Raw genomic sequence first — 52,956 nt, forward strand, 5'->3', positions numbered from 1 at the left:
TAATAACCGTGCTCACCATGAGCCCGAATACATTAGCGCAAGCATGCTTTACCGTTCATCAAGCTGGGTTGCAGGAGGTGGGCTGACCATACATTCTTGGTCTGGTGCATTTCCGGGTCCCGCTTGCCGTCCTTGTTCTTGGTCGAACTCGGCGTATGAATGATCGTCGCATCGACACGGTGCCTTGGCGCAACAGCAGGCTACGGTCACCCAGATAGCCGTTGATAACCTTCAAAATCCCGCCCGCCAACTCATGTTTTTCCGGCAGGCGCCGGAAGTTGAGGATCGTGGTTTCATCGGAAATACAATCCAGGTGCAGCCCGGAAAACTGGCGCAGGATCGTGGTTTCGTAGAGCGTTGCTTCCATTGCCGGATCGCTGTAACCGAACTAGTTCTGCATCAGATGCACCCGGCAACATGGCCGTCAACGGATATGCCGGACGCCCACCTTCACCCTTCGGATTTACGGCTCAATCAAGGTAATTAAACCCTTCCACGGCACGACCTTATCCATCCTCGATCAGGAAGCGCTCACGGCGGGTCTGCTTACGTTTGCCGGCATATTCAGCATCGGCCAAGGACATCTGTTTCATCGGGGCTCAACCGTTCGGTTCGTGTGAGGTGCGTATTTCACCAGAGATGGAAGTCTTTTTCAGAGTTCCCCTAAGCACCGAGATGTCATCTGGAACGATCAAGGCGAGTTGTACCTGACCGTTAGTCGAATGTAAAATTGTCACGATGATATTGTCGCCAATACGTCAACCTTCAAGGGATCGCTATGCGGTCCAAAATGGAGCGAGTTATGCTGATTTCGGTAACAGAGGTTAAGAGCTGGCCGAGCTCCGAGCTAGTCAGTGATGCTGAATCAGGAAGCGAGGGTGGTTTTGATCAGATATTGTCAAGATGTCGTCTATCTTGAGCCGATTAGCGTTTTGATTGATATGCGATCTCGAAAGGCTCTACTTCCAGCAGTCCATTTCGCTGCAACCTCAAAGGCAACGACCTACCAGTCAAAAAATCGCAACCAAGTCGGGCCGACATGATCGCGGTAGACATTTCAGCCCTGATAGTCTCGTACTCCGCGAAACGGAAATTGATATTTGTGCAGTGGTAATAGAGGTCAAAGAAGACCTGCTTATCTCGGCTGGCACTGTCGCCGAAGCTCTACTAATGCTGCTTTCCGACGGGTTGTCTATGACGAGAGGAGAGATCACTGGATGATCTGGGGGCTTGTTATCGTGCCGGCTTTATCTGGATGTCGTGTAGCCGAAATCCATGCGCGTTGGCCCTACCTCAATCATTTTTTCCAGGCGCCACCACAGACTTATTGGGCCACGCTAGCGTGGAAGTGGACCAGTTTCAACAAAGCAACATGACTGGATATGGCAAGTATTCAATAACTTTATTGGGCTAACAAGGATAGGAGTTCGTCATGAATCAATCTCATCGTCTGCGTTTATATGATTTATTAAAAAACGGATGCCATGCAGTCTTTTGCCGATTTTCGCAAACAGGTGGCAGACGACCTGAGTTGGCATGAGAGCAAGGTGTACTAATACTGACGGTCATCCTCCCTCAACAGAGAGAGGCGGTAAAACAAACTGGGCTAGGCTGAGTGTAGGTCAACCAAAAAATTGACACTGCGACCTTAAAGTCGCACAGTAAAGCGCACACAAAGTAAACAGGAGATTTAAATGGACAGTGTTATACCTATTTTTTTGTTGGCGACAGCAGGGCTGGTATCTGGAATAGTATTAGCAGTCGATCAAGAACGCATTCCAGTTGATATCGAGATCTGTAACAATATAGCAGAGATTATTACTACGGCTGGACCCGTTGTATGCACCTCCACTGTCCTATCTACAACGGACTCCGTGATTGCGGGCAAGCTCCTCGGGCTCCCCGCAGGGGAAGCCTCTTATACCATAAGCGCCACAAGAAGCAATGGGGATATTCTAGATTTACAACAAAGCTCTACTGAGGGTATATTTAGTTTATATGTTGACCTTGCCATGTTAGCTGGCGCTGACATTTTATTATCTGCCCGCAAGGGCGGGATCGAGTTACCTCCGACGAAGCTGGTGGTTGGTCAAATACCGCCAACGAGCTGTATGGAGACAGTTAATAATCGTGACTTTTTGACTACAAAGAATAAAAACAATAAGGGCGCTCAAGCGCGGGCAGAGTACCCATTTTGTGGCACGGGAGGGGGGGGGGTTTTTCCAGCAACCATGCTGGAGAATACAGTTGCGATCTTTAAAAATATCAGTGGCGTTTATCTGGGAGATGCCTATTACTATGTGAATGGTTCATCTGTTGGCCTCGCGGGTTTTAGGATGAAGTTAGGTAATGATTTGTATCTGGTCGGCCATACCTACCCACTCTTAAAGCCTACCGATAAGAACGTTGAAGATATCGACGTAACCTACATTAGTACTGCCCTTGATAGCGAGTACGAGTATATGAGGGCCTATTCTTATCCAATTACACAACGAGCAGCATCGAGGTGAGTCATGATATCGGTAAAGTAACGGCTGCCGGTGAACAGTACGATCGACAAGGAGCTGAAGACCCGAGACCGCGCGCCTTCGTGGCCTGCATTTTCATTCGACGCATCCGGCGCCGCACGCATTTCGGCTAATTGTTCAATGCTACGGCTCTGCGCGACCATTGCGACGAACTCTGACTTCGACAACCCCGCGAAAGCGGGTTTTTCTTTGGGTGCGCCAGGTATGGCGCGTTGCGCGCAAGCGCAACCAGCTTGGCTGTGGTGGCCACGCTGATGACTTGGAAGTCCTCTGCGCACCCGGCAAGAGGAAGTGTTAGCCCAGAGGCAAGCAAGGGTGTCGCGGGTGACTGCGAATCCGAAGGAAGCCCGAGGCAAAATGCTGGCCTGACGAACAGGAAGCGGATAGAGGCGGCGCAGCGGGGTTAGACGGCCCAAATCATCAAAGCCCAATACTTACACAGAATACTGTGACGTAAATCCGACAGGCATAAGCAGAAAGGTCGCGCGAACTATGCGCTTGCCAGTGTGCTATCGAGCGTCGATAGGCGACGGGATGAGCGTGCAGAACTCAACCGAAGCCGTAGCCGATCAGGTTATGTCGCCAATAGGCGTCAGAATCTCGTCGAATGTCGAAAAAAGCAGAAATCTCTCCTCAAGAGGGCTATAACCCCAAGTCCCGGACGGAATCCGGGGCTTGCGGCTGGTAGTGCGCAGACATCGGCGGCGTCTGTGACGTGGACGAACGCGGAGCCGGACACGCTGAAGGAGCGGGTGCTTGCACCGGTAACCTGCGGCGTGTGTATCAACGTGTGGTCAGCAACAAGGGCGCACCGGGTGCCGATGGCATGACGGTGGAGCAATTGGCGGACTACACGAGACAATATTGGCCGATCCTCAAGACTCGGTTGCTGGCCGGTGAGTATCACCCGCAAGGTGTACGCACCGTCGAAATCCCCAAACCCAAAGGTGGAACACGGCAGTTGGGCATTCCCTGTGTCATGGATCGCCTGATCCAACAGGCTCTGCTGCAGCTCACGCCGAACTTCGATCCTCTGTTCTCGGAGTACAGCTACGTCTTTCGTCCGTGCAGAAGCGCTCATCAAGCCATCGAAACAGCCCGCGCCCATGTGGCGACGGCTCACCGCTGGTGCGTGGAGTTTGATTTGGAGAAGTTCTTCGATCATATCCGATCCATAAACCCCGCATTCCAAGCGAATAGCTGACAACGGATGCAGTGCTCCCGATTTCGATCAGGAGCCCATCACCATGATGCGTCCCAATGCTCGCGTTGAAAAAGTGTACCTTTACCCAAAGCCGGTAGACTTTCGAAAATCCATCGATGGCCTGGCTGCGTTGGTCGACTCGGTATCAAAGTCGCGGTGTTTGACCCTGTGCTCTTTGTTTTCCTGAATCGACACCGCAATCGGGTCAAGGTGTTGTATTGGGAGCGCAACGGCTTTTGCCTTTGGCTCAAGCGCCTTGAGTCTGGATGTTTTAAAACTTCACCCGACGCCACCGACGAGGCGATCGAGTTGACGGTGCAAGAACTGAACTGGCTGCTCGACGGCTTTGATCTCTGGCGCAATCGTACTCATCAGGTTTTGACGCCTCGTTTCGTCGCCTGAACCGGTATAATCCGGGCGATGGTTTTCCTGCCCGATTACCTTTCTGATGATCCTGTTCTGCTCAAGCAGTTGTTGCTTGAGGCACTGACTCGCCAAGCAAAAACAGCCCAAGTTCTGGAAGCCCATGAAGGCCACATCGTCGATTTGAACGAACAGATCAAGCTATTGCGCGACTGCTTGTTCGGGCGCAAATCAGAACAAACGGTCGAGCCCAATACCCCGCAACTGGCGCTGTTCAACGAGCCTGAAAGCGAGCCGACGCTTCAGTCTGCGAAATGGTTGCTCCAGCTCCGCGCCGTGGCAAGCGCAGGCCACCGTTGGCTGACATGCCACATATCGAAGTCATCCACCTGTGCCTGCGGTTGCGCAAAGCATGTGATCGGTGAAGAAACCAGCGAACAGCTGGATATCGTGCCGATGTAGATCCGGATCATCAGATACATCCGCAAAGTCTACGGTTGCCGGGGTTGTGAAGTTGCCCCGGTCACCGCTGACAATCCCGCCCAGTTGATCGAAAAGAGCATGGCCAGCCCGAGCGTATTGGCTAGGTTGTTGACCACCAAGTATGTCGATGGCCTGCCACTGCATCGTTTCGAAACGGTGTTGAGTCAACATGGCATAGATACTGCGCCGGACGCTGGCGCGTTGGGTGATCCAGTGCGCATGGCCCATGCGCGTAGCAATAAAGCCGTTTGTGATCGGTCGTAAGGCCTGGCTATTCAGCGACACGCCCAAAGGCGCGACGGCCAGTGCCCAGATCTATAGTTTGGTCAAAACTGCCAAGGTCAACGGCCAAGAGCCTTATACATGGCTGCGCCACGTACTGGAGCGACTGCCGCATGCGCAGTCGGTAGCTGACTACGAAAGCACTATTGCCGTGGAATTGCTCACCGGAAATGCCACGATAAACCGTTATCCCATCCGTAGGTAGGCAGTTTATGGTTCGGTTACGAATCAAGCTCGATTCTGCTGCTCAGAATGAAATCGCGAGCGCGATGAGGAATGAATGCTGCTCAGTAACTCCTTCATGAAATGTCCGCCCTGCAACAGGGGAAGATGAATAGGCCAAGTTTGGCATACACCTTTAGTGATAAGGGGGGGCTTCGTCTACTCTCGCCCTATGAGCAGTATCGCGAATATCAATTGAACAACCACTGAGCCCGCTTGAACAAGCGAGATCGCACTCAGGGAAATTTCCTACAAGAATGCAGGACTCGACCTACATATTACGCATATCGTAACTGTCATCTTTAGATAGTAGGCCCCTATTTAAATTTGGTTTTAAATACAACTCACACCATGCCGATAGTCCTTACAGGTTGTAATCATGCTAAAAAACACGCTACGTATCTTGATCGCTGACAAGCAACACCTTCAACGTTTCTACATGGCTTATAATTGAGATTCTGGTGTACTAATGTGGTCACAGCATTTTGTCACATGTTGTGCAACAGGCTGCTAGAGTAGATGTTCGATGAGATGATTGGCGCTGGTCGACCTATTGAGTGCCGTTATTACCACCTTGCCAAGGGAACTGCATATGCACACTGAGGAACAGAAAATCTCAGCAAATATAGCGAAAGCTTGTACACTTTTTTCACGGGCGTTATCGATAGAGTTTTTAGCGTCTAAGCGCAAAGAAGCCAACATGTTGTCCAATGATGAATTGGAAGAGCTGTGTGATGCCATAGAGAATGCTCAGTTACAGTTGGATCGCTTATACTTCCGATATTTCGGAAATGGAAATGTTGGTGCTGCAAGAATAGCTGCACAGAAGACCGAATCACAATAGACGAAATCTATTTGTACATCTTGCTAGTCGACTCGATGCCGGCTTTACGCACCCTACGCGGCGGCACCCAACAAGGTCTGTATGATACTATAGCGGTGACGTAGTGCTGCTATGTCTGAGGGCGCTTGCTTGCCAGCATCGCAGACGCGGGTTCGGATGCAATTACAGTGTTGTCCTCACTTAATCGGCGTTGCCAATACCTCGTTGCCATATCATCTTCGCAAGGATGAAGCTCAATGGGGAATTCGCCATTTGATGAATATCTCTTGGTCGAGACTATTTAGCGCATCGCATATTTCATCGGCAGTAAGGGGACGGCGAACACACCTTCCTCGCCCTTAATGCTGGAGTTCGGAAGGTGTGCTGGCTGGACGCTTACAGATAAAAATCCAAAATGATATATTCGCAAGAAAAACCGCATAGTTGGCAATGATCGAAAACGCTGTTTGTCCAGGCTGGAACTAATTATGACATCGCAAAACGTTGTGCTCACCCCTCACCAAAAATAAATTAACCGCGCATTAGTTTAGTCCGGATTTTTTCAAAGTTCCAGCGAAGGAATGTTGGGGATGCATGCGCCTACCTCTCTACTCGCAAATAGTCGATCACAAAGGGCAAACCTGGCTGTGCAAAGCCAGCCCATTGCCTTCCAACGCATCCATAGCCTGGATTTGTACACAGCTGGAAACCACTAAATTTGCAACCTCCGAGCCTCTTTAAAAAAATGGGCGCCAAAGCGCCCGCACAATTAACGCGTAAATCTTAATCACACCTTTAATCGCGAGAATTCATAATCACATCACTACAACTAAAAAAGGTCTCACGCGCCGGATCCTCATTACGTTCCCACATGACAAATAGGATCGCTTTGTTGCCGCTGACATACCCATCAGGAAGCTTAACATCTAAATTATAACGACCTGGAACGATACTTTTATTTTTACTGTCCGGCGCCTGTTCCCATTTAACATCCGGTGACTCCTTAAGCGCATCCCATTGCAGGTGATCCTGATCAGTCAAAAAAACCCTAAACTTGCTTGGATCGTGCATCTGGCTGGCGATATAAGTCAATTGAACACGTCCCTCCTTTATATCCATGTCTGTGGTGTGCCAAGCATCATTGCGATCGTTGATACTGTCATAATCCGCTAACCCGGCAGAACAAAGTTTTCCATCAGGGACAAGGTCTTTTGGCTTGGTCGGGGTCTGAGAGTTTGCAAGGTTCTGGGAATAAGCATTCCAGTTATTAAATAGCCTGGCACGCTTCCAATCTTCATCACCCGCGTCCTCAAAGGATTTTTTGCAAGCGGCATTCTTAATGCCGCCACTACCATTGCCATAGTCCTGCTGCGAATAACAATAGTATTGTCGTGAAGGGGGACTCTCCGATGTACCATGCATGATTTCCGGCGACTTTTTTTCGATAATTTTTTCCGCTGCCTGCACAGAGGCGCACAAGCTAGAGAAAACAAAAATACTACTCATAGCAAGCTTATAGCAATTCATGATTCTCTCCATAATTTACTCAATCGTCCATACCAGATTGCAGTTTCAATCTACGTAACGAGCGTAGTCTAGAAACAAAAATATGAAATATTTACCAAAAAATATTTTTATTTTAGGTATACCATTTCTCCGTACAATAAATGTGGACATTGCGTCTCATTGATGAAAATGTTGATCTCATCAGACCTGATGTGTTGGTGATGTTGCTGACGACCAAATACGTCGATGGCCTGCCACTGCACCGCTTCGAAAAAGTGCTGGGCCTCCACGGCGTCGATATTCCACGCCAAACCTTGGCGCGCTGGGTGATCCAGTGCGGCGAACACCCGTTATCTTGTTTGACTACTCGACCAGCCGGGTGCAGGAGGTTGTGTCGCGCCTCGAAAGCTATCGCGGCTACCTGATGACCGATGATTACGCCGGTTACAACGCTTTGGGCGCGCAGTCCGGTGTCGAGCGTTTAGGCTGTTGGGCACATGCGCGACGCAAGTTTGTCGAGGCGCAAAAGGTGCAGCCCAAAGGCAAGACCGCGCGCGCGGATATCGCCCTGAATCTGATCAACAAGCTGTACGGTATCAAGCGAGATTTAAAAGAAGTCGGCGATGAACATCGCCATGAAAGTCGACAGCATAACAGTCTGCCAGTGTTGGCGCAGTTGCATGCCTGGCTGGAGAAAGCCCAGCCACAAGTGACGGCGCAAAATGCACTGGGCAAAGCCATCAGCCACCTGGCCAGCAACTGGATCAAGTTGGTGCGCTACACCGAAGCCGGTGACTTGCCGATCGACAACAACGCCGCCGAGCGTGCGATCCGGCCCTTCGTGATCGGGCGCAAGAATTGGCGACACGCCAAAAGGCGCGACGGCCAGCGCTCAACTTTACAGTTTGGTCGAGACAGCTAAAGCCAACGGCCAAGACCCCTATGCGTGGCTGACGACGGCTTCTTCGGTTGAGGATTACGAAGCTTTACTGCCCTGGAACTGCTCACCGGTATCGCATAGTTAAACGCGCTATCCATCTTAATGGCTGATGGGGTTTACGGTGAGTTTAAAGAATACGAGTGGAGCAACGATCATGGAATACGACGATAAACTGATTGAGGAAGCCGTGCTTGCCCTGTTGGCAACCTTCAGTTTTGATAACGGCAATGCTTGGAAAGGGTTCGACTTCGAGACCATGAGCCGATTGCATGAACAGGGTTTCATCAACAATCCGGTAAACAAGAACAAGTCGATTTGGTTGACGGCTGAAGGGCTGGTGCGCGGTCGGCAGGTAGCCGACCGGTTATTTGGGGTAAGAACTCAAGTGGAGCATGAATCCGACTTAGATAGCTGACTTCATACCATGGCCATACGGTAGGTGGGGTTTATGGATCGCATAAGATATTTCATATGTAAGAGGCCGGCGAACACATCTTCAGAGTTCGGCCGATATACTTGCCCGGTGATTAGTATCGATACATTTGGCTTGCCACCGAACCGATGGACATGCAAGCGGGTACCGAGACCGCGTTGGCTGGGTGGTCGGGGGAGGTACGGCAAAGCAGCGCTGCACTTATCTGTTCGCCAACCGCCGCGCCACTCGTATGAAAGTCCTGGTGCGTGATGGGCTTGGCATCTGGCTGGCAGCTCGTCGGTTGAACCAAGGCAAGTCGCACTGTCCAGGAATTCACCATGGCTTTGAGATGGAGTTGGATACCGAGCAACTTAAGACCCGATTAATTGAGCAGATGATTGTTTGCCGGGTCGCTTCGCAGTGGCAAACGGGCGGCGGCGATCATGAGTCCGATCCAGTCGGCACGCATGAACGGGCATGATCCGTATGCCTATCTGAAAGATGTGCTGACACGGCTGCCGACACAGCGGGCGAGTGAGATTGGTCGATTGTTACCCGATCACTGGCGACCGACGTAGTGGCCAAAAGGTGTGTCACTACAGGTGGGGAATTGCACTCCTCTTGACCAAGCATTTGCGTTGCACTTGCCCATCTGTTCGTATCTTCAACGAAATCGGCCAATAGCGGTCGATCGACTGATTGGACTGGGACGATTACGCTGGCGTTATTCACCTGCACGGAACAGCTATGACACAGGTATACCAAGGAAGCTGCTTATGCGCTGCCGTTAGTTACGAGCTACTCGTCTCACCAAAAGCAGTGAGTCATTGTCATTGCAACCAGTGTCGCAAAGGTCACGGGGCAGCATTCGCTTCGTACGGCAGCATTCCGCGTAGCGCGCTTCGAATACTTCGCGGTTCCACCAGCATTAAAACTTATGCTTCGTCAGAGACGGTATTACGCGAGTTCTGCATGGACTGCGGTTCGACTCTGTTCTGGCCACGATCTGAAGGTAAGTTTGCCGACTGGGTCTCGATAGCGTTGGGCACGCTTGATACGCCCTTCCTGCCTCAAAAGCAGAAGCATGTTCATGTCGACTCCGCAGTCCTCTGGTTCAAATCATCTAACCTATGCCCTCAGGTCGACTGACGGCTTTGGGTCGCTTTCTGCCGGTCTCAGTCACCAAGTGTGCTGGTCAAGTCCAATGCAAACGATAGGTCAAGTCGAATACGAATGGTGGGCAAGCCTGTGCAATACCCAGTTGAGAACAATATGAAAGTTCGAAAAGCCTTACTAACCGATGCAGAATCGGTGTCCAAACTCCTAGGCCAGTTAGGCTACCAAACCTCGCCAAAGCTAATCCGAGATAAGCTTGAGGCTTTAGAATTTAGCGCTCGCGATACCGTGCTGCTGGCACAAGACGGTAAAAATATTATCGGCGTCATAAGCTTACACGTACTTGAACTGTTTCATCAGCCGGGTAGGCTCGGACGCATTACCTCCCTTGTCATTGATGATGACTTCCGAGGACAAGGAGTAGGGGCAATGCTATTTCCGCTGCTGACGCGTTTTTTACAGAGCAACTTTGCGTCCGGGCTGAGGTGACTAGCAGTGACCACCGAATACCGGCTCACACTTTTTATCAGCAGCAAGGTTACACGGTCGACGAGCGTAGGTTTGTCAAACGGTATGATTCTTCCGGGGCATAGTAAGTTTAAATTCGGCGAGCACATCACCTTGATCAAATATAAAACTGGTGAGCAGCGTGTATTGCCCGAACGCTTACTTTTTTCACACAAACTCCCCTGGCTCATCAAATCTTTGACTGATGACTTTTAAGAACCCGTAGGAATAACCAGAGAAAAATCCCTCAACTCAGGGGGATTTTTCCTACATAGAAAACCCTAGTGTCTCTGTAAGGTTCTGGCACCTGCGGCGGGGCTGCGTAGAACAATCCTATGCACTCACCCAGGCCGACGATGTTTCGTCGCTCAATCTTGATGAGTAGTTTGGAACTTACTATGAAATACAACGCCGTTAAGAGAAGTACATTCACTGGGTGTGCTTCGTCATTGCTCCTGCTATCAGCCATCGTTGCCTCTCACGGCGCGTCCGCTCATGGTTACCTCGAAGTGCCTCCTTCACGCGCATTGATGTGCCAGAAAGGCGAAAACAAAGACTGCGGTGGTGCGCAGTACGAACCGCAGAGCGTGGGCGAAACCTACAAAGGCTTTCCTGCTGGCCAAGGTGGTGCTCCGGGGCAAGGTCCTATTGACGGAAAAATCGCCAGCGGCGGTAACGAGCGATTTTCCGCCCTTGACGTCCAAACAGCCACTCGCTGGCAGATGACTGAAATCAAAGATCGTAACATTGCTTTCAAATGGCAATACACCGCGGTACACCCGGCCACCAAACATGAATATTTCATCACTCGCGAAGGTTGGAACCCGAACGAGGCGCTCTCGCGCGCCTCGTTCGAAAGCACGCCGTTCTGTGAGATCGATGGCGGTGGTGAGAAGCCAGAACCGGGTACCCCGCATAACTGCGTCATTCCCGACAACAAGACAGGCCAGCACGTGATTCTGGCGATCTGGACCGTGGAGGACACCTCTATGGCCTTCCACAATGTGACGGACGTGAACATTCTCGCCGAAGCGTCACTGCCGGGCGGCTGGTCGGCGGTGGGCAGCATCGCGCCTTCGGCCCCACTGCTGACGGGTGACAAAGTCAAGGCCCGTGCCTTCACCGCCAGCGGCGAAAGCAGCGCATACAGTGTGGAAATCAGCATCGACAATGTTGAAGAAGGCAAGCCTGGGAACTGGTCGTTCAAACTGGCCGAAGCGATCAACAAGGCGCATGCCGACATCCGCGCGGGCGTCCGTGACGACGAAGGCAACATTACACCAGTCAAGGGTACGAACAGCTTGTACGCCCAGAAAGAAACTGGCGTAAGCCGTTATGAAGTACAACTGGACATGAAGGAAGACACCGGCGCTCGCCTGGAGATTGCTTCCCTGCAGCCTGAGTACGAACTTGTGAAGGGCAACACCAGTCTGGAATTCTCTGTGCAGAGTACCCGCAAGATGAATCTGGAAGCGGCCCTGTTCGATGAAAAGAACAAACAGGTCGGTGCGCTGACTCAGACCGTGGGCGACGGCAACAGCCCGTTGAAACTGGATGCTCGCAGCGCACCAGGAGCTCATACCCTGACGCTGACGGGCACCACTGTCGATGGCCGGACTACCCGCCAGGATACCGCCAGCGTCATCCTAACCGGTGAAGCCGCGGGTACCGAATACGATTTTGTGTTCCCGGATGGCATCAAAGGCTACCTCGAAGGTACGAAAGTACTGCAAGAGAAGACGGGTGAAGTCTTCCAATGCAAACCTTTTCCTTACTCCGGCTGGTGCACGACCTTTAGCGGAACAGCTAACGGCTATGAGCCGGGTATCGGTTCCAATTGGCAAGACGCTTGGGACAAGTTGTAAGTCCTGACAGGCAGGGCTTCAGGCGGTCCGCAGGGTTGCCTGAAGCCTTCAAATGAGTAGCAAGTGATGATGCTTTCAGGTTATTTCAAACGACGGATACTGCTGCACTGGGTATCAGCCATTATTATTTTATGGACGCTGATGTCCGGCTTTTATGTGGCTTACAGTCCGGTGTCCACTTCAACCAAACAGTGGGTCGGCTCGCTCAATGTGTCCCTGACAACTCTGTTCATTCCGCTGTTTGCGTGGCGGCTTTTTTCCGAGTTGGACATTCGCGGGAAGGTGTTTTCATTTAAAACATGCTTGGCCCAGGCAGTTCACGCGATAATTTACCTGACCATCAGTCTCGTGCTGGTGACCGGCATATTGATGATGACAACTTCCATCAAAATGTTCGGCCTCTTACAGATTCCCCAGCCGTTGGAGGACCTGCGACTGACCGAATTGGCCTTCAAGATCCATATCTTGTCCTGTATGGCACTGGCGATGCTCGTCGCGTTGCATATCTGTGCGGTGGTCTGGCATGAGTCTTCGGGGCGCGGGGTACTGCGGCGGATGTCATTCAGGAAATTTCCGAACGCACTCATCCAGTGAGCGCCAAGATGATTTTCTTGCACTGGTCCGGCCACCATCTGCCGAAGGCGTTGCTGGTGCTTGTGCCTCTGCTGTACGGAGGGTTCCTGGCGGAGCGGGAATGGCGCTTTCGTCAGGAACTGCCCAGCCGGGTGCCGGTGGTCGCCGCCCCGGCGATCCCTCAGTCTCGCGTTCCACTCAACGTGCAAGCCGTGGCAACCGTGCTCGGCCTGACGCCTCAAGAGGCCCAATTATCCAGTGCCGAACCAATCACCTTGCAAGCCAGCTTCGTCTCGGACCAGGGGTTATCGCGGGCTTTACTGGCTGACGCTACGAGCACGCGGATATATCAGGTAGGTGAACGCTTGCCCGGTGGCAGTGTGCTACGCCGGGTCGAGGCCACCCATGTGCTGTTGTGGCGCAACGGACGGGAAGAGAAACTGGCCCTGAAAAAGATAGGCCAACCTTTGCTGCGTCAGCTAGGTCCTGAAGTCGGGCGCCAGACTGTGCCTTATTCTTCGCAATACATACGCCCGGTGGCCGGGCAATCAGAGTGAAAAATTCATGAACAGCTTTATTCGGGGCCGCGTATCGCGCGTCCTGTTCGGCCTTGCCGTGGTTTGCCCACTGACGATCCACGGTTCGCTGCGGGCCGAAGAGGCTCATTGGCAACTGGCGATGAATAATGCGGAGTTGCGTGACGTGGCCGAGGAGTTCTCAACGATTCTGGGCAAGACTGTGGTGCTTGATCCCCGGGTGTCGGGGCGTATTACCATCATGTCCCGCGAGGCATTGGACCGCGAAGGTGTACGTCGGTTGTTCTATTCGGTGCTCGATGCACACAACTTCACGGTGATCGACGAAGGCGAGCGGATCCTGATCACCCCGGTTAGCGATGCCAAGACACGCGCCGGTAACGATGCAAAAAGCGCCACACCGTCGCAGTTCGTCACGCAGGTCATCGCACTTCAATCGAGTATTGCCGCCGACATCGCCGGGCTGGTTCGGCCACTGGTATCGACCAACGGTTATCTCGGCCCCTCGGCGTCGGCCAACGCGCTGGTAGTGACCGATACCGCAGCCAATGTGCGACGTATTACCCGGGTGGTCCGGGAGTTGGATTCGGGCGCCAACCGGAACCATACGGTGGTGCAATTGCGCCATGCCCAGGTCTCGGATATCGCCCCTGTAATGGAGGCCTCCGGTAGCAAGCGTGACGGTGATGCCATCGGTACGCTCATTGCTGATCCCCGCAGTAATCGGCTGGTGATTATCGGTACTCTGGCGGCACGACAACGTCTAGTCGAGCTGGCCCGGACTCTGGACGTACCGGCAACCGCCCCCCAAGACAACGCGAGAGTCATCCGCCTGCGCCACAGTAACGCCAAGCAATTGGCCGAGGTGCTGGATGCCGTCGGACAGGATAACAAGGTAACGCAGGCAGTGCCTGGGGCACGAGAAAAGCCTTCGGATACCTCGTTCATGATTAAGGCCGACGAAAGCCAGAATGCCCTGGTACTGATCGCCGAGCCGGCCCAGGTGCGAACCATCGAGAACATCGTCCGCCAACTGGATCAGCCCCGTGCGCAAGTGCTCATTCATGCCGCCATCGTTGAGATTTCCGGCGATATTTCTGAAGCGCTGGGTATCCAGTGGGGCCTGAATACAGGAAGCGCAACGGGCCTCATCAACTTTCCCGGCACCGACATTCCAATTGTTGGGGGCCTAACGTTCGAGGGCGAGAAAACCGCGCCGGAAGGGGCGCTCCTGCGTCTGGGCAGCGATCGTTTCAGTGCGCTGATTTCGGCGTTGGCCAGCAACACCCGTAGTAATCTGCTCTCCACACCGAGTCTGCTGACTCTGGATAACCAGGAATCGGAAATCATCGTCGGCCAGAACGTTCCGTTCAAGACTGGCTCCTACGCCACTAATAGCAGCGGTTCCGAAAACCCATTCACCACCGTGGAGCGCAAAGACGTCGGTATCAGCCTAAAGATCAAGCCCTTCATCAATGAAGGCTCGACTTTGCGCCTTGAGGTAGAACAGGAAGTCTCAGACATCGCACCCTCGGTCTCCGGCGTTGACTCCTCGGACCTGATCACCAACAAACGGGCCTTAAAAAGCACCATCTTGGCGGACGATGGCGAAATCATCGTGATCGGCGGCCTGATTCGCGACAGCGTTCGTACCCAGGAAAGCGGCGTGCCGCTGCTGCGCAGCATTCCCTATCTGGGCGCGCTGTTTCGTTGGACCCGGGACACTCAGACCAAAAGCAATCTGATGGTGTTCCTACGGCCCACCATCGTACGCAGCAAAGAAGATCTGGCCGACGTGAGCCGCGGGCGGTATCACGCACTGCGGGAACTGAGCAAACCGGGAGCGCGGCAGAGTAATTCGTTGCTGCTGCCTCGGGAGGCCAGTCAGTTGTTCGAGCCCCCGGTTGATGGGCCAACGACGGAACTGCGTCGGCAGAAATCGGGTGATCAATGAGTGACGCACAAGCACCGTTGCCTTTCGGTTTCGCCAGACGCTTCGGTGTGCTGCTCGATGGCGAAGGTTCGGCGATGAGTTTGGTGGTGCGCCAGGACACACCGTTGACGGCGGTGGCCGAAGCCCGGCGCTTGTGCGCCATGGAACTACCGATCCTGGTCTTGGAGCCGGCTCAGTTCGCCACACGTCTGGCCAGCGTCTATCGCCAGGGGCAGAGCGCCGCCGAGCAGGTCGCCCAAGGCCTGGATGAGGAACTGGACCTGCTCAGCTTGGTCGACCAGGTGCCACAGACCGCCGATCTGTTGGAACAGCAGGGCGACGCGCCGATCATCCGATTGATCAATGCCCTGCTCAGCGAAGCGGTTCGCGAGCATGCCTCGGACGTGCATCTGGAGACCTTCGAGAAGTATCTTTTGGTGCGCATGCGAATCGACGGTCAGTTACAGGAAATGCTGCGTCCGCGCCGGGAGTTGGCGAACTTGCTGGTGTCGCGGATCAAGGTCATGGCACGTCTGGACATCGCCGAAAAGCGTGTGCCCCAGGACGGGCGAATGGCCCTGCGACTGGCGGGCCACGAAGTCGATGTACGGGTCTCGACCCTGCCTTCGGCCCATGGCGAGCGCGTGGTGTTGCGCCTGCTCGACAAGCAGGCCGGGCGCCTGGATCTGCAGCGCCTGGGCCTGCCCGACGACACCCTGACCAGCTTGCGCCAATTGCTCGGAAAACCCCACGGCATCGTGTTGGTGACCGGCCCCACCGGCTCGGGAAAAACCACCAGCCTGTATGCGGCGCTGAGTAGCATCAACGACCAAGCTCGAAATATCCTTACTGTCGAAGATCCTATCGAATACCACCTGCCAGGCATCGGCCAGATGCCGGTCAATCCGAAAGTCGACATGACCTTTGCCCGTGGCTTGCGGGCCATTTTGCGCCAAGACCCAGATGTGGTGATGGTTGGTGAAATACGTGATCGAGAAACCGCCGAAATCGCGGTCCAGGCCTCCCTGACCGGGCATTTGGTGCTCTCGACTTTGCACACCAACAGCGCCGTCGGTGCCGTCACGCGACTGGTGGACATGGGCGTGGATGCCTATCTGCTGGCATCATCCCTGGCCGGAATCGTAGCGCAGCGGTTGTTACGGACCTTGTGCCCATCCTGTAAGACCCCCTATGTTGCCGACGTCACCACCTGTCGGCGCCTTGGGCTCGAAGCCGGTGCCGCGCCACGGTTGTTCAAGGCCCAGGGTTGCGATCAATGCCAGAAAGGTTATCGCGGGCGCTTCGGTATCTATGAATTGGTGAGTGTCAGCGCTGCGTTGTCGGAACTGATTCATCAGGGCGCCACCGAACAGGCGCTGGCTCTTGAAGCGCGCAAGACCTCCCGCAGCCTGTTTCAGGATGGGCGCCAGCGAGTTCTGGAAGGCCTGACCAGTGTCGATGAACTGCTACGCATCACTCAAGAGGATTAGCGCCATGCCGACCTTCGACTATCGGGCGGAAGATGCCCGTGGCCGCCGCTGTAGGGGCCGGGTGGAAGCCGACAGCCCTCGCCATGCGAGGCAGTTGCTACGCGAGCGTGGCTTGTTACCCAGCGAATTGCTGGAAGTCAGGGAGCAACTGACAACGGGGTCCCGGCGAGTCGGGGTACGTTTGAGTTCAGCCGACCTGGCGCTGCTGACCTTACAGCTCTCCACCCTGATCCAGGCCGGGCTGCCTCTTGAAGAGGTCTTGGGTGCAGTTGCCCAACAGAGCCAGAAGCGGCGCGTCGCTGGCCTGCTGGCAGCAGTACGAAGCCGGGTGATGGAAGGCCATGCTCTGGCGACCGCAATGGGCGCATTCCCTCAGGCCTTTACCGAATTGTACTGCGCCACCATCGCAGCCGGCGAACAGTCCGGCCACTTGGGCCAAGTGCTTGCACAGTTGGCGTCTTATACCGAGGCACGACAGGCCTCGCGTCAGCGCATTCAATTGGCATTGGTATATCCGCTGATCCTGATGCTGGCGTGCGTTGCGATTGTCAGCTTCCTGCTGGGCTATGTGGTGCCGGATGTGGTGAAGATTTTCGTCGATAGCGGCCAACCGTTACCGTGGCTTACCCAGGCGATGATCGCCTTGAGCGACGGGTTGCGCCGTTATGGTCTGCTGATGTTCGGCGCGCTGGCCGGAATGGTCGGGCTGTGGCGCTGGAGCCTGCGCCAGCCAACGTGGCGACTGCGCTGGCACCGGTTGTTCCTGAAGCTTCCCGTGGCGGGCAATGTGCTGCGCACGATGGAAGCGGCACGCTTCGCCAGCACCTTGGCGATCCTCAGTAAAAGTGCGGTGCCTTTGGTGGATGCCCTGCACATCGCCGCCCAGGTGATCGGCAACTTGACTATCCGTGCCCGCATGGCCGATGTCGCCCGTTCGGTCCGCGAGGGTGGGACCCTGACTCGTGGCCTGCAGCTAAGTGGCGACATCCCACCGCTGATGCTGCACATGATCGCCAGCGGCGAACGCGCGGGGGAACTGGACAACATGTTGGCTCGCGCCGCCGAACAGCAGGAAGCCAACCTCGCAGCACGCATCGCGCTGGTCGTGAGCCTGTTTGAACCGGCCATGCTGGTGGTGATGGGAGGCGTCGTGCTGCTGATCGTCATGGCCATTTTGCTTCCTATTCTGAGCCTCAACCAATTGGTGAATTGATCCATGAAACTTCAAAACAAACGGCCTGTACGTCATCAGCGTGGCTTTACCCTGATCGAAATCATGGTGGTGGTGGTCATCATCGGCGTCCTCGGTGCCATTGTGGTGCCGCAGTTCATGAGCCGACCCGATCAAGCCAAGGGCACGGCCGCCCGGACCGATATCCAGGCGATTGCCACGGCCCTGGAAATGTACCGCCTGGACAACTTTCACTACCCTACAACCCAACAAGGCCTGGAGGCGCTGAACAAACGCCCCTCCGGCACACCCGCGGCAAGAAACTGGAACCCTCAGGGCTATCTCAAAAGCTTGCCGATCGACCCTTGGGGCACACCCTACCAGTACCTCAATCCCGGACAGAAATCCCTTGATGGCAGCTATGACCTGTACTCATTCGGCGCCGATGGCGTGCCGGGTGGAGACGGGTTTGCTGCTGACATCGGCAATTGGGCTGAGTGAACATGTACCGTCATTGCCGGGGTTTCACCTTGCTGGAGCTGATGGTCGTCATCGTCCTGATCGGGGTATTGCTAGGCACCGTTGGTCTCGCTATCGGCAAGGACTCGGCGCGTCAGGCTCGGCAGCAGGCCCAGGATTTCATTCGCGTAGTGCAGCAACTGCGTGAACAGGCGGTGCTGGATGGGCAGGAATATGGCTTGCGCATGCAGTCAGGCGCTTATCAGGCGTTGCGGCTTGAGGCCCTGGACTGGGTCCCTGCGGCGACCTTGCACCAGTTGCCTGAAGATCTCAAGTTTGAGCTTGAAGTGGACCGCCATGTGCTCAAGCTCAATGACGCGCCGGGATCGCCTCAGCTGTTGCTGCTCAGCAGCGATGAAATCAGTCCGTTCCGGTTGTTCATCCACGCGGGTGGTAAGACCCTGGCGCGGGTATTCAGTGACGGCTTGGCTGAGCCGCTGATCGATGAGTGAGCATCACAGGTCTCGCGGGGTCGCCGTCAACTGCAAGGGCTTCACGTTGCTGGAGGTGATGGTTGCGATGGTTATATTCGCGACGCTGGCCGCCGCAGTGATGTCGGCCAGTCAATTCGTGCTCAGGCAAAGCGCTGGGCTGGAGACGCGTCTATTTGGTGTTTGGCTGGCGGATAATCAACTGAGCGAGTTGCGCCTGCAATCGGCCGCGGCGTTAGGCCAACAACGTTTGACGCGACGCCTTGATCATCGCAATTGGATCCTGGAGCAGTACATAACCCCGGCCCATGAGCCGCGTCTGCTCAAAGTCGACATCCAAGTCCGCATTGAAGGGAACCGGACGCTCGTGCATCGCACCACCGGTTGGATAGACACCCGTGATGAATAGACAGTCGGGCTTCACCCTATTGGAACTGGTGATTGCCATCGCCATTTTTGCCCTGCTTGGCCTGGGTAGTTGGCGCTTGTTCGATGGCGTTGTCCGCACTCAGCAGGGTGCCGGGAGTCATGAGCGTGAAATCAGAGCTTTGCAGCGTGCAGTGGGGATTATCGAGAGAGACGTATGGCAGTCCGTTGCCAGCTCTATCAAGCTGACTCCGCAAGGTTTGCAATTGCAGCGTAGCCAATGGCGCAACCCATTGGATCAACCTCGTAGCGAGCGGCAAGCGGTGCACTATCGACTCAAGGGTGGCGCGTTGTGGCGGGACAGTCGCGGCGAAGGAGTCGACATCGTGCAACACCAAAAACTACTTGACGACGTACACAGCCTGACTTGGCGTCTGTTCGACCCGAAACGGGGCTGGCATGCCGAGACAGGGGGCGCCAGCTCACCGCTGGCATTGGAGCTGATCATGTCTACAGGGCGCTTCGAACAGATCCGTCGCGTGTTGCCGTTGCCGGAGAAGTCGCCATGAATCAGCAGCGAGGCGTAGCGTTGATAAGCGTGTTATTGGTCTTAAGTCTGGCGTTGCTGCTCACCGGCGGCATGTTGCGCAGTCACCGACTGCTGTTGCAAAGCAGTGCCCAGCAGTTGCAACAGGTCCAACTGCGTCAGCTGGCGATGGCGGGTGAATCCTGGGGACGGATGATATTGCAAAGCAGTGCGATAACAGCGTCCGGTCCCGTGAGTCTGAGCCAGGACTGGGCTCGGCTCGGACACGCACTTGAGGTTGAGGACGCCGAAGTCCACGTCGATGTCGAGGACTTGTCCGGGCGCCTGAACCTCAATGCCCTGCTGGGTCAGGGTCAGATTGATCAACTCACTCTCGGTCGCTGGAAGCGCTTGCTGCAATTGCTGAATTTACCTGAGCTGTCGTTGCCACAGGTCGGGCTGGTACAGGAGTTAAGCCAATTGCGCCTTTTGCCTGGCATCGACGGCCAAACACTGCAACGCCTGGAACCTTGGGTCGTGCTCCTGCCCCGGGAGGCAAAACTGAACGTCAACACTGCTTCGGAATTGCTGCTGATGACCCTTGACGGCATGGAAGCCGGACCGGCCAAGGCGGTGATAGACAAGCGCTCAAGCACGCCATATGCCAGCGTGCAAGCTTTTACCGGCGATCCACTGTTGTCCGGGTTGGGCATCGGCAGCCATGGGCTGGGGGTCAGTAGTCGCTGGTTCCGAATCACCGTGGATGTAGCGTGGGGAAACAGTCGTCTGCGCCTGGCCTCGGACATTGAACGTAATCCCGCTACCGGCCGCTGGACTGTTCATCAGCGCCGTTTTCTACCGACTATCACCTAGAGTAAGCCCCTTTGACGAAAACCTGGCTTTACCTGACAGCCGAGGGCCTGGTTTCGCCCTCCGCCGATTGGCCGTGCTGCCTGTGGTCACCCGACGGCGAGCGACGCCGACTGCCCCTACATGAAGCTGCCGTTGAATTGAACGGGCAAGCCGTCGATGTGCTGCTGCCGATGGAAATGTGCAGCGGGTTTCGCAGCGATCCATGGCCCTCGCGACGCCAGCCCGGACCGCAGGCCCTGGCGTTTGCCATCGAAGAACAATTGGCGGAGAACTTGGAGGCGCTGCATATCTGCATCGGTGCGCGGGATCGAGAACAACGTTATCCGGTGATAGTGGTGCAACGGACGCGGTTCCAGGCATTGCTGGCGTTGCTCAACGAGCACACCGTCGATGTTCGTACGATGCATGTCGACGCCGATCTGCTACCCGCTGATAAGGCCTATGGCGTGCGCTGGTTCGATCGATGGCTGCTGGGTGGCGCATTGCCGGCGCGAGTGGCACTGTCTGTCCGGTCTTTGGCCACGCTCAAGTCCGGCCTGCCGGAAAACATGAGCTGGAAAGACGAGGGGCAGGATCGCACAGGCATAGATGAGTGGCTGCTTGGTGCCGCTGGACAGCCGGTCAACTTGTTGCAAGGCGAATTTCGCCGACGCCGTCGGCGCCTACCGTGGCGCGGTGCGGCGGCGGCCGTGTTGGGGATGTTAGTACTCAGTTCGATGTTCAGTGAGGCGCGTGTGCGCTTTCTTGAGCGCGAAGCCCGAAGCTTGTACACCCAAAGCGAACAGCGCTTCAAGTCACTATATCCGGAGCAAAGCCGGATCGTCGATCTGGCTGCACAGTTCCAGGTATTGCAGAGTCATCGCGGTAAAAGCCAGAACACACAAATCACCCGTCTGGTCGGCCTGACGGACCAAGTGATCGGCGCAAGCAACGTTGAGGTGCAGCGTATAGATTTTCGGGAGGATGAAGGCTGGAAAATCCAATTGACCGCCACCAGCTTCGTCGAGCTTGAACAACTGCGCGAACGTGGGCAACAAAGCGCAATGTCTCTCACCCTGGGCAGCGCCAGCAAACAAGGCAACCGGGTGCAAGCCACCCTCACCTTGGAGAATGGATGATGGACCACAGTGCATGGCTGGTCCTGAAGCAGGGTTGGAGACGAATCACGCATCGTGAGCAAGAACTTCTGGTGCTCCTCATCGGGTTTGTGCTGGTGGTCGGGGCTTACTTTTCAATCTGGCAACCCACTCGGCAACGGCTCGATGTGGCTGAACGACAATACCTGCAGCAGGCAGAGCTGGCTGCCCAAATCCAGCGCGCCGAACCGCGCAACGGTGCAAGCGTCGTCACCAGCCCGTTGTCGGTGCAAGTAAACGACAGTGCTACTGCGGCAGGGCTGGATATCACGGAAATGAACGTCGACGGAGAAGCACTGCGGCTCATCGTGAGCGGCGACGCCAATCGCCTGCTTGATTGGCTGGATCAGTGCGAACGGGACGGCGCCACCTTGCAATCACTGACATTGGAGGCTCGAAAGGGAGAGCTGCATGCGCAGGTCGTATTGCGTCAATGACCCAAACCTAGACATTGCATAATTAAGCATGAATCACCTGTTGGGCCCCGTGTTGATTTTCAAGCTCCCCATGGGCAGAGGCCATCGTCGCGGATAAGGACTACAACAGCGAGAGAGTCAGGGAGCTGGTTGCGCTACAAGAGGCTAAGGCCGTAATCCCGAGAAAGCGGAACTCCGTGAAGGGTAATGCGGATCTGGACAGAGGTCTTTACCGCAATCGGCACCTAGTGGAAACTTGAACGAGGCCCCTCAGCAAATTTAAATCCTTGCTTCGGAGCGTGAGCTTTCCTCCACTCCCGCCCCGCCAGAGTCGCAACGAGGGAGGCACTATGTCCGACGCCCTCAGGAGGCGCTAATTAATTCCAAAATCTGCTCTGTGCCTCTGTGCCTCTGTGCCTCTGTGGCCAAGGTATTTTCCGGGTAAAAGCGTGAATTAATTAGCCCTCCCTATTGCTTGTTACACGTGGAATATCTGTGAGGCAGCCATGTATTTACATGGGATCCGTCTCAAAAGCGCTGTAGATTACCTCTGGCGGTGAGGGGTACAGGTGATCACGTTATTCGCCCTATGAGTCTGTGGCTGGCGCGTCGACATTTGCTGGCCAACTCAGGACAGGCGGGGCTGTAACAGGGATCTAGCTGCTGCGAGTCGTTCGCAGCAGCTAGATCCAATTGGCTGCTTTCAGAAGCGGCGAGAGTTGAAGTCGGTCAGAGGCACTTGGCTATTTCAGATCATCAGAAGTTTCATGACAATAATGTATGTTAAAATCGGTTGGCTTGGGGTTGTATATCTTGAATACATAGGTCTGGCTCGCCTGAAGATTGAACTCTGCCGTAGGCTGCGACGGTAATGAAAGACTTAGTGTTGTAATGGGGCTGGGCGATCCATCCTTATATATATCAACAAGTATTCTCTCCCACGTCGTTTTCAACAGAGATAGTTTTACGGTGTCATCTTTAGAAGGTGTAAATTCTCCGAGTTCTGTGGGCACTCTACCAGCAAAGTCATTAAAATGAATGCTCCAATCGGTCGATTGGTTCGTAATCTGGAGTACTGTGTTAGGAGCACCCTTAAAATAAACGTTGGTCCTCTCGTTTGGCGCCAATGAAAATTCTATAGATTCCTGCCCAGCAATTGATATGAATCCTTCTTTAATTACCTCGCCTGTGTTCTCTCTTTGTGCTCGGCAATATAGCTCTGATACAATTGAAGGGAGTTCCGGTGTGCCTTCAACTATGGATAGAGAAATCACGCCATTGGTTGCTTGAAACGGCTGGAAAAGTTTGAAGTCATTCGCGAGATTGTTATTGTAATAATGTATGTCGTCGCAAGTCTTACCCTTCGGGGCGCTTGGCTTTTCGGGAAGAAATTGCACACTCGACTCGATGCTGGTGTTGTCCACAATAATCGCGTCGATATCATTTGATTGGCTTGCACTCTTCTGCATGAGTCTGCTCCTGGATGAGTCGCGCTGGGCGATTAATGTTCCCGAGCGACGATACTTTCTTGCTGGGCGTTGGTTCATACAACGTGAGAAACACTAGGACGGTTTGTCTATATCGTCAAGAAACAGGGGGGGCTCGTGCCGGTTTTAGGTTCTGTACGAAAAGTATTGTCGTAGGTATTGCAGCGCACAAGCCAGCGTGACCATCGCGCCAAAACTTCTGGCGAGCTTGTCGTAGCGGGTGCCGATTCTCCGGTGCTCTTTGATCCAACAAAATATCTGCTCAATGATGTTCCGTTGCCTGTATTTCGGGCGATCAAATAGCAGGGGCAGTCCTGGCTTGGGATTGCGTTTCATGGTGCGCTGCGGAATCGCCGGCTGCATCGATCTGTTTGCGGATGCGCTCACTGTCATAGCCCTTGTCCGCGACGATCACTTCGGCAGAGGGGAGCTGCGCAATCAGTTCGGGAGCTGCAGTGCAGTCGTTGATGTCGCCTCCTGTGATCTCGAAAGCCACCGGCAAATCCTGCGTATTAACCGCCAGATGAATCTTGCTCGTGAGCCCAGCGCGGCTTTTGCCGATTGCTTGAGGTTGACAGCTGGCGGCACCCGCACTGTGCTGATGAGCTTTCACATAGGTGCCGTCGATGAACGTCCACTCAAAGTCAGGCTCCTTAAGCAAGGCGTTGAAAACGCTGAGCCACTTGCCGGCCGCCCACTAGGCGTTGATGCGCTTGTAGACCGAATTCCAGCACCCGAAGGCGCTGGGCAGGTCTCGCCAGGACAGCCCACGCGCATCCGATAGAGCATGCCCTCAACCGTCATCCGCAAATCTGGCTTGTGATAAATCGCTTGCTGAAACAGAATTTTTTCCAGCTTCGACCAAAGCTCATCACTGAGCATCAATCGCGGCATCGCAAACCCGCAGGGTCCTGGTGTAAGGACCTCAATTCTGCGGGTTTGCTCTTCTTCCTCAATGCCCCACCGAAAAACGTCAACAGGCCCTAGGAAAGTTCCTTTGCAGGAAGGGCATTTCGATAATCCACCGGAGATCAATATTCCTTGGGTTGCGATATTCATGAAGCTCCCCTGCGTGAGTAATGAGCCGCGTGTTCACGTGACCGCTGCATGCGCTGGCGACGCGGGAGCAGGCGCCGCATGCCAAGTACGATTCCGGTAATGCTGATCGCGAAGCTGGCCATCTCATAGCCGTTCATATTGGGCATACTACAGTTGCTGATCACCACATCGAAATGCTCGCGGTGCCAGGCTTCCAGCCCACTGAGTCCATCCGCGGCCTCTACCACGCGGTGCCCCAGAAGGCCCAACTGCTGCGCCAGCAGCAGGCGGTTGGGCGGGTAGTCGTCGACAACCAGCACCCGCAGCCAGTCCGCCTGCGTATCGATGTTGGGGGCGACTCGACACTAGGGGAGGGCGGCTCCGGCAGGGCGTCGAAGGCGAAACGCACCCGCACGGCCGTGCCCACTCGAGGGTACTGCTTAGCGTCAGGTCGCCGCCCATCATTTCGCTCAGGCTACGGCAGATCACCAGACCGAGGCCCGAGCCGTTGCGTGCCTGTGGCTGGTCACGGGCCTGGGCGAAAGGGCTGAATAGGTGGCGCAGATCACCCTCGGCGATGCCGATGCCGCTGTCCTCCACCAGCAACTCGACGCATAGGCGCGGATCTCCGCTGGCCGGCAGCGCGCGCAACGTTATCCACCTTAAGTCAGTGTCCACTCAGTCCGGGACAAACCAGGATGCGCTAGGGCTCTGTGCGGGTGAAGGCGCTGGGCATCAGCTTGGCGGACGAGAAGGAAATCCTTGGCCTGTGAGCGAGGGTACCAAGTTCTGGTTGTAAGTGGTGACCGAGCTGCGTAATCGCGGCGTGCAGGACATCTTCGTCGCCTGCGTGGATGGCCTGAAGGGCTTTCCCGAGGCCATCGAGGCGGTGTTCCCGCAGACCAGCGTGCAGCTATGCACCGCGCACATGGTCAGGCACAGCCTGAACTACGTGTCCTGGAAGCGGCGGGCCGAAGTCGCCGCTGACCTCAAGCGGATTTACCAGTCCAGCCCGCCAGACGAGGCGAACTGCGCCTTGGCGAATTCGAGGCCAAGTGGGATGATGACTACCTGCCGATTGGTCAGTCCTGGCGGCGCAACTGGTCACGGATCACGCCGTTCTTCGCCTTCCCGCCGGCGATCCGCAAGCTGATCTACACCACCAACGCCATCGAGTCTGTAAACATGAGCCTGTGCGAGATCACCAAGAACCGCGGCTCGTTTGGGCTCTAACCTGAGGGATCCTGGTATCAAGTTAGAGTATAGCCCTACCTGACAATAGCGCTTGACGGTGCGCGATCTTAAGGGTTCTGTCGGATGGTCATCTTCTCCCTTGGGGGGAGTTGGCTCAATTTAGGTGTCATGAAATCCACGAGATTACTGGGGCATTTTTTTGCAGAAAATTAAATTGTAAAATTATCTTAATGTCGAAGGGACTTCCTACACGTACCCGGGAATTTTCCGACGTTCATACAAAAAATATTTGTATCTACTATTCCGAGCATTGGTGGGCATTTTTTTTGTAAATGGGGTGACCATGTTGGCGCCGACGCCGAATTGATCCCTTTACCGAGATATCACTGACCCGGTCTGACTCCCCGCGAACCACTATCTTTGGTGGTTTTGTGCCGATTCTAAGGTGGGTTAGTCTTACGTCAGCACATGGGGCAATTCGGCATTGGCGCCAACAATGAATGTGCCTGTGAGTAGCACCTGGGCCGTGGAGATGTAGAGTGCTATATATCCGGCCTCAACCAGCCACCGGTAGAGCGGGGAGAATTCTGAGGGTGACGACGGGCTTGGGTGAGTCACTCGATAGGTAAGCGTACTATGAATAGGGGGATCAGTAGTGCTGCCAACGAAACATTCAGGCTGTGGATAAAGCCCGCAACCGGTTCAGGTATTTGGATGAGCGAGACACCAAAGCCAATGATACTGGTCCAGATTATTACAATTGCAAAGCACCAATGTAACAGTGCGCGGGGTTTGGAATATCTTTCAATCGTTGATATGACAAATCTCTTCAGATTGAGAATGCGCGGCGGTCCTTGCTGCATTTTCTATTTTGCGTTTTTGAATTTACGAATCCAGGCCGTCCCTCACTCGAACCAATACCTAGCTCAAACTAAGTAGAGGTCTGACTGGGATCTGCAGGTGCTGGCGGTTTCAGGAAGTACTTGAAATTTAAAGCCGGGCAAATGTGACAGAATGACTGGCAGATCAGAGTCAGACGCTTCCGAGGGGCGGGTAGGAAATTTCCGCAGTGCATGAATGGTTGGGTGGTTGAGGAGGGGAGGGCATCAGACCTTCCCCACTTTCTCTGTCGTAGTGTAGCAATTCGATTGATGGCCGTTCTATTGAGTAGCCATTCAGCCGGATCGATACTCAGTCTTGCAAGTCGGAGATCGCCAGATCACTGTGATAGATTCAGTTTGCGTTATCTCTCTCAGCATCATCAACGGTTGTACCGGATAATCATTTCCCTTGGCTGAATTACTGCGTCTTGTGTGGTTTCTGGGGTATTTTTACATAAATTAACTCGATCAAAGAAACTTCCTACGCACCTCCGGGAATTATCCTATGTTCGTGCGGAAGATATCTGTGTTTACTATTCTTAAGTGTTGGGTTGGGTCTGTGTAATGGCTAACCGCGCAGGACTATGGTTGATCTGAAATTTAGCGGTGCATTATAAATAATAACGAGGTGATCAATGTGTAACGCCAAAAAAATATATTTTGCTAGCGTGCTATCGCTGGTAAGTATCGGTTCTATAATGAGTGCTGAAGCAGGAGAGCCATTATCAGGGATCGGAGATCGCTGCTGCCCTTTCAGTGATGAGCATCTAAAACAAGATATCCAGCCGCTGCAGGGGGGCTACAGAGAAAATTCTCGAGTTACATGGAGTGTCTTATGAGTTCAAAGTCGGCGGCAAGAAGGATGTAGGTTTGTTGGCTCAGGATGTGGAGAAAGTATATCCTGAATTAATAGTGAAGAATGGGAAGTACAAGCAGTTGGATTATCAAAAATTGGTCGCGCCATTGATTGAGGCTGTACGGGAACTCAATGGAAGGATAGCGGTTTTGGACGCTCGGGACGCGGCAAAGCATGCTCATTAAGCAGAAAGTCGTAATGGGGCGAATCAATCATCTCCCTCAATGATATATCAGATCACGACATTGAATAAAGAGTGTGAGCGGTTGAATAGATATGTTCAAATTGTACTGAAAATCGTCAGCGTTTGGTTTTCTTACCTATCGCGGGTTGGCCTATTGCCGCAGATGGATCTAGCAGTCGACGGGAAATGTGAGTTTTATCGGGTAATTAGAGGTGATTTGGACCGGATCGCGGGGCATCGCAATACCAAATTTTAGTCACTGAATCGGATACTATAATGACCACCATGACGCACAGCTCTCTGGCTCTCAGGACTGATCAACTAATCGACGCACTTGATTTGGAGCCTCTCGCGGAGGGCGGCTATTATCGTAGGACTTTTGAGTCCAATAGCCATGCTCTCACCGATACAGCCCGCGGATCGCGTTTTTTGATGTCTTCGATTTATTTTCTCTTAACTAGGAATGCGCCTATTAACTGCTTTCATCTGAATCAGTCAGATATCGTGCATTATTACCACTTGGGAGACCCGATTGAATACAGCCTGATTTTTCCTGATGGTAGATTAAAAACTGTCGTAATGGGCGATAATATTATCGTCGGAGAGTGTTTGCAGCTGCATGTGCCTGGCGGTGTGTGGAAAGCTTCGCAGCTATTAGATGGATCGGCTGGATACGGACTTATCAGTGAAGCGGTTTCTCCTGGGTTTGATTATGCGGATATGACGTTAGGACATCGCCAAGCGCTCAAGGAGCAATTTTCCGAATATGCTGCGTTGATTGAGAGGCTTGCGGTAGATTGAGCGCGTAGTCTGTTTGCGAGCTAAGTTGGAGTCGATTCAAGTAAGCCTGTTTTGGGGGGGCGCTGAAAAGGCTTGTAGATCTGTTGATATAGTAATTGGATTCCGAAGAGCGGATAGTATCTCAGCTGCTGTATCGGGTTGGACTGCGATTAGACTTTATTTTTAATTTCGGTCTCTTGAGTGCGTCACAACCAATAAAAAAGGAATACGTTCATAGCTCAAATCACCCTTAAAGGCACCCTGTTCAAAACAATGGCCACCTGCCGCAACCAGGCTCCTACGCGCCTACTTTTTCCCTAGTGGTTGGCGATCTGTCGGACGCGTCCCTGCCCGATCTGGTCGGCAAGCGCAAAGTGCTTAACATTTTCCCAAGCGTTGTTATCCCAGTCTGCGCCACCTCGGTACGCAAGTTCAACTCTCGGGCCAATGAACTGGCCAACACCTAGGTACTGTGCATCTCCGCTGATCTGCCATTCGCCCAAGCCCGTTTCTGCGGTGCCGAAGGCTTGGAAAACGTTAAGAGCTTGTCCACCCTGCGTGGCGCCGAATTCATCGAGAATTACGGTGTGGGCATTGCTGACGGCCCGCTCAAAGGCTTAACGGCCCGCGCCGTAGTTGTACTGGATGAGAGCGATAAGGTCCTGCACAGTGAACTGGTCAAAGAAATCGCCGAAGAGCCAAACTACGACACTGCCCTGGCTGTATTGAAGTGAGTCGCTGCAGCTCCAGTATCGTGTGCGGCAAAACCCCAAGGCTCGCTGTCAGAGCGGGGAATGTGCGTGATCGCCTTGCTAATCCGTCTATTAGGATTACGGATGACTAACGACTGAATTGCGCAGTGCTGTACACGGCGCCAGGTGCTGCGGAACGGAGGCTTCCGAGCGACGATCTTGTTTGGTAAGCGGTTTACTAAGCTAGGCTTCAGCAACGAAGCCGATGTTCACTACATAATAAATGCGGGCTCTCGAGGCTCAGGGCTCGATATTTATATTCCGAAGGCCGCCCTACACGGCCAAGCACTGCTGATTGCCAAAAATGGAGCCAGCGCAGCGATGACCGAGACACCTGCGCAAGAGAGGGGGAGATAAAGTTAATAGCGGACATACGTTCTATTTTTTCATAAATGCTCGGGGAGATAGCAGTTACAGATATTCCCTAGCGTTTTTTCTGCACGGACTTAATAAGGCCGGAGGTTATGCTGCGGGGGGATTAAACATAAGTTTTCTCAGAGGTTTTGATTGTTTTTTCATTGTTAGACAATGTTATGTACCGGCTTCACCACGCAGTGGATTAGGTGAAAAGAGGACGGGCGTAAGCGAGGTGCTTTCATGTGTTAGCGCTCAAACTCGCTCCATCTTGGCTCAAGTGATTGCAGTCCGTTACAGGCTTGGTTTGTCACGGTCGTAATAAACCATTAGGGGTAACCCATGGCTTTAAAGATTTATTTCATTTCAAGAGGCTAATTATGAATAAAGTACTTAAGCGGATATTCGCGTGCGGCGTACTTGCAATTGCTATGTCTGGTACGGCCATGGCGCAGTCTTATGAGCACTCCAGTGTCGCATCCTGCTCTGCAGGAGGCTTTGAGTTTGAGTGTGATTTATTGATTGGACGCACTCAGTCAGGAATTGATCGCGCTAAAGTGGCTGGCAAGCGGTTTGGCAGACCGCCAACGTTTAATACCCAGGAGAGAGCAGCCGTAATGGAAAAATTAGTTGCTGGGGTCAGCATTGCTGAGGTTGCCTCGCATTTAAGACAATAAGGTAAACGATTTAAGAGTGAGAGATGCTTTACTAAAAATACAGCAAAAGTCCCGGGCTTAGTAAGTCGAGCCCGAATAAAATTTGAATTGGAATTCTTATGCTCGGAAGAATTGGCAAAGGACTAAATTGCTTTAGCCCTGCTAACGACAACAGTTTTAATCGCTTCGTTTTGACCAAAAAAATTCAAGATGAAATCTTACCGTATGTATCCAAAGTAACAATTTGTGATCGTCCTAGCACTAACCATAGCGGGTTAACACAATATAATTACGATGACAATCGTGACGGTATTCGACAACGCAGAGTTTCTGTTGCAAGACAATTTGATCTCACCTTATCTGACGCTCCATTTGATAGAAGATTTGTCATTGAGTTAGCCAAAGAAGTGGAGAAGACTCACCAGATGCCTGGGCAATGTGCAGAAATGGCCTCAATTACAGCAGTAAAATTAAAAGACATCGCAGCTCAAACAGGATTATTTGTTTATACACTTCAATTGCCAGACTACAATCACACAATCACATTGTTATCTGAAACACCGTATAGGTCAAATGAATGGATAAATTGGGCAAAAGAGTTTAACTCAACCTCAATTATTGTAGATCTCTGGCAGGGAGCATTATCACAAAACAAGCCTGATGCTCTCGTTTCACCTGCCAATAAAAATACATACACAAGAACCAGCCCGCGAGCAATAGTCCAATGCAAGGTTTGGGGTGGATTTCCTTCACGTCACATGGTTTGACGCCCATCTTAAGTTAGAAGTATTTGGTAATTCATTGATTTGAAAAGAAAGCCAGATTTCTGGTTTTGGGTGTGGGTCCGTATTGCATCTAGTTTTCTGCCCTCGTTCTTACCTTATTTGGAAAACATATTCTTATGCTTACCCACGATCAATTAGAAAAAATAGAGAGAACCTTCAGCGCGCGCGCACTCATAACGCCAATAAGAGTTAAAAATCCTTTTGTGCAGCAGGCTGCTACACCTCAACAAATTTTCGAACTTCAAAGAATAAGTAGCGATTTTTATTATTTTATTCCAACAGCTCGAGGAAATACGAGCAGGCCTGCGGTAGATGGAATATTCGCGTTCGTCATCCTTGCAAGTGATCCTGGTCGTATCTATTGCGGCGCGCTTAGTCGACTGAACCTAGCAGCTTCTGAGAATACAATTGATCCCTGCTTTATCATAGATGGACACACCTCCCTATCAAATCGTGAAGACATACTTTTTGCTGGCGAACTTTTTTTTAAAAGCAATAAACTAAAGTCCTGGAACAATGGCAGTGGTCATTATCGTCCAGATGCTCAGCGCCGCTATACAAATCTTATTCCTGCCATTCAACGACTGCTCCCGGAAGATCGGTTCCATGACTACTTTAATATGGCTCCTGATCAAGTACAAATGAGACTCGTAGCGCGAGGTTATACCCTGATCGGAAATTTTGGCTCTGCATCTTAAAAGAGCTAGCTCCAAATTTGTTGTATTTTCGATTTACGGTTCCCTCCATATTCCACCCAGAAATATTTGGTAACCCATTGATTTAAAAGGGAGGCCAAATTTTCCGGGCTTTGGGCGTATCCCCCAGCGAGGGCCTCAAAAATTGCTACTACTTCAGACCTTTCCTGGGCGTTTGTCGCTGTTCGAGTATATTTTTAGTTTGTACCGATGACAGCCAAGCCGGGGGCCAAGTTAGAATCGGATCCGCCCCCTTCCTCTCCGTCTCGGCTGTAAGAGTCTTTTCACTCGATCGGTGTGCGGTGCCTACCCGGATTTTGGGAAATTTCCTACAGGTCGTCCGGAAAACGCCTGCATAATCGATCTGTGCGCACCCACTATGATATATCACAAATGTGTAGGGTAGGTCTCATCGAAATTAGGTCTGCGAAAGCAGCGTGCTGATACATGCCACATAAAATAAGGTGCTGAACATGAAGTTCTCAAAGGCCATTGCTCTAAGTTCACTGTTGTTGGCTAGTACCAATAGTGACTTGCCGCCAGGCACGTTCCTACTCGCTGGATCTGACCACTGACGAGGTGCTGGGCGGCTTGACGACCCAGGAAGTGCGGCACCTGTAAGTCGGACGACTGGTGCGGTCAGATTGCAGGCGCGATGCTAGCGTTAATTGGTTGATTGAAGATGAGCTTTAAAAGAAAGTTGGTGCTGAGTGCACTGTTACTCGTGGCGGTCAATAGCGCATTCGCGGTCAGTATTGCTGATCTGACCGTTTCCGGGACTCATATCCCTGTTTCATGCGCGCCAATATTCAGTGGGGTGAGCGTAGTCGACTGTGGGAAAATGGTGCTTAAAGATTTGAGCGACAACTGCTTTGCCGGAAAGTCTATAGCCTTGAGTATCGCCTGTGACTCGCCAATGCTTATCAACTATCAATGGGAAGACGAAAAATTTTACTCAGTTGTCGCGACTTTTTCATATGGTTTTGGTCTTGGGTTCGCGCCAGCGGGGATATCGGCTGCTATCGCATGACAACAAGTTCTGCTTCTGGAGATGGGGCAGCTGCGAGAGTGCTCCTTCTGGCTAGTGGCTGGGCTAACTTCCGGTCTCTAGGAAAAGTCTGAAGTAGAGGCCAATTTTAGTTTCAAGTGAAAGTGATTTTAAAATGTCGCTGGCTGCTTAAGAGCTTTCTTAGGAGTGTGCCGGTCAGCTTTTCGCAGGGCCGCTGCAAGTCAAAAAGCACCGATATTGGTTTTTTTAAGTTTATTTGTATTTTGACTTCTCAATAAAACACATTAATCATGCAGGCGTCGGGGGGTACGTGATAAACGTTAAAAGTTTTATCGCCGGTCTTGCAAGTAAGGGCTGCGGTGAGGATCTTGAGTATGACGCTGATTTTCTCGCGCTGAGTCAGAAAATAACCGGGGGCGAGGAATCACAATACGGTGAGCATGTTTACGTCCCTGAGCCGATTGACTGGATTGCTGTCGAGGCTTTGTGTTTAAAACTATTTGAGCGTACCCATGATTTGCGCGTTGGTGTCTGTCTGGCACGGGCTTGGCTTGAGCGTAGTGGATTGGATGGTTTTGCCAATGGGCTACAGGTGCTGGCGTTTCTGCTGCGTGAACGCTGGGATACGGTACACCCGCAATTGTCGGTGACGGAGCAATTTGACCCACTGGTGCGCTTCAACACATTAGCCGAGTTAACAGTGCCAAGTACGGTAATCGCGACACTGCGTCGAGAGCCATTGGCGCGCACTGATACTCAAGAAGTACTCAGTTGTGCAGATCTTGCGTTGATTGCCGTTGGTACAGAGTCGCAAGAGCGCACGGGCTGTCTGGCGCGATTAGGGCGCTTAATCGAGCCGCAGTGCTCCACCGAACTGATGCGCAGTCTGGGAGTGCTCAATCGTCTTGAAGGGCTTTTAGTCGAGATCGGTCAATGCTTGGATGATCACACCGGGTTATGCGCAGTATCGCCTTTACAGCCAATTTCCCGCTTGTTGCAGCAATGGCTGCGGGTGGTAGAGGGGCGCCTGCGTGATACGGCACAGGGCCTGTCTCTGGTAAGTGATCCGTCTCCCAATGCGGTTATTGGCAGAGATGCAGTACCTGCACAAGTAATTGGGGGCGGTGAGTGCCGATCCAGAGACGATGTGCTGAGGGCGCTCGATGCCATCGAAGCGTATTACCATCACCACGAACCAAGTAGTCCGGTGCCGATGCTGGTGCGCCGTGTACGGAAGCTGGCGGGAATGGAGTTCATGGAAATTATCGCTGAACTGGTGCCCTCAAGCATCAACGAGCTACGAATACTTGGCGGTCTTCAGGACAGCTGACGATTCATCATTCATTTAAGGTAGCAAAATGTCCAGTAATACCAGTAGTCAGAAGTTTATTGGCCGCAACCGTGCGCCGCGCGTACAGATTGATTATGACGTGGAACTATATGGGGCTGAAAAAAGTATCGAACTTCCCTTCGTCAACGGTGTGTTTGCTGATTTGTCCGGCACCAATATTGAGGCCTTGCCCTCGGTGGCAGAGCGTAAGTTTCTTGAAATTGACATTGATAACTTCGACGAACGCATGAATGCCGTTAATCCGGGCCTGAAGCTCATGGTCGCCAATGAGTTAACTGGTGAGGGCCAAATTTCTATCGAGTTGGACATTAAGAGTATGGATGATTTCAGCCCAGGTGCGATCGCCCGCAATGTCGAACCACTGCGCAAACTGCTGGAGGCGCGTCAGCAACTGTCCAATTTATTGACCTACATGGATGGTAAAAGTGGTGCCGAACAGTTGGTAGCTCAATTGCTTGAAGATCCGGTGCTAATGCAATCTCTCGCGGATCAAGCCAAACCTGCTGATCAAGCTACTGAATAAGGTAAGTAATTGTGAGCACATCAGAACAAATCCAGGCCGTCAGCCTTTATTCAAAGTTCGTCGAAGTTGATGAATTCAGCAGTTTGCTGCAGCGGGAATTTAAACCACGCAGCGAGCAAGCCAGAGAGGCTCTCCACACTGCAATACAGACCTTGGCCCAGCAGGCTTTGAGTACAATGCATCTGATTGCTGACGATACGTTAAGCACCATTGAAGCCTTGATCGCATCAATCGACAGCAAGCTCTCGGGTCAGCTTAACGCTATTTTGCACCATGACGAGTTTCAGAAGCTCGAGTCGGCCTGGCGCGGATTACACCACTTGGTGAGTAATACCGAAACTGACGAGCAACTGAAAATCCGCTTTTTCAACGTATCAAAGGTCGAGCTGGCTCGCGAACTGAAAAAGTTCAAAGGTGCCGCCTGGGATCAGAGCCCACTGTTCAAGAAAATTTATGAACATGAGTATGGTCAATTCGGGGGAGAACCTTTTGGTACTTTGATCGCCGACTATTACTTCGATAATAGTCCGCCTGATGTTGAGTTGCTCTCGTCCATGGCCAAGATTGCCGCTGCGGCTCATGCACCGTTGATCAGCGCCGCTGATCCGGGCGCGTTGTTGATGGACTCCTGGCAGGAGTTGGCCAACCCGCGGGACCTGAGCAAGATTTTCCAGACACCGGAACATGCCGCCTGGCGTCACTTGCGTAGCTCTGAAGACTCTCGTTATGTGGGGCTGACTCTGCCGCGCTTTTTGGGTCGCATCCCATACGGTGCCAAGACAGCTCCTGTGGAAGACTTCAATTTTGAAGAAGTCACACAGGGTGATTCCGCAAACTACCTATGGGTAAATGCTGCTTACGCTATGGGCCTCAATATCAATCAGTCGTTCAAGAAATTCGGCTGGTGCTCACAGATTCGTGGAATCGAGTCGGGTGGCGCAATCAGTGGTCTGCCAGTGCATGCCTACCCGAGCGAAGACGGCGGTGTGGACATGACCTGCCCGACCGAAATTGCCATCAGCGACCGGCGTGAGTTGGAGTTGGCGAATAGTGGCTTTATGCCTCTGGTGCATTGCAAGAATAGCTCGATTGCGGCCTTTATCGGTGCGCAGTCACTGCACAGCCCGCAGCAGTACGACGATCCCGACGCCACCGCGAATGCAAAGCTGGCGGCCCGCTTACCCTACTTGTTCGCCACCTGCCGCTTTGCCCATTACTTGAAGTGCATTGTTCGTGACAAGATCGGTTCGTTTAAAGAGCGGGCGGATTTAGAAACCTGGCTCAATAGTTGGGTCAACCGTTACGTTGAATTGAACCCGGCCACCGCGTCGGACAGCGATAAAGCCCGCAAGCCCTTGGCGGCGGCGGAAGTTGTAATTGAAGAAGACGAAGCTAATCCAGGTTTTTACCGGGCCAAGTTTTTCTTGCGTCCACACTATCAACTTGAAGGGCTGACCGTTTCTTTGCGGCTGGTTTCCAGGTTGCCTTCTGTCAAGGCTTGACCATTGTACTGGCTGGGTGTCACTTACCTAAGTGGCAGGTTCTGTGCGGACGTAGTTTTTTTGGGGACTGGTTGTTTGCAAGTACCAAATAGGAGTTAAATATGATTTTAGTAAAGTTTGATAAAGAGATTAAAGGCACTTCCACCGTCAAAGGGCATGAGGGCTGGATTGAGTTCAACTCTTACTCATTGAGTATCGCTCGGCACATTCAGGTGCAGGGCGCTGATCGAGATGTCGGACAGGCATACATGTCGGAGTTGGTACTGGATAAGGGTGCAGATAAAACTTCCCCTGAGTTCTTTATTCAGTCCCTCGTCGGCAAGGCGTTTGATAAGGCTACAATCGTCGTCATGCATGCCGCTGGTGCCGGTAAGTCCTCACAAAAGCTGCTCACTATTGAGTTGGTCAAGCCAATTGTAAGTTCATTTTCCACTTGCTGCGCTGCCAACTGCCGACCTGAAGAGCATATTTCATTAAATTTTGTAAAAATCAATTATAAATATAATCATTTCGATGGTGATATCGAAAAAGGCTCGGTAGAAAAAAGCTATGATCTTATAGCTAAAGAATAATTAAGTCTCTCTGATTTTTGCACGGAGCCAAGGTGCCCCTGATCTTCAGGGTGCCTTCAACTCGTCAATAGGATTTTGTTTAATCAGCTTTTTGTACGGTTGGTTAAACGTAAAAGCTCAAGGTTGGGCCATGAATACTTACACCTATACATTGCTGGAGCGTTTGAGTTTGCATGAGCAGCCCGCTCTATCTTCGAGATCGGATGCGAGCAAAAGCTATCTGTTGGCCCGTTTGAAAGCTGATTTAAATGCGTTATTCAATGCATCTGGCCTGGGCCAAGCGTTTGATCCTAGGGCTACTCCCCACGTAGCACGTTCAGTTCTAAACTACGGCGTTGGAAGTATCGCTGGTAGCACCCTGTCTGGCTTTGACCCACGCGCTTTTGAAGAGCGTATTCGTCGGGCGGTGATTGCCTTTGAACCACGAATCATTCGTCACAGCTTGCACATCACTTGGGGCAGACGCAGCAATGCGTCGATACCTGAGGTACAGTTTATCATCGAAGGGCAACTGCGTGAGGCGGCGGTGGCTCACCCCTTCAAGTTCTGTTCGGTCTGGAATACCGAAAGTGGAGAAGCCCGCGTTAGCTTGCCAGACACTCGAGCCCACCATGGATGAGCGTCTGCTGCGACTGTACGAAGGCGAGTTACAATTTATGCGTGAAGGGGCTGCCGAGTTTGCCCAGGCCTATCCCAAGGTAGCGGGTCATCTGGGGCTGGACTCACAGCAGAGCAACGACCCGACAGTTGAGCGTCTGCTTGAGGGGCTGGGGTTTCTCACTGCGCGGATCCGGCTGCAAATGGAGTCCGAGTTTCCTCAGTTCACCGAGAACCTGCTACAACAGGTGCAACCGCACTCCCTACTACCGCAGCCTTCGATGGCCGTTGTCCAAGTAACCCCGGACGCGCATCAGGGTAGCTTGACGAATGGCTTCTGCTTGCCTGCCGACAGCGTCTTGAGCGCCACCGCGGAGTATGCTGGGCGAAGCCTACGTTGCGAGTGGCGTACGACCCAGGCGGTGACGTTGTGGCCGTTGCAGATCGAATCCTCCGATTATCTGGCGAGCGCTGGTCTGTTGCCGGGTCTACCCACTCGGTTTGCAGGCCAGGCTCACTCGGCGTTGCGCTTGCGGCTAAAAACCACTTCGGGGTTAGCGTTTAACCAACTCTCGCTCAAATACTTGCGTCTTTACCTCACTGGGCAAGACTCTCGGGCCTTGGCGGTGCATGAAGCGCTGTTGTCGCGTGCTCTGGGAGTCATGGCCCGGTCGGGGTCGGATACGGCGAGTTGGTGCGAAATCATTGAGCCAGGTCAAATTGTCCAGGCCAATCTCGAGTCCGCGGCCATCCACTCGGACCAAGGCCCCGCCGGCCATGCCGGATTTAGCTTGTTAAAGCGCTTTCTGGCATTTCCCGAGGGCCATCGTTTCATTGACCTCCGCGGTCTAGGGCCAGCCGTCCGGCGCTGTGGCGAGGACAGTCTGGAGCTGGTGATCCTGTTAGCGCCGTTGTCTAACCCGTTGCCTGCCGGTATTGATCGATCGCTGTTCGCCCTGTTTTGCACCCCGGTGCAGAACCTCTTCAGAAAACGCACCGAGCGAATCAATCTGGTGCAACACACCCAAGACATTACCCTGTTGGTCGACCCCTCGAACCCCTTGGCTCATGAGGTGCATCAAGTGCTCGAGGTGCACGGCTACCTTAGTGGCACTCGCGAGCGCCAACGTTTCGTCCCGCTGTATTCACCCCAAGTACATGCCAGCGATGGAACCATCGCCGGCTTTTTTCAAGTGCGCCGTACGCCCAGCCGGGCGACTCCCGGTACGATGAATGGCCAACGCCCCTATGTAGGCAGCGATGTGTCGATTGCCCTGGTTGATCCGCGCCATCCGCCTTTTCACCCGGCTCTACATCAATTGGCAGCTGAGGTGCTGTGTTCCAACCGTGACGTGGCACAACACACTCTATTTGGCAAAGGCAAAACCGATTTTGTCCTTGAGGTCGCAGCACCGGTCTTGGCGATTCGCTGTGTGGCCGGGCCTTCGAGCCCGCTAGCGGTACCGACGTCGGGCGATGGCCCGTGGCGCGCGATCCAGCACCTGTCACGCAACTACCTACCGTTAGCCAACGACGACGGACAGGCTGGGGCCAAGGCCCTGAGAGAGCTTTTGTCACTTTATATCACGGTCGATAATGAAGTGATGCAACGCTTGCTCGAGGGCATCGTCTCGTTGCAGGCTAAGGTCGTAACCCAGCGCTTGCCTGGCAGCGGGCCTGTGGCCTTTGGCCGAGGGGTGCAGTTGCACCTGACGTTGGATGACGCTGCCTGTGAGGGGATCGGGGCCTTTGTTTTTGGTGCAGTGCTAGATGCATTCTTCGCCCGCTATGCGGCGCTCAATGCCTTTACCCAGACGGTGCTGCACACACGGGGGCGAGGCATGATCATGCGTTGGCCGGCTCGAGGTAGCCAATGCACGAGCCTCTGAGTCCTTGGACTGAACTGCAACAGCACGCCTGGCGTTTTGACTTTTTTAGCGCCTTGCGCCGTATCGAGGGATTCAATCCAAAGGCCCCTCGGTTGGGAACTGCCGATCATCTGCATCAGGATCCTGTGCGCCTGGCACAGGCCGTATCACTGGCCTTCGAACCGAGTATGTTGCGCAATCTGCAACTGCGCGAGGGTTTGCCGCCGTGTCTAGCGGTGACGTTTTTCGGCCTGACCGGGGTCAATGGTCCGATGCCTTTGTCGTTCAGCGAAGACGCCCTGTCACGCCAAATTAACCACAATGACTTCGTGTTGACGCACTTTCTAGACATCTTCCATCACCGCTTGTTGTGCCTGCTGTACCGCAGTTGGGCCGTGACCCGGCCGGTAGTCTCGGCGGACCGTCCCGACGAGGACCGTTTCGCGGACTACGTGCAGGTCTTTGCTCCCCGTAGTGAATCCTATTACGCCAGCCAATACATAGATCAGCGAGGGAGCGCCGAAGGGCTGCTGGTGTTGTTGCGTGACTACCTGCAAGTACCGGTCAGCCTGCACCAGTGGCATGGGCGCTGGAGTGTCCTTGCGGCGGACGAGCAACTGCAGTTGGGTGCGGGCGGTGCTTGCTCGCAATTGGGCAATGCCGCGTTACTGGGGCGCCGGGCTTGGAATGTGCAACACAGCGTGCGCCTGAGCCTGGGCCCGCTGCGACTAGATAATTTTATGCGTTTTTTACCGGGCTCCGCAGTACTACGAAGGATGGTTCGGCTGGTCGACGACTACCTCGGAGGCAGTTTCGAGTGGGACCTACAGTTGCTGCTGTCAACGTGCGAAAAGCCTGCACTATGCTTGGGCGAAGATACCCCCCTGGGGATGGCTTCGTGGTTGTCCTGCACGAAAAAAAAACACCAGCTCCGTGCCTATGTGTTGAGCCCGGCTTGTATTAAACGACTTCAACAGGACCCCCTTCATGACTGAAATCAGCCGCGCCAAGCTTTTGGGTAAGCTCGACAACCTGGCTTTCCAGGCTATGGATTCCGTCTATTTTATGGGGTTCGTTTCTTATCAGGCCGGACGTCGTTTTCGTTGGTTCGGTGTCGCAGTTGGTTATTAATTTATTCAGGATTTCTATGCCAAATCAAGTTGTGATGGGCGCGGTATTGAGTTGTTCGTTTGGCGCGGCACCGGCTAAGTTAATGGTATTGCCGTCCAACCGATACTGCGTCGAAGGTCAGTTCGCTGCCAATATCATAGACCACAAGTCGATGGTTAATATCGCCTCGTTCGGGGTGTGCACGTCGATGGCTAATCCGCAGGTCAGCGCTGCAACTTCGGCGGCGATGGGGGTGTTGACGCCGATGCCCTGTGTCCCGATGACTACAGCGCCTTGGACACCAGGTGCGGCTAGGGGCCAGATCACAGGACAACCGGCGCTGCATAGCAAGTGCACCTGTTTATGTCAGTGGGCAGGGGTGATCAAGGTCGATCAGCCGGGCACTACTCGAACCATGATCGCCTGAGGTGCATGTCAGAGATGAGTGAGCTCTCAAGCCATGTGCGCGTAAAAAGTGGGCAGCCCCGTTGCGCCTTTACCGGGTTAATAGGTTCTCACGCCTGGTTGTTTGCCGGTCTTACGGGCGATGAAGGCCTGAGCCAGTTGTTCGAATACAAGGTCAATGTGCTCAGTCCAAACGGGGTGCTGCGTGCCAATGAGTTGTTGGGCAAACCGCTGGCGGTTCTTTTGCCATACGGGATAAACACCGATCTTGATGTGCGGGTTAAGGACGTGAGGTTTGAGAAAGACAGTGAGCAGCTCACTCGCGTGTTCGACCATCCGCTTGGGCCGGAGGGCCCTGTCCATGACCTCGATGCACCGTTTGAAGATCTGGCCCCCGAAGCGCTGCTTGAGACCAATATTAAGGTGCTATCCAGCAAGCCCCTTGAGCGCTCCCTGCCGGATGAGTCGGTGATGATGCGTACTCTGCATGCGTACATAGTCGGTTTCAAGCAGGTCGCTGATCAGGGCCGCATGCCTTGCTACGAGCTATTGCTGCGTCCGTGGCTATGGTTTTCCAGTTGCGCCAGTCATTGCCGGATTTTCCAGGACCAGTCAGTGGTTGATGTGCTTAAGACTGTGCTGGCCGACTATCCAGGTGAGGTGGAATGGGCCACCACAGAAAGTTATAACCCTCTTGGATATTGTGTTCAATACGGTGAAACCGATTTTGACTTTGTCAGTCGGTTGATGGAAAACGCCGGGATGTACTATTTCTTTCGCCACACGGTAGAGGGGCACTGTTTGGTGATTACCGACGCTAGTACGGTGCATAAACCGATCGACGGTGAAGGTCCCTTGCAGTGGCGCGCGGGCAATGACGCCTTGGTCCACAGTCTTTGGGGTTGGGAACCGCACCATACATTATGCACCGGCCGGATCAGTGCTACGGATTTCGACTTCACTAAGGCCAACACCCGGGAAGCTAGTGTACTGAAGGCTGAGGCGGCGGTTGCCATGGACCACGAGCAGACTGCTTATGAGCATTACCGTTATCCGGGACACTTCAACAGTTCGGCGGCTGGTGAGTACGTGACCAGAATCGAGGCTCAGGCCCTGAGTGCCGAACAACTGCTTGTCAGCACTACTGGCTGTGCGCCCTATTTGCCTGCAGGTGCTTGTTTTACCCTGAGTGAGCATCCCGATGACCGTCAGAACGTCCAGCACTTGATTGTTCGTGCACACCTGGATGCCTTTTGCACGCCTTCTAATTATGGGGTCAGCGCTCCGCGTTTTGAATGCAAAGTGACGGCGATGCCGAGCAATCGGCAGTACCGGGCACAATTTAATACTCTGCGCCAGAAAATTGCCGGTCCGCAGACAGCGTTTGTGGTTGGCAAGGAGGGCGAACCGCTGTGGGTCGACGAATTCGGGCGGATCAAAATTCAGTTCCACTGGGACAGGGGCGAGCAAAACAACGAAAACTGTTCGTGTTGGGTTCGGGTGGCGCAACCTTGGGCGGGCCAGAACCGAGGGGCCATTTTTTTGCCTCGGGTTGGTCAGGAAGTGCTGGTGGAGTTTCTTGACGGGAACCCGGATCGCCCATTGGTGACCGGCTGCCTATACAACGGAGGTATGCGTGCGCCCTATGAATTACCAGCGCAGGCTGCTCGCAGTGGTATCAAGAGCCAGTCACTGGGGGACGAAGACGTTTATAACGAACTGCGTTTCGAGGATAAGGATGGCGCCGAGCAGCTGTTGTTCTATGCTGGACGCAACCAAGACACCACCGTCGTCAACGACGCTCTCGAAAACATAGGTAACGAGCGGCACCTGATTGTGGGCGCCAGTTCGTTCAGCCAGATTGCCAAGGACTCCCATGAGCAGGTTGGTGGAGATCACAACCGGCAGGTGGCGGCCGACCATTCGCTGGAAGTCGGTGGCGATCACAACCTCCAGATCAAGGGGGGGCATTCCCTGGAGGTCGGTGGCGACCAGCAGAGTGCGATTACCGGAGCTCATTCCTTGGAGGTCGGTGCCGACAGTGATGCCAAGGTGGGTGGTAAGTTCAAGCTGGGGGCCAGTAGTGTCGACCTCAAGAGCAGCAAGACCATTACCCTGGAGGCAGGTCAAACCCTCACCCTAAAGGCTGGAGAGAGTACCTTGGTGCTGGGTCCAAAGGGCGTGTCGATTAATGGCACGTTGGTGACGATCGACGGCAAGAGCAAGGTCGACATCAACAGTGGAGGCGGCGGCAGTGCCAACTCCGCCGAGGAACCCAAACCGAAGAAACCCCAAAAAGCTAAGAAAGCCGAAAAGGCCAAGGAGGCCGATGATGGCCGTGATTGACGCTCGTACGCGCTGGTGCCGTGCAGGTGCAGGCAGTTTGGTGCTGGGCGTTCTGTTGCTACTGCAGGGGTGTCAGATGGTCGGCTGGTTCCAAGACCCGCCAGTACGTGATCCGCAAAAGACGCTGCACATGGAAGCCGCCCTTGATGCCAACCCGAACCTTTATGGTCGACCCTCGCCTTTGATGCTCACGGTCTATCAACTGAGTGACGCCAAAACGTTTCTTAAGGTCGATCTGTCGCGCCTGGGTAGTGCTGATCAGCAGCCAACGGATAGCGCTTGGCTGACACGCGAGACTTTCCAGTTGAGTCCCGGCGAGCTGAGGATACATCGTTTTGTACCTGCACTTGGAGTGCGCCTGCTGGGTGTGGTTGCCGAATACCGCGACCTGGATAACGCCCAATGGCGAGCCGTGGAGGTGTTTCAGGCCCAGAGCCCGGTGACGCTGAACGTTACGGTTGCACGTGATGCGGTGTCGATTCAGGCAATTCCAATACTAGAGACTCCCTAAGATGTTCAGTAACGACAAAGTAGTCTGGTCGGAAGGCATGTTCCTCCAGCCGCAACATTTTCAGCAGCACCAGCGCTACCAGCGCGGCCAGTTGACCCAAGGTCTGCAAGCGATTCATCCCGGTACCTGGGGCTTTACCGCACTGAAGATTGACCCAGCACAGCTGGCTATGGGCCGAATTTGCCTTCTCGAGTGTGCAGGGATCCTGCCCGATGGCACGTTGTTCGACTTGGATACCCAAAGCCTGGCCCTTGCAAGTTTTGTCGTGCCTGAAGGTGCACGCGATCTGGAGGTAGTGCTCGCATTGCCGATGACCAGCGCATCCACCACCGAGGTCGTGCGCGAACCTGGCCCCGATAGCCTAGCTCGCTACCGTCTAGTCGAGGTTCAGGTGTCCGACAGCAATGCCGACGGCGCAGAACAAGCGACCCTGCAACTGGCCCAACTCAATCTGCGGTTGGCGCGTCAACAGGACGTCGCACGATCCCACGAATACTTGGGCACAGTGCGGGTGTTGGAGCGCAGCCCGAGTGGGCAGGTCTGTCTTGACGAGGCGTTTATCGCGCCGGTTCTGAGTTGGCGTCTGGCCCCCCAGCTGGCCGCGTTCGTCGATGATTTCCTAGGGCGGGTCAAGCAGCGCGGCTACATGCTGTCGAATAATATGGGAGTACCAGGGCTTGGTGGTGTTGCGGAAGTACAACATTTTTTGATGCTGCAGACGATTAATCGAGCCGAAGTAATACTTGCCCATCTGGCCGTCTACCCGGGCCTACACCCTGAGACCCTCTACCGTGAGTTGCTCAGTCTGGCCGGCGAGTTGTCGATTTTCTTCGAGGCCAACAAACGTCCGAAAAGCTACCCAGCCTACCGTCATGACCGACTCGCCGAAACCTTTGAGCCGGTCCTTAAGGACTTGGTCTACACCCTTAGTGCGCAGGCAGGGACCGATGTAGTGCCGCTGACGCTTACTGATCGTGACCATGGCATTCGCTTTGCTGCAGCGCTCGACGGCGGGCTGTATGCCTCGGCACGCTTTGTGCTCGCGGTGCGGGCCCAGGTGCCCGATGAGGAGTTGCGCAAGACCTTCCCAGTATGCTTAAAAATTGGGCCCATAGAGCGCGTTGCTGACCTGGTCGAGCTGCAATTGCCTGGGCTTGATGTTTGTGTACTTCCAGCGGCTCCGCGTGAGCTTCCGTACTACGCCGGCTTTAGTTACTTCGAGCTGCAAAGCGATAGTCCTCTGTGGCAAGAGCTTAAAACCAGCGCCGGTTTCGGTCTGCATGTGGCCGGTGATTTTCCGGGCCTGCAACTGGCCTTCTGGGCGATCAAGGAGCCTCAATGACCCGCCTCCTTCCCTACCTTAAAGCACGCTTTCGCAGGGCATTCCGGTCCCGCACGCAACAGCTACCTGAAGCCCTGCCACCCTTGAACAGCGATAGACTGGCTCAGCGTGCCAGCGACCTGCTGTATGAAGTGGTGCTGCTGCGTGGGTTGGAGCAGGCTCCGGACCTCAATGAGCTGCGCGCGCGTCTGGTGACCCAGATACGAACCTTTCATCGCCAAGCGCTCGACGACGCCACTCCCGCGGCCACGGTGGAGCGTGCGCAGTATGCGATTTGCACCCTGCTCGATGAAACCATATCCGGCTCCGAATGGGGGCGCGGCGGGTGGTCAAAGCATAGCTTGTTGATGATCTTTCATGGACAGACCTCGGGCGGTGACGGGTTCTTCGCCTACCTAGACTCAGCCGAGCTAAAACCTCAGGAAAACTTGGCATTGCTCGAGCTGATGTACCTATGTCTAGCCCTCGGCTTGGAAGGTCGCTATCGAATTCAAAGCGAGGGCCGGGCTGCCCTGGCGGTACGGCGTAACCAGCTGTTTGAAACCATTCGCCTGCAGCGTGGCTATTTACCCAAGGCGCGCTTGGATGAGCACTTGCGCTCCTGGAGTCGCGGCTACTTCAACCGACGGCGTCACTTATGGTGGGGCTGTGGGGTGCTGTTAGTGGCCCTCGCGTCGGGTTTGGCGTATCACCTGGAAAGCCGCTCGTACCAGACTATGGTGCGTTTGCAGGCACTCGAACAAGCACCGCTGATTACGCTGACCCAACAGATGGCCGAGCAGCTTTCGGCAGACTTGCGCGCGGGTCGTTTGAACTTGTTAGAGGATGGCCAGGGCGTGCGAATGATCATCAGCTCCTCTGGGCTGTTCGCCCCCGGCAGTAGCGAGGTCGCGGCGCCCTACCAGCCGGTGTTGCGCCGCATTGCGGCGGCGCTGGACCAGTGGCCGGGTCAGATAAAGGTGGTCGGGCACAGCGACGACACACCAGTGGCCAGGCGTCTGATCTCCAACCAGGCGCTGTCCCTGGCCCGTGCCGAAGCGGTTCTGCGCTGGTTGGTGAGCGAGCAACTCGACCCATCGCGCTTTTTCGCTGAGGGCCGTGGCGAGTTTGAGCCGTTACTTGCTAATGACAGCCCGGACAACCGAGCACGCAATCGTCGCGTGGAAATCTTCGTATACCCCGCCGGGTACTAGCTCTCCTTGTTCTCTTGATTGTGGATATTACCGTCATGCTGCGCGCCTTGAAAACCATGTTGCGCGCCTCACCTTTGCTGCTGGGGCTGCTTTTAACGATGTATCTGATCATTGGTCATGGCCACCGCCTGGCTGTGGATGGTCATGCGCCATTGGCCGGCCTAGGTTCGCGATGGCTGCTCATTGGGTTGATCGCCCTGTTGGTACTGCTGGTGTACTGGCTGCGCCGGCGGGCGGACAAGATAACCGCACCTAAGCCGATCGACAACACCGTTCCTAGTGAAGAGGGGTTTGCGCGTGGGCTAGCGTTGCGCGAGCGATTACACGCTTGGCGTCAGCGCGAGGGCAGAAAGTTGCCGGGTTTCTTGCTGATTGGCCCGGCCGGCGTTGACAAAGGACCTTTGCTTGGTTTGCCGGGCGGCACTGAATATGACCTGCGGTGCAGTGCTGTAGGCGGTTTTTCGTTGTACGACATCAGTGGCTCGCTGCTGAATCAGCGTCAACCCGAAGACGCCCGACTGTGGCGATTGTTGCTCGATGAGCTGCAGCAAACCGCCGTGGGCGAACGGCAACCCCGTGGCGTGGTACTGGTACTTAGTGCCGAACAACTGCTGTGCGCAAGCGCTGCCGAGGGCGACCTACTGGCCTTGACCCTGCACACGCGTCTTGAAGAGCTGGCCCGGCGTTTCGGCAATGCCCTGGCCGTGCAGGTGATTATCAGCGGCTGCGAACAGCTACCCGGTTACAGCGCCTCACTGGCCTGGATGGCGGCGGATCAGCGTGAATTGAGTATCGAGTTCCCGCCGGCCACTCGTAATAGACACCTGCTGGCCAGTCTTGGCCAGCGCATGAGCGGGTTGATTTCCGGCCTCGAAAGCGGCCAGTACGAGCGCCTTCAGCGTGAGCCGGACGTCCAGGTGCGGGGAACGCTGTATGGGTTTTCGCCGATGTGGCGGGTCTTTTCGGCGACTTTGCAAGGGTTCCTGGAAACCGCCTTTGGCCAGGAGCGGGGGGTTGCCCAAGTGGCCCTGCAGTCACTCCGTTTCAGCGCCCAGCCGGCCACCGTTGAGGTGACGGCACCTGCATTATTGCGCGCCTTGCAAGCCTGTCGCCGATCCGGTCGTCTGCGCACCCCGCTGCGACAAACAATGGCTTGGTGGCGGCCGCGAGCACACTACCTGGTACTGGCAGTCAGTCTCTTGATCAGTCTCCTGTTGCTCAACCTGTACCGCGATCAGAGTCGTCGGCTGGAACGCGTCGACCGGCACATCGATGCGTTGCAACAAGGGACAGGCCCGGTCAATCCGGGTGTACTTAGCGTCGGAGCACTACTTCGTCTCGATCGGTTGGCCGACGTCGAGCAGCTTATCGATCAATGGTGGCTGCCTTGGGCGGTTGATCGACAACTGCACAGCCGGACGACTCAGCTCTATGATCAGGGTTTGCAGCAGTTGTTGCTGCCGGATGTGTTGCAAAGATTGAATAATTCTTTGCGCGCACCGTCGTCCGCTGACGAAGCATCACTGCGCCAGAGTCTGGGGCTGTACCTGATGCTCGGTGGTGAAGGCCGTTTCGATGCTCAGGTCCTGCGCGAGTGGTATGGCCAGACTCTGCGCAAGCACGCGGGGAGTGCATTGAGTGACGCGCAGTACTGGAGACTTGACGGCCACTTGCAACGCCTGCTCAAACACTTGGCGCAGGTTGCTCCCCTGTCGTTGGATCGCGTGCTAATCGAGCAGGCGCGTGAGCAGCTTGCTGCTCAACCCTTGGCCCAGCGTCTGTATCGACAGCTGTTTGAGCAATTGAGTCGGCACTCGCTAGCGGACTTTAGCATCGTATCCGCTCTCGGCGCACAGGGGTTATTGCTGTTTGACCGACGCAGCGGCGAGCCGTCGAGCCGAGGTGTGCCCGGGGCTTTCAGTGCGGTGGGTGAACAACAACTGCGGCACTTACTCGATCCGTGGCTGGCTGCCGAGTTGGAGCAGGAGTATCGACTCATGGGGTGGGACCGGGCATTGGAGGCTGCGCCCCTCAAACAAGAAATTCTCGCCCTTTACCATTCGGCCTATATCGATCATTGGCAGGGCTTTTTCGACGACTTGCAACTGGTCGGTCTAGACCAGGTCGAGCATGTGCCGCGGCGCTTGTTGCAGCTGGCGCAGGACGACTCGCCGATACTGGGGTTGATGCAGGCAGCGGCGCGCGAAACCAATCTGGCAACGCCCACACTGTCTCAGGGGTGGCTGCGCCTTGCACAACAGCGAGGCACGCGCCTACAGCAGCGGGTGGGGCTGATCGACGCCGAGCCGCAACCCAGGATGGAGCCAGAGCCACATCCGGTAACCCAGCATTTTCGCTCCTTGCATCAATGGGTGGCTGTCTCGGGCGGCGTGGCCGCCACTGACCCTTTGCGCAGTGTTATGAGGGACACCGCGCAGTTCATTCAAGCCGGGCAAAAAGCCTCTGCCTTAAAAACACCTTTGCCTGCCAATGATGCGCTGCAGCGTTTGCAATATGAGGTTGAGCGGTCGCCCTTGCAGCTCCAGCCACTGCTGCAAGATGTGGTCGAAATCAGTCAGAACTTGTTACAGCAGCACAGCAGGCAGTCGCTGCAGGTCGCTTGGGCTAGCGAGGTAGGGCCATTCTGCGAGCGGGCACTGGGTGGGCGCTATCCGTTCGAGGCCAACTCGTCGAATCAGGTCTCCCTAGAAGATTTCAATCGGCTGTTCGCTGGTGACGGCGTGCTGCAAGGGTTTGCCGAGCAGCATCTGGCCGGACAACTCGATACCCATTCTCGGCCGTGGCGCTTGTCCAGCCAGGCCTCGTCCGGGCTTGTCGGCGCACCGGTGTTGGCCGCTCTTGAGCAGGCCGCGCAGTTGCGTGAAGCTTTTTTTTCAGTGGGACAAAATCAAGCAGGCTTCGATTTCGAGGTTAGTCCACTTACCATGAGCGAACACATTGCCGAGTTCAGCCTTAGCGTTGATGGCAAGCGTATGAGTTATACCCACGGACCGTTGCAGGCAGCGTTGTTCGCATGGCCGGGCAAAGCGCTGGGTGCTGAGGTACGGGCAAGCGTGACGCTGTTGGATGGCCGTACCCTGATTCGTAAGACTGAAGGTCCCTGGGCTTGGTTCCGTCTGTTGGACCAGGCACGGATGGTGCCCGCTGAGGACTCTGAAGTCCGGCACCTTATTCTGGATTTCGAAGGTAACGAAGTACGCTTGCAACTGCGCGTCGGACGGGTAGGGGCGCCGTTCAATCGCCAGAGCCTGGGCCGCTTCCAATGTCCTGCGGCAACTGAGTTAGCTGGCATTGCAATCTGAGCTAGGGAGTAGGAGTCAAGCTGCAACACCTCACCCCCAGGATATAACCTTATGGCCACTGATTCCACGGTGATCCGGCCACCCATTCCACAGCCATCCGGCCACCCTTAAGGCAGGCAGCAGCGCAGGATTAATTCACTACCATCGACCTCTTTTATCGAAGCAGAGAGGTCGTCGTGGAGCGGTTATCCATGCGTAAGATTCAAGAAGTGCTACGTCTCAAATTCGAGGTCGGCCTATCTGCCCGCCAGGTCGCTATCAGCTTGCAAGTAGGTCGAGCTAGCGTCGGTGAGTACCTCAATCGCTTTGCTGCCAGCGGCCTTACCTGGCCCTCTGCGCTGACTGACGCCGAGTTGCAACGGCATCTTTTTCCGCCGCCGCCCGCTGTCCCCAGTGATCAACGTCCGGTACCGGACTGGGTTCATGTCCATGCCGAGTTACGTCGCCCCGGCGTAACGCTGGCTTTGCTTTGGCAGGAATATCGGCTCGCTCACCCGCAAGGCTTCCAATACAGCTGGTTCTGCGAGCACTACCGCCTCTGGGCTGCCAAGATCGATGTGGTTATGCGTCAGGAACATCGCGCCGGCGAAAAGCTGTTCGTCGATTACGCTGGCCAGACCGCGGCGGTCATCGACCAGCGAACCGGCGAGATCCGTCAGGCCCAGATATTCGTCGCCGTGTTGGGGGCATCTAGCTACACCTTCGCCGAAGCCACTTGGTCGCAGAAACTGCCCGACTGGCTGGGCTCGCACGCCCGCTGTTTTGCTTTTTTCGGTGGTACAACGCAGATCCTGGTGCCCGATAATCTGCGCAGTGGCGTGACCAAGGCGCACCGTTACGAGCCGGATATCAACCCCAGCTACCGCGACTTGGCCGAGCATTATGGCGTAGCCGTATTACCTGCTCGCTCGCGTAAGCCCAAGGACAAGGCCAAGGTCGAAGTCGGCGTGCAAGTGGTCGAACGTTGGATCCTGGCGGTGCTGCGCAACCGCCAGTTCTTCTCCTTGGGCGAACTCAACACAGCCATCGCGCTGCTCGTGGATCGCCTTAATCAGAAGCCCTTCAAGAAGCTACCGGGCTCACGCCGTTCTGCCTTTGAGGGCATCGACCAACCGGCACTGCAAGCGCTGCCGGAACACCCATACGTTTACGCTGAATGGAAAAAGGTACGGGTGCACATCGACTACCACGTCGAGGTCGACGGCCATTACTACTCGGTGCCGTACCAGCTGGTGAAGCACCAACTCGAAGTGCGGCTAACCGCTAAGACCGTCGAGTGCTTCCACGCCAACCAGCGCGTGGCCAGCCACCTGCGCTCGCTGCACAAAGGTCGCCACACCACCCAAACCGAGCACATGCCCAAGAGCCATCGCGAACATGCCGAATGGACGCCGCAGCGACTGATCCACTGGGCTGAGCAGACCGGGCCCAACACTGCTGGTGTCATCGCCTACATCCTCGAACGCCGAATCCACCCGCAGCACGGCTTCCGTGCCTGCCTGGGGATCCTGCGCCTGAGCAAACAGCACGGCGAAGAGCGGCTGGAAGCCGCTTGCCAGCGTGCGCTGGCACTGGGTGCATGCAGTTACAAAAGCCTCGAATCGATCCTGCGTCAAGGACTGGAGCGACTGCCGCTAGCCCAGCAAACCCTGCCGCTGCTGCCCGAAGAGCACATCAACCTTCGTGGCCCCGGCTACTACCACTGACCTGAAAAAAGGAGCACCAAAATGCTGCCCAACCCGACACTCGACAAGCTACAAACCCTGCGCCTGCACGGCATGATCAAGGCGCTTGGCGAGCAACATGCCACACCGGATATCAACGATCTGGGCTTCGATGAACGCCTTGGCCTGATGGTCGACCGCGAGCTGACCGAGCGCGAAGATGCACGACTGACGACTCGCCTCAAAGCCGCACGACTGCGCCATAACGCCTGTCTGGAAGACATCGACTACCGCAGCCCTCGTGGTTTGGACAAGGCCTTGATCCTGCAACTGGGCAGTGGCCAATGGCTACGCGATGGCCTGAACCTGATCATCGGCGGCCCGACTGGCGTGGGTAAAACCTGGCTCGCCTGCGCGCTGGCCCACAAGGCCTGCCGCGACGGTTACAGCGTGCGCTACTTGCGCCTGCCGCGCCTGATGGAAGAACTGAGCCTGGCCCACGGCGACGGCCGCTTCGCGAAACTGATGGCGGGTTATGCCAAGACCGACTTGCTGATCCTGGACGACTGGGGTCTGGCGCCGTTTACCGCTGCGCAACGGCGCGACATGCTCGAACTGCTGGACGACCGCTACGGCAACCGCTCGACGCTAGTGACCAGCCAGATGCCGGTGGACAAATGGCACGCGCTGATCGGCGATCCGACCCTGGGCGATGCGATCCTCGACCGGCTGGTGCACAACGCTTACCGCATCGAACTGAAGGGCGAATCGATGCGCAGACGCGCAACGAAATTGACGGCGACAGAGACTTCAGACTAACAATGCAAACCTGCGTCGCTGCGCTCCGACTGCCTGGCCGGATGAGCGTGGAACAGGTGGCCGGATGCTGGTGGGCTGGGTGGCCGGATGGCGTGGAATCCGCACTCAGGCTTCTCCGGTGAGATAGCGCGAGTTCCGCGCAGCTCCCAGCCAACCTCTAGCGGGCTTCGTTCTGTCGTAATGCACTTCAAGATTCAATTTGATTTTTGTATCTTGCTAGCCAAAAAATCAAGCAGTTTGTCGGTAACGAACTGGGGGTTTTCCAGGTTGGAGATATGTCCTGCTCTTGGCACTAGCGCGTATGGACAACCAATCAAGCTCGCCATCTCTTCGGTTTCGTAAGGAGGTCTTGGTATGTCTTGCTCTCCGCACATGACCAGAGTTGCTTCCGCGTCTAGCTGGTTAAGAAGTGGAAGCAAATCATTACGGCCGAATATCATTCGCCCCAACGGAACGATACTCTGGCGCAAGCGTTCAGCCGACAGAGACGCGAGCGAATCGCGAAATCCCTGATAGAGCGGCAGATTACGATTGATCTCAGGGTGAAAGAACATTGGGGCGATCACATCAAGAAGCTCAGGGTTAATGACTCCTTCATCTTCTATTTGCTTGAGTAATGAAAAATAATATTGTTTTGCAGACTCTGGCTCTGCCCCGAGATAGGTGTCCATTAGCACCAAGCCACTAATGCGCGTAGGCTCTGCCAGAGCCAGCCTAGCTGCCCACATTCCCCCTACGGATAGTCCGATCACGCTACAATGCTGGGCATCCAGATAATTGAGTAGGGCTAGGGCTTGGCGCGATAGGTCATCCAAGGTCAAGGTCGTTAAGGGGAGTCTGTGAACGAGCCCCATGAAAGACAGGACACCGTTTCCCCCTTACGATAAGGGATAGGCAAACGGTTATGTTTATGACTAATAGCAACGATAAGAGTG

General features: G+C 54.5%; 46 protein-coding genes and 12 pseudogenes. 50 read left to right on the top strand and 8 right to left on the bottom strand.

Annotated features, from left to right (window positions below; genetic code table 11):
- Nucleotides 1-95: 95 nt before the first annotated feature.
- Together FBY04_RS28920 and FBY04_RS33390 are read right to left on the bottom strand one after the other, a co-directional pair.
- A pseudogene (locus FBY04_RS28920) lies at nucleotides 96-593 on the bottom strand (IS5 family transposase); the annotation flags it as partial.
- Between the two features lie 6 nt (nucleotides 594-599).
- The gene (locus FBY04_RS33390) at nucleotides 600-755 is read right to left on the bottom strand and encodes a carbon storage regulator (RefSeq protein ID WP_144931253.1); all 156 of its coding nucleotides are present in this window, start codon (nucleotides 753-755) and stop codon (nucleotides 600-602) included.
- Nucleotides 756-1,694: 939 nt separating this feature from the next.
- Here FBY04_RS33390 and FBY04_RS28930 point away from each other — a divergent pair.
- The 5 genes and pseudogenes from FBY04_RS28930 (at nucleotide 1,695) to FBY04_RS28955 (ending at nucleotide 5,926) form a co-directional block, all read left to right on the top strand.
- Nucleotides 1,695-2,510, top strand: coding sequence for a hypothetical protein (locus FBY04_RS28930; protein ID WP_145318753.1), 816 nt, complete (start codon nucleotides 1,695-1,697; stop codon nucleotides 2,508-2,510).
- A 594-nt stretch (nucleotides 2,511-3,104) separates the two neighbouring features.
- Nucleotides 3,105-3,696 (top strand): annotated as a pseudogene (locus tag FBY04_RS28940) (reverse transcriptase domain-containing protein); the annotation flags it as partial.
- An 82-nt stretch (nucleotides 3,697-3,778) separates the two neighbouring features.
- Nucleotides 3,779-4,134 (top strand): annotated as a pseudogene (gene tnpB, locus FBY04_RS28945) (IS66 family insertion sequence element accessory protein TnpB).
- 18 nt (nucleotides 4,135-4,152) lie between these two features.
- A pseudogene (locus FBY04_RS28950) lies at nucleotides 4,153-5,042 on the top strand (transposase).
- A 632-nt stretch (nucleotides 5,043-5,674) separates the two neighbouring features.
- On the top strand, nucleotides 5,675-5,926 hold the full coding sequence (locus tag FBY04_RS28955) for a hypothetical protein (RefSeq protein ID WP_144931234.1): 252 nt from the start codon (nucleotides 5,675-5,677) through the stop codon (nucleotides 5,924-5,926).
- A 774-nt stretch (nucleotides 5,927-6,700) separates the two neighbouring features.
- Here the strand turns inward: FBY04_RS28955 and FBY04_RS28960 are convergent.
- Nucleotides 6,701-7,432, bottom strand: coding sequence for a lytic polysaccharide monooxygenase auxiliary activity family 9 protein (locus FBY04_RS28960; RefSeq protein WP_178115389.1), 732 nt, complete (start codon nucleotides 7,430-7,432; stop codon nucleotides 6,701-6,703).
- Nucleotides 7,433-7,617: 185 nt separating this feature from the next.
- Between FBY04_RS28960 and FBY04_RS28965 the strand changes: the two are divergent.
- From FBY04_RS28965 to FBY04_RS29060, 21 genes and pseudogenes are all read left to right on the top strand, one after another.
- Nucleotides 7,618-8,436 (top strand): annotated as a pseudogene (locus tag FBY04_RS28965) (IS66 family transposase); the annotation flags it as partial.
- Between the two features lie 69 nt (nucleotides 8,437-8,505).
- Nucleotides 8,506-8,766 carry a DUF6429 family protein gene (locus FBY04_RS28970; protein ID WP_144931229.1) on the top strand — a complete coding sequence of 87 codons (261 nt, stop codon included), beginning with the start codon at nucleotides 8,506-8,508 and terminating at the stop codon, nucleotides 8,764-8,766.
- Between the two features lie 184 nt (nucleotides 8,767-8,950).
- Entirely contained in the window at nucleotides 8,951-9,247 is a 297-nt protein-coding gene (gene tnpB / locus FBY04_RS28975; protein WP_178115775.1) for an IS66 family insertion sequence element accessory protein TnpB, read from the top strand.
- Nucleotides 9,165-9,344 (top strand): annotated as a pseudogene (locus FBY04_RS28980) (transposase domain-containing protein); the annotation flags it as partial. The gene tnpB (FBY04_RS28975) and the pseudogene FBY04_RS28980, both read left to right, overlap by 83 nt.
- Nucleotides 9,345-9,513: 169 nt before the next feature.
- Complete coding sequence (locus tag FBY04_RS28985; RefSeq protein ID WP_144931225.1) at nucleotides 9,514-9,915, top strand: GFA family protein; 402 nt, start codon at nucleotides 9,514-9,516, stop codon at nucleotides 9,913-9,915.
- A 123-nt stretch (nucleotides 9,916-10,038) separates the two neighbouring features.
- Entirely contained in the window at nucleotides 10,039-10,371 is a 333-nt protein-coding gene (locus tag FBY04_RS28990) for a GNAT family N-acetyltransferase (protein ID WP_256662566.1), read from the top strand.
- 6 nt (nucleotides 10,372-10,377) lie between these two features.
- Nucleotides 10,378-10,605 carry a hypothetical protein gene (locus FBY04_RS32495; protein WP_178115387.1) on the top strand — a complete coding sequence of 76 codons (228 nt, stop codon included), beginning with the start codon at nucleotides 10,378-10,380 and terminating at the stop codon, nucleotides 10,603-10,605.
- 182 nt (nucleotides 10,606-10,787) lie between these two features.
- Entirely contained in the window at nucleotides 10,788-12,254 is a 1,467-nt protein-coding gene (gene gbpA / locus FBY04_RS28995; RefSeq protein ID WP_144931223.1) for an N-acetylglucosamine-binding protein GbpA, read from the top strand.
- Between the two features lie 66 nt (nucleotides 12,255-12,320).
- Nucleotides 12,321-12,848 (top strand): cytochrome b, encoded by a 528-nt coding sequence (locus FBY04_RS29000; protein ID WP_256662568.1) that lies wholly within the window; start codon nucleotides 12,321-12,323, stop codon nucleotides 12,846-12,848.
- A gap of 8 nt (nucleotides 12,849-12,856) precedes the next feature.
- Nucleotides 12,857-13,384, top strand: a complete 528-nt coding sequence (locus FBY04_RS29005) for a type II secretion system protein N (RefSeq protein ID WP_144931221.1) — start codon at nucleotides 12,857-12,859, stop codon at nucleotides 13,382-13,384.
- A gap of 7 nt (nucleotides 13,385-13,391) precedes the next feature.
- Nucleotides 13,392-15,317, top strand: a complete 1,926-nt coding sequence (gene gspD / locus FBY04_RS29010; protein ID WP_145318756.1) for a type II secretion system secretin GspD — start codon at nucleotides 13,392-13,394, stop codon at nucleotides 15,315-15,317.
- Nucleotides 15,314-16,786, top strand: coding sequence for a type II secretion system ATPase GspE (gene gspE / locus FBY04_RS29015; RefSeq protein WP_144931217.1), 1,473 nt, complete (start codon nucleotides 15,314-15,316; stop codon nucleotides 16,784-16,786). Before gspD ends, gspE begins: the two co-directional genes overlap by 4 nt.
- Nucleotides 16,787-16,790: 4 nt before the next feature.
- Nucleotides 16,791-17,999 carry a type II secretion system inner membrane protein GspF gene (gene gspF / locus FBY04_RS29020; RefSeq protein WP_144931215.1) on the top strand — a complete coding sequence of 403 codons (1,209 nt, stop codon included), beginning with the start codon at nucleotides 16,791-16,793 and terminating at the stop codon, nucleotides 17,997-17,999.
- A gap of 3 nt (nucleotides 18,000-18,002) precedes the next feature.
- Nucleotides 18,003-18,458, top strand: coding sequence for a type II secretion system major pseudopilin GspG (gene gspG, locus FBY04_RS29025; RefSeq protein ID WP_144931213.1), 456 nt, complete (start codon nucleotides 18,003-18,005; stop codon nucleotides 18,456-18,458).
- A 2-nt stretch (nucleotides 18,459-18,460) separates the two neighbouring features.
- Complete coding sequence (gene gspH, locus FBY04_RS29030; RefSeq protein ID WP_144931212.1) at nucleotides 18,461-18,928, top strand: type II secretion system minor pseudopilin GspH; 468 nt, start codon at nucleotides 18,461-18,463, stop codon at nucleotides 18,926-18,928.
- Nucleotides 18,921-19,316 (top strand): type II secretion system minor pseudopilin GspI, encoded by a 396-nt coding sequence (gene gspI / locus FBY04_RS29035; RefSeq protein ID WP_144931210.1) that lies wholly within the window; start codon nucleotides 18,921-18,923, stop codon nucleotides 19,314-19,316. The genes gspH and gspI overlap by 8 nt, the downstream gene beginning before the upstream one ends.
- Nucleotides 19,309-19,842, top strand: coding sequence for a type II secretion system protein GspJ (locus tag FBY04_RS29040; RefSeq protein WP_144931208.1), 534 nt, complete (start codon nucleotides 19,309-19,311; stop codon nucleotides 19,840-19,842). The genes gspI and FBY04_RS29040 overlap by 8 nt, the downstream gene beginning before the upstream one ends.
- Nucleotides 19,839-20,672 (top strand): type II secretion system protein GspK, encoded by an 834-nt coding sequence (locus FBY04_RS29045; protein WP_144931206.1) that lies wholly within the window; start codon nucleotides 19,839-19,841, stop codon nucleotides 20,670-20,672. Before FBY04_RS29040 ends, FBY04_RS29045 begins: the two co-directional genes overlap by 4 nt.
- Before the next feature lie 11 nt (nucleotides 20,673-20,683).
- Nucleotides 20,684-21,790: a type II secretion system protein GspL gene (gene gspL, locus FBY04_RS29050; RefSeq protein ID WP_144931203.1), complete on the top strand. Its 1,107-nt coding sequence runs from the start codon at nucleotides 20,684-20,686 to the stop codon at nucleotides 21,788-21,790.
- Nucleotides 21,787-22,245 carry a type II secretion system protein GspM gene (gspM, locus tag FBY04_RS29055; RefSeq protein WP_306085258.1) on the top strand — a complete coding sequence of 153 codons (459 nt, stop codon included), beginning with the start codon at nucleotides 21,787-21,789 and terminating at the stop codon, nucleotides 22,243-22,245. The genes gspL and gspM overlap by 4 nt, the downstream gene beginning before the upstream one ends.
- A 59-nt stretch (nucleotides 22,246-22,304) precedes the next feature.
- A pseudogene (locus FBY04_RS29060) lies at nucleotides 22,305-22,478 on the top strand (IS5/IS1182 family transposase); the annotation flags it as partial.
- 489 nt (nucleotides 22,479-22,967) lie between these two features.
- Here FBY04_RS29060 and FBY04_RS29065 read toward each other — a convergent pair.
- The 4 genes and pseudogenes from FBY04_RS29065 to FBY04_RS33055 all read right to left on the bottom strand — a co-directional run.
- Nucleotides 22,968-23,693, bottom strand: a complete 726-nt coding sequence (locus FBY04_RS29065) for a hypothetical protein (protein ID WP_144931201.1) — start codon at nucleotides 23,691-23,693, stop codon at nucleotides 22,968-22,970.
- Between the two features lie 144 nt (nucleotides 23,694-23,837).
- Nucleotides 23,838-24,605, bottom strand: a pseudogene (locus tag FBY04_RS29070) (IS5 family transposase).
- A 161-nt stretch (nucleotides 24,606-24,766) separates the two neighbouring features.
- Nucleotides 24,767-25,069 (bottom strand): response regulator, encoded by a 303-nt coding sequence (locus FBY04_RS29075; protein WP_256667202.1) that lies wholly within the window; start codon nucleotides 25,067-25,069, stop codon nucleotides 24,767-24,769.
- Between the two features lie 124 nt (nucleotides 25,070-25,193).
- Nucleotides 25,194-25,427 (bottom strand): annotated as a pseudogene (locus FBY04_RS33055) (ATP-binding protein); the annotation flags it as partial.
- 29 nt (nucleotides 25,428-25,456) lie between these two features.
- Between FBY04_RS33055 and FBY04_RS29085 the strand changes: the two are divergent.
- From FBY04_RS29085 to istB, 24 genes and pseudogenes are all read left to right on the top strand, one after another.
- Nucleotides 25,457-25,973: pseudogene (locus tag FBY04_RS29085) on the top strand (transposase); the annotation flags it as partial.
- Nucleotides 25,974-27,601: 1,628 nt separating this feature from the next.
- Nucleotides 27,602-27,865: a tail fiber domain-containing protein gene (locus tag FBY04_RS29090; protein ID WP_145318759.1), complete on the top strand. Its 264-nt coding sequence runs from the start codon at nucleotides 27,602-27,604 to the stop codon at nucleotides 27,863-27,865.
- Nucleotides 27,866-28,140: 275 nt separating this feature from the next.
- Entirely contained in the window at nucleotides 28,141-28,665 is a 525-nt protein-coding gene (locus tag FBY04_RS29095) for a cupin domain-containing protein (protein WP_371927879.1), read from the top strand.
- Between the two features lie 213 nt (nucleotides 28,666-28,878).
- A pseudogene (tpx, locus tag FBY04_RS29100) lies at nucleotides 28,879-29,378 on the top strand (thiol peroxidase).
- 752 nt (nucleotides 29,379-30,130) lie between these two features.
- A complete protein-coding gene (locus FBY04_RS29105; protein ID WP_145318762.1) occupies nucleotides 30,131-30,427 on the top strand; it encodes a hypothetical protein in 297 nt (98 codons plus the stop codon).
- Nucleotides 30,428-30,525: 98 nt separating this feature from the next.
- A complete protein-coding gene (locus FBY04_RS29110; RefSeq protein WP_145318765.1) occupies nucleotides 30,526-31,173 on the top strand; it encodes a hypothetical protein in 648 nt (215 codons plus the stop codon).
- Nucleotides 31,174-31,307: 134 nt separating this feature from the next.
- Nucleotides 31,308-31,889 carry a hypothetical protein gene (locus FBY04_RS29115; protein WP_145318768.1) on the top strand — a complete coding sequence of 194 codons (582 nt, stop codon included), beginning with the start codon at nucleotides 31,308-31,310 and terminating at the stop codon, nucleotides 31,887-31,889.
- A 679-nt stretch (nucleotides 31,890-32,568) separates the two neighbouring features.
- A complete protein-coding gene (locus FBY04_RS29120) occupies nucleotides 32,569-32,916 on the top strand; it encodes a DUF1120 domain-containing protein (RefSeq protein ID WP_145318771.1) in 348 nt (115 codons plus the stop codon).
- A 289-nt stretch (nucleotides 32,917-33,205) separates the two neighbouring features.
- On the top strand, nucleotides 33,206-34,225 hold the full coding sequence (gene tssA, locus FBY04_RS29125; protein WP_145318774.1) for a type VI secretion system protein TssA: 1,020 nt from the start codon (nucleotides 33,206-33,208) through the stop codon (nucleotides 34,223-34,225).
- Between the two features lie 28 nt (nucleotides 34,226-34,253).
- On the top strand, nucleotides 34,254-34,769 hold the full coding sequence (gene tssB / locus FBY04_RS29130) for a type VI secretion system contractile sheath small subunit (RefSeq protein ID WP_145318778.1): 516 nt from the start codon (nucleotides 34,254-34,256) through the stop codon (nucleotides 34,767-34,769).
- An 11-nt stretch (nucleotides 34,770-34,780) separates the two neighbouring features.
- The gene (gene tssC, locus FBY04_RS29135; RefSeq protein WP_145318781.1) at nucleotides 34,781-36,271 is read left to right on the top strand and encodes a type VI secretion system contractile sheath large subunit; all 1,491 of its coding nucleotides are present in this window, start codon (nucleotides 34,781-34,783) and stop codon (nucleotides 36,269-36,271) included.
- Between the two features lie 101 nt (nucleotides 36,272-36,372).
- A complete protein-coding gene (locus FBY04_RS29140; RefSeq protein ID WP_145318784.1) occupies nucleotides 36,373-36,843 on the top strand; it encodes a type VI secretion system tube protein Hcp in 471 nt (156 codons plus the stop codon).
- Nucleotides 36,844-36,973: 130 nt separating this feature from the next.
- Nucleotides 36,974-37,462, top strand: coding sequence for a type VI secretion system baseplate subunit TssE (locus tag FBY04_RS29145; protein WP_256667203.1), 489 nt, complete (start codon nucleotides 36,974-36,976; stop codon nucleotides 37,460-37,462).
- Nucleotides 37,455-39,329: a type VI secretion system baseplate subunit TssF gene (tssF, locus tag FBY04_RS29150; protein WP_145318787.1), complete on the top strand. Its 1,875-nt coding sequence runs from the start codon at nucleotides 37,455-37,457 to the stop codon at nucleotides 39,327-39,329. Before FBY04_RS29145 ends, tssF begins: the two co-directional genes overlap by 8 nt.
- Nucleotides 39,314-40,303, top strand: coding sequence for a type VI secretion system baseplate subunit TssG (gene tssG, locus FBY04_RS29155; protein WP_144931336.1), 990 nt, complete (start codon nucleotides 39,314-39,316; stop codon nucleotides 40,301-40,303). The genes tssF and tssG overlap by 16 nt, the downstream gene beginning before the upstream one ends.
- On the top strand, nucleotides 40,296-40,439 hold the full coding sequence (locus FBY04_RS32500) for a hypothetical protein (protein WP_178115391.1): 144 nt from the start codon (nucleotides 40,296-40,298) through the stop codon (nucleotides 40,437-40,439). Before tssG ends, FBY04_RS32500 begins: the two co-directional genes overlap by 8 nt.
- A 16-nt stretch (nucleotides 40,440-40,455) precedes the next feature.
- Nucleotides 40,456-40,845, top strand: a complete 390-nt coding sequence (locus tag FBY04_RS29160) for a DUF4280 domain-containing protein (RefSeq protein ID WP_178115392.1) — start codon at nucleotides 40,456-40,458, stop codon at nucleotides 40,843-40,845.
- 14 nt (nucleotides 40,846-40,859) lie between these two features.
- Nucleotides 40,860-43,169 carry a type VI secretion system Vgr family protein gene (locus FBY04_RS29165; RefSeq protein ID WP_144931338.1) on the top strand — a complete coding sequence of 770 codons (2,310 nt, stop codon included), beginning with the start codon at nucleotides 40,860-40,862 and terminating at the stop codon, nucleotides 43,167-43,169.
- The gene (gene tssJ, locus FBY04_RS29170; RefSeq protein ID WP_144931340.1) at nucleotides 43,153-43,680 is read left to right on the top strand and encodes a type VI secretion system lipoprotein TssJ; all 528 of its coding nucleotides are present in this window, start codon (nucleotides 43,153-43,155) and stop codon (nucleotides 43,678-43,680) included. Before FBY04_RS29165 ends, tssJ begins: the two co-directional genes overlap by 17 nt.
- A gap of 1 nt (nucleotide 43,681) precedes the next feature.
- A complete protein-coding gene (gene tssK / locus FBY04_RS29175) occupies nucleotides 43,682-45,022 on the top strand; it encodes a type VI secretion system baseplate subunit TssK (protein ID WP_144931342.1) in 1,341 nt (446 codons plus the stop codon).
- The gene (icmH, locus tag FBY04_RS29180; RefSeq protein WP_144931344.1) at nucleotides 45,019-46,215 is read left to right on the top strand and encodes a type IVB secretion system protein IcmH/DotU; all 1,197 of its coding nucleotides are present in this window, start codon (nucleotides 45,019-45,021) and stop codon (nucleotides 46,213-46,215) included. Before tssK ends, icmH begins: the two co-directional genes overlap by 4 nt.
- A 35-nt stretch (nucleotides 46,216-46,250) precedes the next feature.
- Nucleotides 46,251-49,538 (top strand): type VI secretion system membrane subunit TssM, encoded by a 3,288-nt coding sequence (tssM, locus tag FBY04_RS29185; protein WP_145318790.1) that lies wholly within the window; start codon nucleotides 46,251-46,253, stop codon nucleotides 49,536-49,538.
- A 191-nt stretch (nucleotides 49,539-49,729) separates the two neighbouring features.
- Nucleotides 49,730-51,244: an IS21 family transposase gene (gene istA, locus FBY04_RS29190; protein ID WP_145318793.1), complete on the top strand. Its 1,515-nt coding sequence runs from the start codon at nucleotides 49,730-49,732 to the stop codon at nucleotides 51,242-51,244.
- A gap of 21 nt (nucleotides 51,245-51,265) precedes the next feature.
- Nucleotides 51,266-52,021, top strand: coding sequence for an IS21-like element ISPsy14 family helper ATPase IstB (gene istB, locus FBY04_RS29195; protein ID WP_144931346.1), 756 nt, complete (start codon nucleotides 51,266-51,268; stop codon nucleotides 52,019-52,021).
- Nucleotides 52,022-52,215: 194 nt separating this feature from the next.
- Here istB and FBY04_RS29205 read toward each other — a convergent pair.
- Nucleotides 52,216-52,857: pseudogene (locus FBY04_RS29205) on the bottom strand (alpha/beta fold hydrolase); the annotation flags it as partial.
- Nucleotides 52,858-52,956: the final 99 nt, after the last annotated feature.

The organism is Pseudomonas sp. SJZ080, from assembly GCF_007828295.1.
In the GTDB taxonomy this organism is placed as follows: domain Bacteria; phylum Pseudomonadota; class Gammaproteobacteria; order Pseudomonadales; family Pseudomonadaceae; genus Aquipseudomonas; species Aquipseudomonas migulae_A.

Bases quoted from the DNA above. Each gene is read 5' to 3' on its own strand.
- FBY04_RS28930 (WP_145318753.1), top strand. From the start codon at position 1,695: ATGGACAGTGTTATACCTATTTTTTTGTTGGCGACAGCAGGGCTGGTA.
- FBY04_RS28955 (WP_144931234.1), top strand. From the start codon at position 5,675: ATGCACACTGAGGAACAGAAAATCTCAGCAAATATAGCGAAAGCTTGT.
- FBY04_RS28960 (WP_178115389.1), bottom strand. From the start codon at position 7,432: ATGAATTGCTATAAGCTTGCTATGAGTAGTATTTTTGTTTTCTCTAGC.
- FBY04_RS28970 (WP_144931229.1), top strand. From the start codon at position 8,506: ATGGAATACGACGATAAACTGATTGAGGAAGCCGTGCTTGCCCTGTTG.
- FBY04_RS28985 (WP_144931225.1), top strand. From the start codon at position 9,514: ATGACACAGGTATACCAAGGAAGCTGCTTATGCGCTGCCGTTAGTTAC.
- FBY04_RS28990 (WP_256662566.1), top strand. From the start codon at position 10,039: ATGAAAGTTCGAAAAGCCTTACTAACCGATGCAGAATCGGTGTCCAAA.
- gbpA (WP_144931223.1), top strand. From the start codon at position 10,788: ATGAAATACAACGCCGTTAAGAGAAGTACATTCACTGGGTGTGCTTCG.
- FBY04_RS29000 (WP_256662568.1), top strand. From the start codon at position 12,321: ATGATGCTTTCAGGTTATTTCAAACGACGGATACTGCTGCACTGGGTA.
- FBY04_RS29005 (WP_144931221.1), top strand. From the start codon at position 12,857: ATGATTTTCTTGCACTGGTCCGGCCACCATCTGCCGAAGGCGTTGCTG.
- gspD (WP_145318756.1), top strand. From the start codon at position 13,392: ATGAACAGCTTTATTCGGGGCCGCGTATCGCGCGTCCTGTTCGGCCTT.
- gspE (WP_144931217.1), top strand. From the start codon at position 15,314: ATGAGTGACGCACAAGCACCGTTGCCTTTCGGTTTCGCCAGACGCTTC.
- gspF (WP_144931215.1), top strand. From the start codon at position 16,791: ATGCCGACCTTCGACTATCGGGCGGAAGATGCCCGTGGCCGCCGCTGT.
- gspG (WP_144931213.1), top strand. From the start codon at position 18,003: ATGAAACTTCAAAACAAACGGCCTGTACGTCATCAGCGTGGCTTTACC.
- gspH (WP_144931212.1), top strand. From the start codon at position 18,461: ATGTACCGTCATTGCCGGGGTTTCACCTTGCTGGAGCTGATGGTCGTC.
- gspI (WP_144931210.1), top strand. From the start codon at position 18,921: ATGAGTGAGCATCACAGGTCTCGCGGGGTCGCCGTCAACTGCAAGGGC.
- FBY04_RS29040 (WP_144931208.1), top strand. From the start codon at position 19,309: ATGAATAGACAGTCGGGCTTCACCCTATTGGAACTGGTGATTGCCATC.
- FBY04_RS29045 (WP_144931206.1), top strand. From the start codon at position 19,839: ATGAATCAGCAGCGAGGCGTAGCGTTGATAAGCGTGTTATTGGTCTTA.
- gspM (WP_306085258.1), top strand. From the start codon at position 21,787: ATGATGGACCACAGTGCATGGCTGGTCCTGAAGCAGGGTTGGAGACGA.
- FBY04_RS29065 (WP_144931201.1), bottom strand. From the start codon at position 23,693: ATGCAGAAGAGTGCAAGCCAATCAAATGATATCGACGCGATTATTGTG.
- FBY04_RS29095 (WP_371927879.1), top strand. From the start codon at position 28,141: ATGACCACCATGACGCACAGCTCTCTGGCTCTCAGGACTGATCAACTA.
- FBY04_RS29105 (WP_145318762.1), top strand. From the start codon at position 30,131: ATGAATAAAGTACTTAAGCGGATATTCGCGTGCGGCGTACTTGCAATT.
- FBY04_RS29110 (WP_145318765.1), top strand. From the start codon at position 30,526: ATGCTCGGAAGAATTGGCAAAGGACTAAATTGCTTTAGCCCTGCTAAC.
- FBY04_RS29115 (WP_145318768.1), top strand. From the start codon at position 31,308: ATGCTTACCCACGATCAATTAGAAAAAATAGAGAGAACCTTCAGCGCG.
- FBY04_RS29120 (WP_145318771.1), top strand. From the start codon at position 32,569: ATGAGCTTTAAAAGAAAGTTGGTGCTGAGTGCACTGTTACTCGTGGCG.
- tssB (WP_145318778.1), top strand. From the start codon at position 34,254: ATGTCCAGTAATACCAGTAGTCAGAAGTTTATTGGCCGCAACCGTGCG.
- FBY04_RS29140 (WP_145318784.1), top strand. From the start codon at position 36,373: ATGATTTTAGTAAAGTTTGATAAAGAGATTAAAGGCACTTCCACCGTC.
- FBY04_RS29145 (WP_256667203.1), top strand. From the start codon at position 36,974: ATGAATACTTACACCTATACATTGCTGGAGCGTTTGAGTTTGCATGAG.
- tssF (WP_145318787.1), top strand. From the start codon at position 37,455: ATGGATGAGCGTCTGCTGCGACTGTACGAAGGCGAGTTACAATTTATG.
- tssG (WP_144931336.1), top strand. From the start codon at position 39,314: ATGCACGAGCCTCTGAGTCCTTGGACTGAACTGCAACAGCACGCCTGG.
- FBY04_RS32500 (WP_178115391.1), top strand. From the start codon at position 40,296: ATGACTGAAATCAGCCGCGCCAAGCTTTTGGGTAAGCTCGACAACCTG.
- FBY04_RS29160 (WP_178115392.1), top strand. From the start codon at position 40,456: ATGCCAAATCAAGTTGTGATGGGCGCGGTATTGAGTTGTTCGTTTGGC.
- FBY04_RS29165 (WP_144931338.1), top strand. From the start codon at position 40,860: ATGAGTGAGCTCTCAAGCCATGTGCGCGTAAAAAGTGGGCAGCCCCGT.
- tssJ (WP_144931340.1), top strand. From the start codon at position 43,153: ATGATGGCCGTGATTGACGCTCGTACGCGCTGGTGCCGTGCAGGTGCA.
- tssK (WP_144931342.1), top strand. From the start codon at position 43,682: ATGTTCAGTAACGACAAAGTAGTCTGGTCGGAAGGCATGTTCCTCCAG.
- icmH (WP_144931344.1), top strand. From the start codon at position 45,019: ATGACCCGCCTCCTTCCCTACCTTAAAGCACGCTTTCGCAGGGCATTC.
- tssM (WP_145318790.1), top strand. From the start codon at position 46,251: ATGCTGCGCGCCTTGAAAACCATGTTGCGCGCCTCACCTTTGCTGCTG.
- istA (WP_145318793.1), top strand. From the start codon at position 49,730: ATGCGTAAGATTCAAGAAGTGCTACGTCTCAAATTCGAGGTCGGCCTA.
- istB (WP_144931346.1), top strand. From the start codon at position 51,266: ATGCTGCCCAACCCGACACTCGACAAGCTACAAACCCTGCGCCTGCAC.